This window comes from Photorhabdus antumapuensis, from assembly GCF_020387775.1.
In the GTDB taxonomy this organism is placed as follows: Bacteria; Pseudomonadota; Gammaproteobacteria; order Enterobacterales; family Enterobacteriaceae; genus Photorhabdus; species Photorhabdus antumapuensis.
In genome coordinates, this window is the sequence record NZ_JAHZMK010000032.1 from 512 (window position 1) to 58182 (window position 57671).

Genomic DNA, 57671 nt, shown 5'->3' on the forward strand with positions numbered 1-57671 from the left:
CTGGCCTGCTTTACTTATCAGTGCTTCGGCCTGCGACTGACTGTGACAGTGGCATACAACATCATCGGCATACCTTTCAAAGGGGACGCCGGGAAACTGACGTTTCATCCACATATCAAAGGCATAATGCAGGAACAGATTCGAGATCAGAGGTGAAATCACGCCGCCCTGCGGCGTCCCCCTGTTCCGTACCTGCACCCTTCCATCCGGCATTTGCACCGGCGCCTTCAGCCAGCGTTCGATATACATCACCAACCAGCGTTCCTGTGTGTGATGCCGCACTGCTTTCAGTAACAGAGCATGATCAATATTATCAAAGAAGCCTTTGATATCGATTTCCACAACCCAGTCAAACTTCCAGCAGCGTGTTCTCGCCTGCGCAATCGCCTGGTGAGCAGATTTCCCCGGCCGGTAGCCATACGAGTCGGCATGGAACAGAGGTTCCAGTACAGGCAAGTACCTGTTTAACGACCATCTGGGCGATTCTGTCCGACACGGCAGGAATACCGAGCGGACGCACACCACCATCAGCTTTGGGGATCTCCACACGCCTTACCGCCTGCGGCATATAACTGCCCGAAGCCAGTCTGTTCCATAGCTTATAGAGATTGTCTGCAACATTCTCGTCAAACCCGGCCAGTGTCTGTCCGTCAATACCTGCCGCACCACGGTTAGCTTTCACTCGTTTATACGCTTCCCACACCTGTCGCTTACTCACAGGAAATGGCTTTGCCGATTTTACAGCAGTCCTCCCACCGGCTTTATCGCCCGTGGTTGCTGTCGTGCCATCAGCACAATGGGGCAAGCCCTTTGCTCCAGACCCATTACGGTCCTTCAACGCTACTACGGCTTGCTCCGCCCCTGTACCCCGCATTGGTACTCTGGCGCTCATGGGACCTCCACTTGCGTTTCTCCCTTCACATCGGGGTGATAGGTTCCCACGTTCCCCACAAGAGCCTGAATCGACTTCACGCCGCCTTTATGCCGGATGCCGCGCAGGCAGTAAACAGGTCGCCCCCTGCGCTTATCCCACAGGAACGACTCCACCATGGTTTTGACATCATCTATACGCTTTCGACACATCATCAACGGTTCACTTTCGTTCGTCTCTTCGATCCCTACCTGATCGGATCATGCCCGACCTTTTCCCATCTCGCTCACCACCACGTCTCTTAAACGCAGCAGCAGTGGGGGGTTTGAAGCCATTTCCTGTAAAACGGCTTCGAGGGGCCTGCCCTCATCTCTTGTGTTGCATAGCTGCACGGGGACTTACGTCCCCGGTGCATGCCTTCGTGGCACACTGTCATCGGCATACCTCACCATCTCTGCCCGCCCGTGAATATGTGAACGGCTGATTTCATCAAACCATCCATCTATTACATGATGCAGGTAGATATTAGCCAATACCGGTGACAGAATTGAACCTTGCGGACACCCGCGCACATTGCGGGATGTCTCTTTATCCACTATGACGGGCGCCGTGATTAATACTTCGATCAATCTGAGGAAACGGCAATCTGATATTTTCTTCCGCAGTATATTCATTAACTCATCATGAGGTATCATGTTGAAATACTTTCGGATATCAATTTCCACTACGGCACCCTTCCCGTTACGGTAGGTTTGCTGCTGTAGTGCCTTTAATGCTGCATGACAATTTAGTCCCGGTCGGAAACCGTAGGAGCAAGGCATAAACAACGGTTCATAAATCCAGCTGAGGATATCACTGACTGCAAGCTGGATAAGTTTGTCCTCTGTGCACGAAATGGCTAAAGGCCGTTTACTGCCGTCCTCTTTTGGAATTTCAGTGATCCGGGCGGCTTTCGGGTGGTACGTCCCTCTGCGTATCCGCAGGATGAAATTTTGGATATTCTCATCAAGATGTTCACCGTAAGCGGCTTTTGTCATGCGATCGATACCCACGGCTTTATTCCCGTCAAGCCGCAGAAATTGCCCTTTCAGCATGTCACTGTTCAACAGGTGCCCCAAATTATTGAACACCCGTTGTTTGTTACCTGCTGACTTCTCGCCTATACGCTCAAGTTTTGTTAACCATGATAACCCGTCGTCGCTGTGTACGGTCATTGTTGCCCTCTTACGTTCGATCTGTCTGCCAGCCCTTCACTCCACGGTCATTACTCGCTTCATTGCTACTATGGCTGACTCCGACTTCCTGATATTCATTTCTCAGGCCTTGTGTTTGGCACTTGTACCCGAAATACTCATTCCATTGAGAAATATCAGGATCTCCTGGGTTCCGCACTGTTCTCTACAAATTCGCCGACGCCTGCGGCTCCGGTGTGTACTGCTGAATGGATATTTGCCAGTGTGACCATTCAGACGCTGCTGCCTGCTAGCTGAACGATACTATCGGCACACACGATCAAATGTATTTCGGCGCTATCACGTTCACCTTTTGGTTTCGGCTCGAGTGTTTCGCTGTCTACGCTTCATCTCCTTTGTTACCGCCGGAAACGCAAGACTCGCTACGTAGTGGTCTGGCTAATCCCTTTCTACGACGGGACTTTCACCCGCAAGATCAGTACAGCTTTGCCCAGCGCACCGTTCATTACATTCTCCATTACAGAGCGATTACGGCTGTAGTACTAATGCAGTCATTGCCAACAGCCAAGAACTCGGTGTCCTCTGATTTCTGGGATTGAGGGAGCTAAATTCGTATTCACCAAAGGGTCACAGTTTTAGATTGACACCTGCAGCTTGACCTCACCTAGAGTGCAGATCACGGGTATGCTTGGTCTTCCTTTCCTCCGCAAGCTGGCTTACCGTAAGAGTAATTGATTCTACCATTCGCTCTAAATCTGCACGCGTTTGACCTGCACGCGAACGAATTCCGATGCTCTGAACAACAGAAGTCAGAAGGGTGCAAAGGGAAGTAATATCAGCCTCCGGTGAGATGAAGCCCTTTTTCACTAGCTCCTGGAGACATGCATAGAGCTGACGATCCATTTCCAAAAGTACATCGCTAAGAACCTCGCGGATCTTTGGATCTTTCAGCGCTTCTGCCATGGCAGTGGAAATTACCGCGCAGCCACTCAGGCCACTTCGCTCTTGCGGGCCATCCACATCAATGGCCGTTCGCAAGTAGCGTCTAATGACACCTGACAATGTCTTGTCGCTGGGGCGCAACATCAGGGCGGCACCGAACTTCTCGCTTGCGTAGGCAAGAAAACGCCGCATTGCTTTAATATAGATTGTCTGTTTATCGCCAAATCCGGCATAGAGGCTCGGGCGATTTAGTCCTGAAGCGGCGGCCAAGGCATCTAGCGAGGTGCCGGAAAACCCGCCCCTCCAGAATGCCTGTAGTGCTCCCTCTAGCACCTGATCGGGGTCGTAAGAACGAGGCCTGCCTCGGGGTCTGCCCATTTAATCAACTGCTCCTGGAACATAATACAACTGTAGTGGTGCAAGATCATCATGATAACTCATCCACCCAAATGCGCAAGGCGGCTCTTCAAAGAGATTAGATTATTGTTCGCCCACGAGAGGATGAGGACAGACAAAGCAAGGCTTGCATCCGTAAGCCCCAGCTCACCAATCATCGGATTGTAGAGTTCATTCTCGAAGCCGACAAGGCAGCCGTCGCGTTATGTCCGGGTACCCAAGCGTAGACGTCCTCTCGTTCGGCGGCTGCAGCCGGGCGATTCAGTCGGTGAGCGCCGTCTTGGTAAAGCCTCCGAGCCGTACACCGCTTGCCGTGACTGACCGTCTTCAGTGGTCTCCACGGTGATCATGCAAGCGTGCTTATTCTCTGAGCCCTGGCCGCTTGCCCTTCTTGCGCATGTCGTTCTGCAGCTGCTTCACGACTTTCCGGCGGGATGATCCACAGTCCTTGCTCTAGGTCGAACTGGTCGGAGGTCGCAATCCTCAGTTTACCAGTACGTAGCCAACAACCGGGAACAACAACCAGATACCACAGTACCCTTCAACCCGGGGATTTATCACTGATAAGTGATACGGATAGCGGGGGCACGCCAGTTCCTTGCATCCACGTAGCGTGCCGAGATCGAAGCGATTGTTCCGGTCCTCCGGCTCATCGCCCTGAGCAGACCAACGCTGCTAATAAAGCCACGTTGGTGCGGGGTTTCCATGAAGCCCTCCGCCACGCCAGCAACTCATAACCTTTCCCCAAGCCGCATAGCCAACGGAGCCGTTATTGCCCCTAGGTACCACTTGACCGAGGGGGACCCCACATTTTTGAACTAGATCGCAAAAAACTGCTTGCATTTTCTGCCAGATTCGCATAAAAATAATGATATCTTGCAAATCAGTACAAATATCGGGGTAATAGCTCGTGAGTACTGGGTTTCTAAAGCCGATTAATCATATTGCTCCCTGAAAGAGGGTTGCGCTATCACTTCAAGGAGACGTAAGCAGGGGGGAACAGAAACATCTTCGGGACTAACCACATTAAGCTCAGGAACTGCTATTCCGCTATGGCTTACCGATAGGGAACGATCAAGATGATCAAGATTATTTCAGAAAGTCGTTGTTTTTCAGGAACTCAATACTACGTGAAGCATCACTCTGACTCCATTGGGCTCGAAATGCGCTTCGGGGTATATCTTCCGGATGAAGTGAAGAGAAAGTCCATGCCAGTAGTTATGTATCTCTCAGGGTTTACGGGAAGCTACAAAACATTTTTTCAAATGGGAACTCCTCAGCAGTGTGCATCTGAAATAGGGATGGTGCTGATATCACCCGACACCAGCCCTCGAAAAACCGGCGAGTATGAAAAAACTGGGAAATATTACATGGGCGAGTCTGCAAGCTTTTACCTCAACGCCACGCAGTCTCCGTGGAGCCATCATTGGAAAATGGAGACCTATATTTCGGAAGAGCTTCCAGAAATTGTCGAGAAAAATTTTGCCGTTCCGACAAAGCGCATGGGTGTGACTGGGCATTGCATGGGAGGGCTGGCAGCATTGCTTGCAGGTCTAAAGGAACCCTCTAAGTTCGTTTCTGTTTCTGCGTTCGCCCCTATTTGTGCACCCTCTAAGACGGATTGGGGGAAAAACGCATTTTCCGAATATCTGGGCAACGCAAGCGAGGTGTGGAGAGAAAACGACCCAACTGAACTTATTGCGCAAAAGAACTTTGCGCGAGAAATCCTGATAGATATTGGAGAACTCGACGAATACAGATCAAGCGAGCTACTAGTGGAGCAGTTCGTGAAACGATGTTCTGAATACAGTCGCCCGGTAAGCTTTAGATTACTTCCTGGTTATGACCATAGCACTCACTTCGTCCAAACCTTCATTGCTGACCACCTTAAGTTCCACCAGAAGGGAATCTATTTAACTTGACACACAATTAAGGAGCGCGCCGTGAATGCTTTGACAGAATTCAGAAAAAAGATCAACGATCTGGATCATAAATTAGTGGCAATACTTGCGAAGAGGTTGGATATCTGTAGAGAAGTGGCAATCTACAAGCTCGGTAATAGTGTGCCTGTGATGCAGCCCAATCGAGTGTTGGAGGTCAAGCGTCGTAATTCTGAAATTGGAAGAGATCTCGGCCTGAACCCTGAATTCGTGATGGAGTTGTACGATTTGGTCATCAAGGAAGCATGCCGTCTTGAAGAAGTGGCGATCAGCCAAGCGCAGAATGGCCGCCCTCTCGACGAGAGCGCCGCCAATAACGCCCGTGGTCGAGAATGAAACACCCGCTATCACTGCAATGGAACTCTTGCCCACGACGCGCAGATCGCGCCAGTAGGACTGCATAAATTCAGAGGTCGTCATAATGAAAATATTGATCGTCGACAACTTTGATTCGTTCACAAACAATATAGCGCAGTACGTTTACGAGGTTTGCGGAATTAATCCTGATATTATTCCGAATAACGCAGCTTTCGAGGAAATCAACCTCGCTCACTATGACGCAGTAATTTTATCTCCGGGCCCCGGATCAGTCGAAAACGAAGAAGATTTTGGCATATGTAAGTTGATCTTGGCGCAGCAAACATTACCCATACTTGGCGTGTGTCTCGGTCACCAAGGAATTAACTACTTCTTCGGTGGAAAGATCCAGCATGCGCCAAGACCAGTACATGGTTACCGCTCTAGAGTAATACACCGTGGGTTAGGTATATTTCTCGGGCTGCCAGATGAGTTTGAAGTTGTTCGATACCACTCGCTAATATGTACTTCAGTTCCAGAGTGTCTTGAAGTTACAGCATGGACTGATGACGGAATAGTCATGGGACTAGCCCATCGTGAACGTCCTATCTACGGCGTGCAGTTCCATCCTGAATCGATAGACTCATTTCATGGCCATGAACTCTTGGCGAACTTCCTCCGCATAGCAAAAAAAATAAGGAGAAAGCCCTCACATGGCGACAGCCACATCGATGCCATACGGAAAGTTGGCGGTCCAGACAAAGTTTCGGTGAGTGTGACTAAGCTTCCGGACAAGACGAGACCTGAAGATGTGTACAGAAATGAATTGCGTTCGTTCGAAAGCACGTTCTGGTTGGACAGCGAGCTTTGCGAAAGGCCGGGATCCAGATACTCGGTTATGGGACGCTGCGATGCCAGTGTTTCATTGGTATTTAGTTATGAAGTTGCTTCGCGCAAGCTGACTATGAAGGGACCCAGCGGAAGCACCAGTATCTCAGGGGATTTTTTTGAGCTGATGGACCAGTTGCTCGAAACGATTGAACAATCGACTTCTGGTCAGATTCCATTCCCATTTCAAGCCGGGGTGGTAGGTTACCTTGGATATGAACTCAAGGGACTCAAACAAAATGCGAACCTACACAGGTCTAGCTATCCGGATGCACTACTATATTTGCCGCAAAATTATTTCGTTTTTGATCACCAAGAACACAAATCCTGGTTATGCAATGTTTGGGGCCCATCTTTGAGCGCCGAACTTATGGATGAGAATGCATCGAATCATAAGTCAGTCTCGAACTTCGAACTAGGACCTGCGCCGCTAGATGAGCTAACCCTAGAGGATTCGCCGCAGGAGTATATGGATAAAATTGAGACATGCCTCGAAGAAATACGTAACGGTGAGTCCTACGAGATCTGCCTAACGAATAGGGTGAAAATGCAGTTCGATCAAGACCCATTGGAAGCGTACTGCCGAATGAGACATATAAGCCCTGTACCGTACGGCGCATTCTTGAAGAATAGGGATTTTGCGGTATTGAGCGCCTCGCCAGAGAAATTTCTGACAATAGAAACAGACAGGAAAGTAAGGTCCAAACCTATCAAGGGAACCCGTCCGCGAAGCGCCGACTTACGAGAAGACGACAACTTAAAAACAGAGCTCGCACAATCGAGAAAGGACCGTGCAGAAAACTTGATGATCGTTGATCTTGTGAGGCATGACTTAAATAGTATATGTGTTCCTGGCTCAGTTGAAGTTCCCTTGGCTTTCGATATCGAAAGCTACTCATCTGTACATCAACTTGTGTCTACCGTTGAAGGGAAGCTACCCGCTAACGCTGGAACCTTCCAAGCGATAAAGGCTTGCTTTCCGGGAGGGTCAATGACGGGGGCCCCAAAAATACGCACGATGGAAATTATTGACCGCCTTGAAAGATCGCCACGCGGGATATATGCCGGAGCGATAGGATGGGTGGGGCTTAATGGCTATGCTGATCTAAGCATTGTGATTCGTACTGCTGTAATTAGAGACGGCATGGCGGAATTTGGGATTGGCGGAGCCATTGTGGCAGATTCCAATCCAGAGGAAGAAATGACAGAAACCCTCGTAAAGGCCAGTGTGCCTTTTCAAAGTTTAAAGTTCACCAAGAAGGTTCGGAAATCGTAATGAATAGGAATGTTGTGATCTTTGGTGGGGCGGGCGTTGTTGGATCTTTTATAAGTAAGATTTATAAGTCCAATGGCTACAGCGTTCAATCGGTCGATAAGAATGGTTCTACCGAGTTAGGCCACATAACACAAGATTGTCTTGAAATCGTTGATAAGCGACCAGAGCTCTTGGATTGGGCGTCAATTTTGATATTCGCTCTGCCAGAAGACGTCGCTTCGAATTGTTTGCGAGCGGTCGCGCCCAGAATCAAGCCCGGCAAGCACGGCCTTATCAACACATGCTCCGCTCAACATGAATTTCATGACCTGGCAAATTCATTGTGTTTTGGTTGCGAATCGGTTGGAGTGAATCCGATGTTCTCTCCAACACTCGATTGCGAAAGTCGCCCAATGGTCGTTTGCGAGAATACATCGACAAGCCTTGGGAGGAACATCGAAGAGATACTTGTCCGCGAAAAAATGAACGTTTTCAGATTAACACCCATCGAACATGACGAGATGATGTCGTTATGTCAGGGACTCCCACATGCCCTCATACTTGCGTTCCTCTTCAACATCCCAGCGGACCAGGAGAAACTAGCCTCCTTACTTGCCGTAGCGCCCCACCAATGCAAACGTTAATGTGTCTTGCAGCAAGAATTGCGAAGAATGACCCGTCTATCTACCGGGGAATTCAAAAAAACAATCGAGCCACGCTGCGTGTGCTGAGTCACATCCAAGAATCTATCGAGGAACTTCGTCGTGGGTTCAAGATGACGCCGAGCATGAGTTCCGTGCCGGGATACTCGGACCGGACGGAAGAATGAATTGGAGAGCACAGTCAATCAGTACGCCGAGAAATACGCTGATATTCTTTCGTTTCTAAACAACCGATAGCAGCATATCACCATTATTCTAGTCGCGCATTGTGAGGTTCGACATGCACAAAAATGATCCCAGGTCGCCAGTAGAAGTTACCGAACCCCTGCCCACAAAGATTAGAGACTCCTTGTGGGCAGTATTCGCCGATACAGTCCGCCGGTTTCCAAAGGCCGAGGCGGTTAGACATCTAGATTCTTCGTTAACTTATGAAGAACTCTACAGGGTATCGCTGAAAATAAAGCAGCACCTGCGCACTGCCGGAATCGATCAAGGCGCGCGTGCAGCGATAAAAATTCCAAAGAGCATTCGTCTGCTAGCGCATATCTTGGCCAGTTGGGCGCACGCCACTTCCCTGTTGTTAATTGAAGAAGATATATCACCAGAGGAGCTAACTCGAAAATTGGAAAAGTCCCGGGCGACATGGCTGGTGTCGGACGATCTCGGTGACATCCCGTGCACAGGCGTAAATATTATTCCGAGCTGTCGGTTGGACGACGATGTAGGTGGCGTTGACACAAACAATAACTGCGAAGAAGAATTTCCCGGAGAAGTTGAACTGCGGGGTGCCGCGTCGATCTTGTTTACGTCCGGCACTACGGGGATATCTAAATGCGTAGCTGTGCCACATGAGGGGCTTCTGAAAATCGTTCAGGGGCTCATTGAACACTATAAGTTAACCACTCAAAGCCGTTTGGGCTGGACCGCATCGCTAAGCTTCGACTCAGCGATAGCTGAGCCTCTTTTGAGCTTGCTGAGCGGGGCGTCCCTAGTCATTCCGCATCAAAGTAGACATTTGATAGGCACGGAACTGGAGGGCTTTATAGAGAAAGAGTGCATTACTCATTTGATTATAACGCCATCGGTTCTCGAGACAGCGAATCCGGACAACGTACCGACAGGGATATCAATTGTGCTCGTTGGAGAGTCCCTCCCTGAAAGAACTGTCGAACGCTGGGGAAAGAAGCGCGTTCTCTATAACGCATATGGCCCGTCCGAGGCGTCAATTTGCGCGACCGTTTCCGGTCGGCTCGCGCCCGGCGAGCTTGTTCCTGTGGGCAAGCCGTTGCCTGGGGTTCGCATAGAGATCGTTGACAAAGGGCGAAAAACGCTACCTGTTGGTGAGCTAGGCGAAGTGGCGATCGGAGGGGTTGGCGTCTCAGCTGGATATCTAGATGATGCCGCAGCTACTGCGGAGGGTTTCGTACGCCTCTCCCCAGGGGGCGAGCTATTTCATCTGACTGGGGACATCGGCTATATCGGCAATCAAGGAAATCTTTTTCTTCATGGAAGAAAGGATCAGCAGGTCAAGATTAATGGACGTCGAATCGATCTGGGTGAGATCGAGAGAGCTTTATGCAAGCATGACAGTGTGCTGCAGGCGTGTGCGAGCAAGATTGACAGGGAAGGTTCCGGACATAGGTTAGCAGTATTTATCAGGTTTGACTCATCCCAGGAAATGCCGAACGTTCAACAATTGCGAGAATTTATAGCAACATTATTGCCCTCCTTCGCACTCCCATCTGCTTGGTACGTGGTTGAATCCCTACCCACGACCGTTAATGGGAAGTTGAACCGAAAAATGCTGTCCGAAAGTGTTTCTTACGAGCTGTATCGCGGCGACTACGTGCCTCCTGAAGGTGATCTGGAGAAGATAATATCAAGCATCTTTGAAGACATACTTAAAGTCTATAATATTGGACGCCATGATAATTTTTTTGTTTTGGGTGGCAGCTCCTTGGATACAATTCGAGTAGTTGATCGGCTCCACAGAGACTTTTCTGCTGACATCAATTACGAGTCGTTTATCGGAAATCCGACTGTACGTGAAGTAGCCGATCTCGTTTGCAGAGGAACATTACCTGATAACAAAAAAGCGCCGTTCACCTCGATACAACTGTCTACAACCTCATATCGGACGTTCGAAGCGTCAGTACATTTTCCAGAAGTCATCCTCATCACGGGTGGTACTGGTTTCCTTGGGAAATGTATGGTTGAAAAGCTTCTAATTAGCACTCGCGCGCACATCATATGCGCAACTCGACATCGTTCGCAGTCTCAATTTGTTGACAGATTGTTGGAATATCCTGGCCTGGCTGAACACTGGGACTCCCAGTGGGCCAAACGTGTATCTTCAATATATTATGACCTCGAAGAGACAGAGAGCCATCAAATCACTCCGGTCATAGGCAACGTCGATCTTGTAATTCACTGCGCCGCGAACGTCAATTTAGCTTACGATTTTGGTTCACTCTATAAGGCTAACGTCCTCGCCACTCTGAATCTAGTTGACTACTGCTCGACCGGACGTCCAAAAAAATTCTTATTCGTTTCCTCGCGTTCCGTAGTGGATTCTAACGACGCTAGTGGTTACGGGAAAACAAAGCGGGAGGCTGAGCGCATCGCTCAGGAAGCCTTTGCCCGCGGGCTGGTCGGTACTATAGTGAGGCCAAGTCGAATTACAGGGCATGGTACGTACAGGTACATCAACCACAGCGATTTCATCATTCGATGCATCAAGGCTTGCTTGGTCTTGGGGCTATACCCTGCTGGGCTGGAAGTATTTGGCGGTGTTCCGGTGAATCTCTTGGCAGCAGATATTGTGAAAGCTTGTTGGCACGCAGATTCAGAAAATCGTGTAATTAATATTCCAGATTCAGAATTCTATCGTTTCAGTGAAATATTTAACTTAACGGAAGCTGCCGGGTATCCGGTTCATCGTGTCCCCATCAGCAGGTGGCTTGAGAAAGCTTCTGACCCAAACTTCATTACACGGTTTCCGGAAGTGCTGGGGGGCTTCGAAAAGAACTGGGACGAAATTAGATATTCTTGCTCGATGGAAAATTATTGTTTTCCAGAAGGGAATTCGTTCGTACGGGCGGAACGCACGCGCCATTTAGTGGCATCTATCTTGAGCGGTCCGCTAGGCTTCTAGAAAACAGCCCCTGGTGGAACTTTTTTGGTTGGAGTAGCTATGGAGAACTTAATGGTGGACGATATATGTCTTCGAGCAAGATGGCGACTTTCTGAAGTCGGCATCGTGAGTGCGCGAGCTGAGGTTGACCTTCTCAAGCAGCACTTCCTTACGGGCCAGAACCCAAACATAGAGGGATTTCTCAACGCAGTAGCAGACCGGGAGAAGCGCATCCCTCTCGGCTATATCCTCGAATATGCATATTTTGATGGAGCCAAGCTTCAGGTCGCGAAGGATACTTTTGTCCCGAGAGAGCAAAGTCTGCCTCTGATAGAGGACATATGCTCACGGGCGGAACGTATTGATGTGCACAGAATAACCGATATTTGCGCTGGTGTCGGACCCTTGGGAATAAGTCTTTCGCGCCGCTTGAAATGTAGTTCAATATGCTTCGTCGAGTTCAGGCAAGAGGCAAGGGCTGTACTACACAATAACGTGCGCGCATTCGTCCCGAAGCATTGCGCCGCCGTCATATCTGGCTGCGACATCTTCACGATGGATCCTATTGACGAACGCTGCTCCAACTCTCAGATCGTAGTAGCGAATCCCCCATTCGTACCCTTGGGTCAGGCTAGCATGCCGGAGTTTGCTATCCATCACCCTAAAGATGCAATTTTTTCAGGGATCGACGGTACAGATGCAGTTAAGAGGTGTTGTGAACTAGCGAGAGAGTTTCTGGCTGAAGGCGGCCTTCTAGGCATTGAGCATCACGAAAGTCAGGTTTCGTTCGTTGACGTTTTGCTCCGACGCCTAGGGTTCACTGATGTCCGTCACTTTCCAGACGGAGACGGGAAGATGAGAATCACTACAGCAGTGCTCGGCGTGGCAGCGATAAAACCAGCAGCTAGGCTAGCAAAATTGGATAAGTGATGACTTGGTCGGTAGCCAAGCGGAAAAAACTACGTCTGCCTAGCCTCTGACAAGCCCGTTGGGTAGAGACATACATCAGACGTCGCGTGGCTGAAAATGACTGCCTTCGGACGTCATTAACATTTTTAAAAAATAGAGGAACAAAGATCATGAATCTAGATCTAGAAAGCCTGCTCGAGCTGAATCGCCTTGAAGACATGGAAATACATCACAAAGTCGTGGGCAGCGACAATATACCTGTCCTGGTCGTAGATAATTTTCTAAGGTATCCGGACGCTGTGCGTGAATTCGCACTTCAACTCCATTTCGACAAGCCATTGCTTGGCGACCTCTGGCCGGGGCTTCAGGCCATCGCATCGTTGCATAGGACCGACGTAGAGCAATTTATTAAGTCCCAGTACCTCGAGCCGGTTCTTGGATTAGATTGTAGAAACTACGATTTCCCTCCAGTACGGCCCGGCGAACAGGCCGATCAATGGTCCTCGTGGTTTCTGCTGACACGTTTTGGTGTCATAACGATGCCTTTTGATGAAGCTCCATGGGCTAAAAATCCGCACGTGGATTATTTCGGATTCATTGCGTCTGTCATCTATTTGTCTCTGCCACATCAATCACGAGGCGGGACGGTCTTTATTCGCCATCGAGAGACTGGCGTTGAAACGATTCCGCCGCCAGTGTCGGATTTGCCGGAAGTGTTATGCGAAAGGCTGAGGGCAACCCATTCATACAGCGTAATATGCGAAAAAATTTTTGACAATCCAAAGTTCTGCATTGATACGCAGAAACCAAAGCGGTCGGAGAGCAGAGGCCAGGTGATCGATAAAGAAACTTATCGCGCTGTGTGGCAGCTTATCACCGATGGAAATGTGCCAACATATGGCTACCTTACGAAGTCAAACGAAGTGTGGGAGGTGACGGATCAAGTCGATGTTAAGTTCAACCGTCTAGTTCTATATCCGACATGGCACCTACATAGCGTTAGTTGGGATCCTAGCTGGTACGGCTCAACTCTGCCAGAGCGCCGATTGACCATGATGAATTGGATGAATTTTCCCGTTCGACGCTCGGAGAACTAGTTATGCCTAGTATTCACCAGAACGTGGACCTAGGGGCGGTGCAGACCCTACAAGATTTAGAATCACATAAAAACGGTCAGGTTCGTCCACTACGCGCTATTGTGTCTGGACAAAGTGAGTTTGCTGCAGAGGTTATCCGGTTGATAGCAAGAAGAGGCCACCAAATTGTCCTCTTCATCTGCACCAACAGAGATTTGGGTTCATACGACGTCGCTGAAAAGGCAGCGACTGAAATGGGCGTTCCTTTCATTAGAGCGCGGTCGCTTGATGAGCCATTTGTCAACTCTTTGGGCAATTTAGGGGTAGACATCGGCGTGATGGCGTACGTGACGCTAAAGGCGCACCATACATTTTTGAGCTTACCAATAAAGGGAACTATTGAGTATCACCCATCGTTATTGCCTAAATATAGGGGGCCCAGCGCTATAAATTGGGCAATCATAAACGGTGAGGCCAGTACTGGTTTTACGATTTTCACACCGAATGACGTGTTAGACGACGGCGAAATTTTGTACCAGATGTCATTCGACATCCTTGAAGATGATTCCGCTGGTTCACTTTACCATCGTGCTCTGATGCCCGAGGGAGTAAAAGCCTTGGTCGATTGTATGGAGAAAGTAGTTTTGTCGGATATGAAGGGGCGCCTCCAAGACTCTCACCTGGCGACGTATCAGAGCTGGTGCACAAGACAACTAGCTCGTATAGACTGGAAATTATCGGCAAGGCAAATTCATAACCTCGTTCGTGGATGCGACCCCAAGCCAGGTGCTTGGTCAACCCATAGGGGAAAAGAGTTAGTGATTTGTAAGTCGGGAGTTAGGGAGGATCAGTTTGCTGCGACAGAAGCTCCTCCCGGGCAGATTCTGCACATTGGAGAGCTAGGCCTGACTGTGAAATGTGGGCAAGGTGTCATTGAGCTATTGGACTATAGAAACTCCGCGGGGACCCGGCGCCCCGTAAATGATCTTATCTCAGAAGGAAAGTTTAATTTAGGCGACGTTTTTGGTGCTTAGGTTTGAGACAGCATTTCGGGGAAGGAAATGAGGGGTTCAGAGTTGCTCATTATCGAAGAAATAACCTACTTCCGCGACATCTTCGATAGGGTTGTTTTGCAGGCCCATGGTCCAGCTCATTCGCTCGACCTATGCTCGGCTCACTCCGAGGATATCTTAGCAACCAAGTTATACGGCCTGTATCGTAGGAGAGCTGGTCGGGCTTGCGCCCGGCTTGCCCTAGAGATGTTTGGTATCTCCCAACCTCCGATTCACCGAACGTTCGAGTCGCCTGTATTCCCCGACGGCTTTGTTGGCTCTGTCTCTCACGCGGAAGGTATATCTGTGGCTTGTATTGCCAAGGCCGGATATTGCGATGCTGTGGGAATAGACGTAGAGAGCATTCGCGAAGAGGATTTCTTTTCCCTTGCTCCGCATGTCTTTGCTGGCGATGAACTCCACCTCATGCGGAGCTTGAGCATGAAGGACGCGAGGTTATTTTTTTATAGCTGCTTTTCTGCAAAGGAAGCTCTGTATAAGGCGATTGGCAGCCCGAATGGAATGAGCATGAACTTTTTTAATTACGAAGTCCTAGCTTGGAGTAGAGCTGGAAGTATATCTATCAAGTTCTCACCTTGTCGGCCGTATAGCTCTCCGGCTAAGCTTGTTATCGAGAGCAGATGGTGCATTCAGGGTCACTCCGTTCTAACACTTACAGTCATTCCTTCGAAGAGAGCTCACCGGTGACAGGCAATCAGCAACAGATTTTGAGGGTCATATTTCATGGGATCTGAAGATATTAAAATTAGGAAAGTCTCATTAACGGAGTGGAATCGAGTCGTCAAGTGGCAGAGGGATGAGCAATGGGATCTAGGTATCGACGACGAGGTTTGCTACTTCAGCGCAGACCCTGCGGGTTTCTATATGGGGTACCAAGGTGATAGAGCTGTGTCGGCAATGTCTGTCGTGAAGTTTGGCGAGAAATACTCCCACGTCGGCCATTTTTTGGTGGCAAAGAAGATGCGTAACAAGGGGATGGGACTAAAAACATGGGAGCACGTGATTCGGAGAGTGGATACGACGGCCAGTTCTGGATTAGACAGTGTGGTAGAGCAGAAAGCGGCGTATGAAAAGTGGGGTTATGTTGAAGCGTACAGAATATTTCGACTGAGAGGTGAGCTTGAGGGTTCTGTCACAAAGAGAGACGTCTCTTCTATTTCAATAGTCACCGATCTGAATCTTTCAAAAGTAGTTGAATTCGATGAGGGCTGCGTTGGCTATAACCGGAAAGGTCTGCTAAAGAATTGGTTTGTGGGTCCAGGTCGAAGTGGCTGGATATATGAGAACGGAGGTGCGATCGCCGCGGTCTTTGGCGCAAGACTATCTACCGACGGTGTTCGGCTAGGTCCTATTTATGCTAGAGATACCAGCACGTTTTTCTTCGTATTAGCCCATATCGCAGACCAGTTTCCCCGGCATACTATGTTTACGATCGATATCCCGGAATTTTCGCTCGATGAGATTGGATGGTTAAAATCCGTCGGGTTTAAAGAGCTGTTTTATACATATCGAATGTTTCGGGGCGCTGCGTCCTCGGAAAAAAAAGGGCTGATCAAAGCAATAGCGTCTTTAGACGTCGGGTGATGGACTGATATGCTGCGAGCGAACTCACAGCTGTTGTCGTAATTTTAATCTCCTGCTATGGGGACCTTTTGTCCTAGATATTCTAGAGGATCGATCATGAGTGAAATGGATATACAAGGCCGTGTGGTAGTAATTACCGGTGCGTCCAGTGGTTTGGGGGCAGAAATAGCGCGGCATCTCGCATCCAAGGGGGCTCATGTCGTTCTTGGTGCTCGGCGAATGGATAAGTTAGAAATAGTCGCAGCTGAAATTGATTCCAGCGGAGGCGATGTCGCATATAAATCCACCGACGTAACCCAGTTACCTCAGGTTAAGGACTTGCTGATTTACGCAAAACAGCGGTTTGGACGGGTTGATGTGATGGTGAACAATGCGGGTCTAATGGCTGTCGCGCCGTTAGAAGAGCTCAGGGTGGAAGAATGGGAACGTATGATAGATATTAATGTTAAGGGTTTGCTGTACGGTGTGGCAGCAGCACTGCCTATTTTCCGTGATCAAGGAGAAGGACATTTTATAAATATGTGTTCTGTTGCGGGGATGAAAGTTTTTAGCCCCGGCGGAACAGTCTATAGCGCGACGAAGTATGCAGTACGTTCCATCTCAGAGGGGCTGCGCCAAGAGGTCGGAAATCTGATACGCACGACTACGATCTGCCCAGGCATGATTCAGAGCGAGTTGCCACTAGGAACGACTCACCCTTCTAGCGCTTCTGCTCTAAGAGAGTTCTATCGGGGTGCGATCTCTGCAGACTCTGTTGCGCGCGCGGTTTGCTTTGCGATCGAGCAGCCTTCTGATGTAGATGTCAATGAAATAGTTGTCCGCCCTACTGCCCAAGATTTTTGAGGCTGGGGGATTTACTTGACATTTTCGCAGAGTGTAGTATCAATTTTTATTTGATCACACGCTTACCAACCTGCACACGATATGACTTTCGAGAAGGCTAACATGGGATCAGGTCCGCAGACAGAAAATTACGCCGCAACGGCTTGTGGAGCGGTTGCGGCGATCTCTTAATATTTATTTATGAGTCAGTGACCGCTATTTAATATTAATACTAGTGGATTGATGTTATGTCTAATCAAAATATTCACCCTTGGGGATACTCCTTGCCGGCAGCGCTTGCGCTGATGGTTCCATTTGATTTGTTAGCTTCACTTGCTATGGATGTATATTTGCCTGTGGTGCCTCATATGCCCGCGGCTCTGAATACATCCACCTTAGTGGTTCAGCTTAGCTTGAGTTTATACATTCTCATCCTCGGGCTCGGGCAATTGATCTTTGGGCCATTATCTGATCGTATCGGTAGGAGGCCCGTGGTGCTTGGCGGAGCCGCTGCGTTTACCATGACGTCGTTCTGCATTGCAATGGTGAATCGTGGTGACTTATTTTTAGCTCTTAGGGTTATCCAGGCTTTGGGTGCTTCCGCCGCGCTTGTTGGGGTGTTTTCGACTATCCGAGATGTATATGGAAATAGGCCCGAAAGTAGCACTATTTATGGGTTGCTTAGTTCGATTCTTGCCTTTGTTCCTGCGATCGGGCCAATTATAGGCGCGGCCCTTGCAGTCAATTGGGGATGGCGCTCGATTTTTTATATGCTAGGTCTAGCGGGCTTGCTATCACTCCTTCGTGCTTGGCCAAAATGGCATGAGACGCGATGGTGTTCCATTAAGGCCTCGGAGTCTACATTCGCTTCTATATTGGCAAGTAGTTCGTTTTGGGTTTATACCCTTGGCTTCAGCACGGCCATGGGGTCTTTTTTTGTTTTCTTTTCCATTGCTCCTCGCGTGCTGATCGAGGGGGCAGGCTTTTCTCAATTAGGGTTCAGTTTTGCGTTCTCCACAGTTGCGGTGATAATGATAATTACCGCTCGATTCTCGGGCTGGTTCGTAGGGCGCTGGGGAATACAGGGATGCTTTGTTCGAGGTACTACGCTAATAGCGCTAGGCTCGGGGATTCTGGCAGTCTGCTCCGTACTGGGTGAACCACAGTTTGCTACATTCGTGGTGCCGATGTGGGTAATAGCTATAGGTATCGTCATGCTCGTTTCAATCACCGCCAACGGTGCCCTTAGAGAATTTGATGATATGGCGGGTACGGCGGTTGCGCTGTATTTCGGAGTCCAAGGTCTGGTGGTTAGCGGCATTGGAACGGGAATGGTCCTTGTTTTTGGCAACGATAACCCGTGGTCGTTAATATTTTATGCTTGGTTAATGTGTTTGATAAATATTTGTGGATTCTTCGGTTTTAAAAAAGTTCCTGATTAACCCGAATTCCGTTTAAGCCGTCACTGGGAAATCGTCTTCTGAGTAGAAAATTTTCAGTGACGGTTTCTTTTCTTTAACGCAGTAAGCAATCAATCCACATAAAACGGTTAACAGAAACCCTTTTATACTTCGGTGGCGAGAATGCTCTATTTGAGAAATGTGTTTCAATTGGCCATTAATGGTTTTGATGATAAAACGCTTTAATAACATTATTCTATCCCACTCTTCCAGCACCTGTGCTTTCATATTACGGCGCTTTTTCGTGATAAAAGTCACCCCATTTTGGGCTAAATCCTCCGCTAATATACTGCCGTTAGAGTGAGGGGAACCATCTCATTACCTTGGGGCACTCCGTTAAACTGGTGATATGATGAGCGAATTGTCAGGTTTTTAGCAGGCAGCTCACCATGAAAGCCTATATCGTTAAAGTGGCGCTTCGCGGTGTCAGCCCTATGGTCTGGCGGCGATTCAGGCTATCAAGTGCAACGTCTTTAGCGGCTTTTCACTATATCCTTCAGATTGCTCAAGGATGGCATGACGACCACCTTCACCAATTCCATATTTATGGCAAAGATTACGGTATTTCTTATTCTGGCGGTATGGCGTTTTCGGATAATCCTTGCAGAACCACGCTTGATACTTTTGAATTTGATACCGGTGATCGTTTCACTTATGAATACAACTTTTTCGAGAACTGGCTTCACGACATCCGTATTGAAACTATTATCGATAATTCTCGCCTGAAATCACCTTTTTGTCTGGCCGGAAATAGAATGCCCGGAGCAATCTTGGCTGATGAATGTGAGAAAACACTGGCGTTACTGAAAGCTATCATTCATGCCGATGAAACGGCCACGGTGAGGGATATTCGTCCATTGATTGATGCGCTGGATGCCGTCAGATTTAACCGCCCAAAGGTTAATCGCCAATTGCGTCAACTCGATATTGATTCGCCTGAACTGGAGCCTGTTGTGGTATGGCTATAGCGGATAGGTGTGATTGTTATCCATAAAGGTATACTTTTACGTAAAGAGAGAGATTTGCATTAAAACTGTTTCTAAAGGTAGGTTAAAATGAGGTTAATTAATGAATAATTAAATAGCAAACAGCGAAGCCTTGATGAAATTACACACAAGGCTTCCAATCTCTTCATCTGCAATATCCCCTTGTTTAACACCCTACTTTCTCAGTAATCTGGCCGTTATGATTCGCCTTTCTCATAGGTTTATACTTATGTCAGCAGATATCGCCACAATTCAAGCCCCTATCCCGCCACTTTCTCCCGCTGATTTTTCTGGTGAAGAGCTTCGCTATCCCGTGTTGAAACAGCACCTCGAAGAATTTCAGTTTTGGCTGGAACATGCATTTAAAGCGGGTATTTCCGCAGAAGCCTTGATTTCCGCACGCAGTGATTACATAGACCAGTTGTTACAAAGATTATGGTATGCCTATGGATTTGATAAAATTCCATCGCTTTCATTGATTGCCGTCGGCGGATACGGGCGGCGGGAACTGCATCCGCTATCTGATATCGACGTATTGATACTCAGTGAACAACCACTCACACCGCCTCAAGCTCAGAATGTTGGGCAATTTATCACTTTACTATGGGATATCCGGCTGGAAGTCGGCCACAGTGTTCGCACACTTGAAGAGTGTTTGCTGGAAGGGCTATCAGATCTGACTATTGCGACGAATTTAATCGAATCACGGTTAATTTGTGGCGATCCATCCATTTTTCTTCGATTACAACGACATACTTTCAGTGATGGTTTTTGGCCTTCCACTGAATTCTTTGATGCCAAAATTGTCGAACAACACGAACGCCATCAGCGCTATCACAGTACCAGTTATAACCTGGAACCTGATATCAAAAGCAGCCCCGGAGGATTGCGAGACATTCATACCTTACTGTGGGTTGCCCGTCGCCATTTTGGTGCAACCTCCATAGATGAAATGGTCGACTTTGGTTTCCTGACAGCAGAAGAACGTAATGAATTAAATGAATGCCAAAGTTTCCTCTGGCGTATCCGCTTTGCTCTTCATCTGATCGTCAATCGTTATGATAATCGCCTGTTATTTGATCGCCAGTTCAGCATTGCTCAATTACTAGGCTATCAAGGAGAACGTAATCAACCGGTAGAACGAATGATGAAAGATTTCTACCGGATGACACGCCGCGTCAGCGAACTCAACAATATGCTACTGCAACTGTTTGATGAAGCCATTCTGGCATTGGAAACCAATGAAAAATCCCGTCCATTGGATAGTGAATTCCAGCTACGGGGGCAACTTATTGATCTAATCGATGAAACCCTGTTTATCAAAGAACCCGCAGCTATTATGCGAATGTTTTATCGCATGGCGGAACATGAAGAAGTTCAAGGTATTTATTCTACTACGTTACGCCACCTCCGTTATGCACGCCGCAACCTGTCTCAGCCGTTGTGTGAATTACCGGAAGCTCGCCAAATCTTTATGGACATCCTACGTCACCCAAGGGCGGTTGAAAGCGCATTTGTGCCCATGCATCGTCACAGTGTTCTTGGCGCTTATACACCACTTTGGGGCAATATTGTCGGTCAGATGCAGTTTGATCTGTTTCACGCTTATACCGTCGATGAACATACTATCCGCGTACTGAGAAAACTGGAAAGTTTTGCCGATGAGAATAATCGTCCGGCCCATCCACTCTGTGTTGAGCTATACCCTCGTCTGCCTCAACCTGAGCTTCTATGCCTTGCTGCACTATTTCATGATATCGCCAAAGGGCGTACTGGCGACCATTCCGAACTTGGCGCTGACGATGCGCTAGCGTTTTCACTGCAACATGGGCTTAACTCACGAGAAGCTGATTTGGTAGCCTGGCTGGTTCGTCATCATCTGTTAATGTCAGTTACAGCTCAACGGAGAGATATTCAGGACCCGGAAATCATCAAGCAATTTTCCCATCAAATCCTCAATGAAACCCGGTTACGCTACCTGATCTGCCTGACAGTCGCTGATATCTGTGCAACCAATATCAACCTATGGAATAGTTGGAAGCAGAGCTTGTTACGGGAGCTCTATTTCTCTACAGAGAATCAATTACGCCAGGGAAATACGCCAGATTTTCGGGAACGCATCCGTCATAACCGTTTTCAGGCACTTGCTCTGTTGCGCCAAGATAATATTAACGAACAGAAACTTCATCAGCTCTGGAGTCGTTGTCATGCAGATTATTTCCTTCGCCATACACCAAGACAACTCGCTTGGCACGCCCGTCATCTAGTGCAACATGATTCTCAAGAGTCCCTGATACTGATAAGTACCAAGCCAACCCGCGGCGGTACAGAAATTTTTATCTGGAGCTTAGATCGTCCCTCCCTGTTTGCGGCGGTTGTCGGTGAACTGGATAGACGTAACCTGAGTGTTCATAATGCTCAAATCTTTACCAATCGTGATGGTATGACAATGGACACGTTCTTAGTACTGGAACCCAACGGTCATCCTTTAGCATCGGATCGCCACGAAATAATACGTAACGCACTTTTACAAGTCGTTCTGGACCCTCATACCAAAACACCGAAAACACGAAAATTACCAACCAAACTGCGCCACTTCAACGTCCCAACAAAAGTGACCTTCCTGCCTACCCATAACGAACGACGAACCTATATGGAACTATTTGCCCTAGATCAGCCGGGGTTACTGGCAAGAGTCGGTAATATTTTCGCCGAAATGGGGGTTTCACTACATGGTGCTCATATCACCACGATCGGTGAACGTGTCGAAGACTTTTTTGTTCTGGCGGATAAGGATCACAAAGCATTAAATAAAAAAGTCAGAGAAGAATTGTCAGAAAGGTTGACAGCAACCCTAAATCCAAAGGATAAAATATAACTGAATATAAGCCTATGATTCGGACGATAACCAAGGAACCGATGCAATGCAGCAATTACAATCCATTATCGAAAATGCTTTTGAAAACCGCGCAACGCTTACTCCAGCAACAGTTAACCATGAAACACGTGATGCTGTTACTCAAGTCATCAATCTGTTGGATAGTGGAAAACTGCGTGTTGCAGAGAAAATTGACGGTCAGTGGGTCACGCATCAATGGCTGAAAATGGCGGTACTGCTCTCTTTCCGTATCAATGAAAATCAGATCATTGATGGTACCGAAAGCCGTTATTTCGATAAAGTCCCGATGAAATTCGCTGATTACGATCAAGCGAGATTTGAAAAAGAGGGTTTCCGCGTGGTTCCTCCTGCGGCAGCGCGGCAGGGAGCCTTTATCGCCCGTAACTGTGTACTGATGCCTTCGTATGTCAACATCGGCGCTTATGTTGATGAAGGAACAATGGTAGATACCTGGACAACTGTCGGCTCCTGTGCCCAAATTGGTAAAAACGTCCATTTATCCGGCGGCGTCGGTATCGGGGGCGTGCTGGAGCCATTGCAAGCCAACCCAACCATCATTGAAGACAACTGCTTTATTGGCGCCCGTTCTGAAATTGTAGAAGGTGTCATTGTCGAAGAAGGTTCTGTGATTTCAATGGGCGTCTACATCGGTCAAAGCACCAAAATCTATGATCGTGAAACAGGCGAAATCCATTATGGCCGAGTCCCTGCCGGCTCTGTTGTTGTCTCTGGCAACCTCCCATCGAAAGATGGCAGCTACAGCCTGTATTGCGCTGTCATTGTAAAAAAAGTGGATGCTAAAACACGGGCAAAAGTGAGCATTAATGAACTCTTAAGAGCGATAGATTAAACTTCAAAATAGCGGATAATAAATCCGCTATTTTTTTGCTTTTTATCATCATTACCGACCTCAGTCAGTGTTATTAATATAGGCAGTTTGAACGCGGGCAACGTGCACAACCTGGAACAGACACAGCGTACATAAGGCGTTTGAGCACGACCCACATTCAAAATGACGCATAGAATAACCTACTGGGAAAATACCCTTAAGGTGGTGCCATGTACGATAACTTAAAGAGTCTGGGGATCACATATCCCGAAGAAATTGACCGCTATAGTCTGCGTCAAGAAGCTAACAACGATATTCTGAAAATCTATTTTCGCAAAGATAAAGGTGAATTCTTTGCTAAAAGCGCGAAATTCAAATATCCGCGCCAACGCAAAACTGTAACTGCAAACAATACAGAGCAAGGATACAAAGAGATCAATGAAATCAACACTAACCTACGTTATGTGATTGAAGAGCTAGATCAAATTTGCAAACGAGATCAGGCCGAAGTCGATTTGAAACACAAAATCCTCGATGACTTGCGTCATCTTGAACACGTTGTTGCCAACAAGATTGCCGAGATTGAAGCCGATCTGGAAAAGCTAACCCGTAAATAAAACGGTTCTATTAATTACACCGCTTATACCCTATTTGGTATAAGCGGTGTATTGTGATTATTCAATTAATTCTCCCCATTGCCTGATCCAAGGCTGAGCAAAAACTTCCGGTTCTGCTTCTTCCACCGCATCCACCATCAAAACTTCACCAATTCTTATTGCCCCTTGCTCTTGTAGCAACTCATCAAAAGTGCGACCACCACCACAAAAATTCTCGTAACTGCTATCACCCAAAGCGATCACGCCATAGCGTAATTCCGGCTGATAACCTAATTCATCTCGTAAAGCACAATAAAGTGGCTGAATATTATCGGGCAAATCCCCCTGCCCAGTCGTTGAAGTGATAACTAAAATCACGTGATCAAGATAGGACTGCCACTGTTCCAATTCCCCTTCTTCAAATACTTCTATCTCATGACCTTGTTGTTCAAGGATTTGCTGTGCTTCTTCTGCAACTGCCAGGGCATTACCGTAAACAGTACCAACAAAAATACCTATCTTTGCCATAATTTATTATCTCTTCAAAGGAATTATTAGTTATCCTCGCTGGCAACAGCAGAAAACTCAACCCTTCCCAAATCAGGGATAATTACCTTTACCAGCTAAGTCGTCGTATCAAATCAAATATTGCTACTATTAAGTTCACTCTGTCATGTAAAAAATATCCTATCAGCACTAATGACTCATCATATATCCGTTAAGCTAATGACAGATATATGTAATGTTCAATGATTGTGGTTATTCTACATAATAATGGCAACAGGTAATCATCAAAAACATCATTTTCTGTGACAACCAAGATAAAGTAATAGAAGTGACATCATCTTAAATCAAGTTATTTAACCAATAATAATTCAGTGTTAAAATCACTTTTTTAAACAACTTTAGTTGATGATATTGATATTAATATGAAAAATGACCATATCCTTTTCTTCAAGATCAACAATAGTATTATGAGATTAATAGAATGGTACAAACAAGCACTGAATAAAGGAAAACCATCACTATGTTTAACAATAGAGCTGTTGTGCTGAGTATACTATTAAGTGCCGCAAACATTACCGGCTCATCGGGTCTGATGACTTGGGTAGATGCTGTACTTAAAGATGGCGGTATGATTTTAAATGCCTACATTCCTGTTTTTTCCTATTTATTGGGGTTATCTCTGGGATGTATGACCATATCCTTTTTTATTCGAAAAATGAATATTGCTTTTTTTAAAAGAAATATTCTTGGATTCTTCTTATTATTAGCAACTATAAACTGCATTCTCTTTTCAATAGAAATAACTCTTATTCCAGTTTGGTTGAATACTCTGCATAGAATATTATGGGGAGTAATAAGTGGATTTATTGTCATAATGGGAAGAAATATTCTTATAACCGAAGGAAATGAAAAGAAGACAAATAAAGATTTTTCTATCTTAAGCCTGGCGTTATTAAGCCTGCCATTTCTAATCCCAGTCACTTTCTCTTTCTTCGGTTTAAACTCTCGTACATCAGCAGATTTTTTTGCTGCTTTTATTTACTCTATTACTTCAATTATCTATTTTACTGGCTTTAAAAATAATAACGTAAAAAAACAAAAATACGATATTAAGGATTATGTAAAAACAGCCAATAAATTAGTTGTTTTCTTTTCCTTTTCAAGTTTGGTTATCATCAATGTTTGCTTTTTCCTCTCCTTAATGATTATGCCAGCAATGCGAACACAATATTTTGAACATATTGGTATGATTCAAATGTATATCATACTACTGATTATATGGTTCCCCTGTGCAATTGGCATCATTAAAGTCATTAAATCTGTACTTTTAACCAGAAGAATCATGGTAGGTAATATCATTCAATTATTTTCTCTCGGATTCTGTTTACTTGGCATTATGATAAATTCTGGCATACTCTATTTACTATTCACAATTATGGTATTTTTAGCTAATACAATTTTTCTCTTATCTGGGGTTATATTCAAAAAACTCTCTTTATACTTTGGGTATGCAATCAGGAACTTATGTATTTATTACCATGATCATTCTTTCTTATACTATTTATTTAGGTGTTGGCATTGAAGAAATTATTGCCGGATTTACAATATTATTAATTTCTTCAATAGTTATATCGACTATTTTTCTTTCAAGAATAAATTCAAAAAAACAATAACATTAACCAGTAAAAACTAATAAACTTATACATTGACAATCTTTATTAATAATATCTAAACATTGCCTTTATCTCTTAATTACCTCAGTTAAGAGATAAAGGCAACGGGTATTCTTTGAAGATATCTTAATCGATGAAATTTTCCACCTTACTCACTTCATTATATTCCAAATCAGGGATAATACCTTGCCAACCAAATTGTTGTATCAAATACTGCCATGACGCATCCCATTTTGCCGTAAGCGATAATTTCTCCCCCGTAACGGGATGATCTAATTCAAGATGACTAGCATGAAGCATCAACCGATTGGTTTGATAATGAGCGGCAACCCCTCTGTTTTGCCGTAAATCACCATGTGTCGTATCACCAATAATTGGATGACGAATATGTGCCATATGCCGTCTCAATTGATGTTTCCGACCTGTTTTCGGTGTCAATTCCAACAAACTAAAACGTGATGTAGGATAACGGCCTATTTCCACCGGACACTCTACTGTTGCCAATGATCGGTAATAAGTTACACAAGGCTGAGCTTCTTTATCACCCTCTGCAAATTTATCCGCGATCTTATCCAGCTCCTCAACCAGAGCGTAATCAATAATAGCCGATTCCAACACATAACCACGCACAACGGCATGATAAGTTTTTTGTAACTGATGATGTTCAAACTGTTGGGAAAGCTGACGGGCAACATCACTGGAAAGTGCCATCAGCAATACACCTGACGTTGGTCTATCCAGACGGTGTACAGGGAAAACATGCTGACCAATCTGATCACGCAATGTCTGCATAACAAAGACAGTTTCATGACGCGCCAACCAACTACGATGAACTAACCACCCCGCAGGCTTATTGACTGCCACAATATGATCATCCTGATATAATACTTCCAACATATCAGGCATTATCCTGAATAAATAAACAATCCAACGAACGAAGATGTTCAAGCAGTTGCTGGTAACGCCCAGTAGTATCTTCTTTATAAAACTCCTCAAAGTAAGGCGCGATAGCAAATGCCGTAGGCAACGCCAATCCCTGCTCCAACAATGCATACATTCTCGGAATCAATACCCACTGCAACCACTCTTCAGCTAACATCGTATCAATGGAGAATGGCTCAACACTTTCGAAAGCTTCCGCTTTAGGCGGATGACCCTGCCACAGGTCAATTTCCCTCATGGCTTCTTCAATTAACTGTAATTTATGCAGAATTTGTTTTGCAGTACTCATATTTTCAGCCTGACTCAGTTTTTACTCAACACGACCAAGTTCGCAAGAATACCATCGATACCCCTTAAGCTGAAAATTTGCTTGCTCCACCAAATAAGAGAAGGGAGCGAACAAGCGCTCCCCTTAAGTTGATTTTATAGCAGTCCCGCTAATAATATGCTCCCTGCTCACTCCTTGACAAATTGTCCCTAGTTGGTTATCCGTTACCCATCATTTTATTTATGTTGCATACGATCCTGTTATGCATTATGTCATCCTGACCATCATCACTCATCTGTCCTTGAGAAATTGTGCGCAATGATTCCTTTCCTGCTGAGGACAGAATGAATTAATTCGTTCGATGAAACAAGCTACACATAATGGAACCAGTAAGTGAGGACAGGGAATAAAATCTGTGATTATTTATAGCCTATTGAAATAAAATGAAAATAATAAACTAATGTGAAACTCACAAAAGTAAACCATGATATCTCTTACATGAAGTGTAAGAGATATCTCACAAATATAGCGTTAAAAATCCGGGCCTAACAAATAGAGACAGGTTCAATTGCACCAAGAAACCCAATTAAATCGGTAAATAACCGCGTTCGTTTGTGGCTACCAAATTGTTCCAAGATCACTTCACCGGTCAAATTACACAGAGAAATGATACCCATATCATCTAATTCCATCGTCGCAATAAACGCCGTTGGCGACAGTTTCAACCGTTTCTGCGTCACTAAATGTCCTATCAGGTTTTCCTGTAAACGGATAAAGTCATCCTCACTCCAAACCTGAATTAAACTAAACCGTTGACCTTCAAACGTTACCGTCATATCACCGGCCAATTGCGACGTATAAAAATCATGAATTGCCGGTTGTAATTGAATATCCAGTGCAACTTCGACGCTATTCAGCTTATTTTTTAAAGGAAAAGGCTGAGGAAGCCAATAAACCTCGTTGTCACCAGTTTGGGTAATACAAGGTGATGGTACACCATAAAGTTCACGGCTGACAGGTGGGGCTCCAGTTTCCTGTTGCCACAAATCAACATAACGACGGGTAAAATTAGACAGCGCTTCTGTAACATTAGAAATCATATTATTTTCAACCGGTAACTGTTAGGAGGTACTTAATGTTTTGATATACAGGATGGTATCTTTCCCACTAAAAACTCAGTAGAAGATTTCTGTCCAATAAACGCCATTGTACAACCTGACAGTACCATTCTTCCACAGATAAGCGCAGCAAATGCAACCGACGTCTCCCGTTCAGTAAGCCAAACAGCTGAGTACCGTGATCCATCGACCTTTAAGCTTCAAGGCATTCATCCTATGGCCGGATAAAAAAGTGACTCACATCACATAAATTTGTCATCAATAATTTATAAATACAATTAAATTGTGATTCACATTAAATTTATTGCACTATATTAATAAAACTCATGCAAATAATTTAAATTATGTTTATATATACAATAGATTATTTGAAGTAAATAACAAACACGCGAATATTCCAGCAATAAGTCAGACATTTATTAACCAGTTATCAAGGATAATCAATAATTCTGATGTCATATGGAGGCACTATCTTAGTTCAAGATGCACATATACTTGAGTTAAAAAGTGTGCATACATTAGTTCTACTGCCTTGCTTTGAAGGGGTATCAATTTTATTTATTTAAAATAATTAAAATTACTTATTAAATTATCGCCCAGGGCGGTGATTATCTGCTGGCCGTAAAAAATAATCAGGCAGTGTTACATCGCACGGTTAAACAAACACTGTCAGCGCAAGTCACAGTCGTCAGAAAATCAGAAAATGTCTGTATAGAACAAGGGCATGGGCGAATTGAATTACGTGAATATCATGTATTACCGGCGGGAGAACTTGCCTCGCAATTTCCGGAATGGAAAGGCTTAAAAAGCATTGGAGTAGCAATACGATATCGCCTTGATAAAGCGAGAAAAAAAGAATCACTGGATTATCATTATTATATCAGCTCTGCCGAACTTGAATCAGACCGTTTTAGGGAGGCGGTCCGGGGTCATTGGGGTATTGAAAATCGCGTCCATTGGGTGCTTGATGTATCAATGAATGAAGATGCGTGTGCCATTCGTCGCGGCAATGCAGCCGAGATATTAGCGGGTATGCGGCACTTCTCGCTTAATATGCTACGTGCAGAAACCAGTGTAAAAGCCAGCATGCGACGCAAAGCAAACATGGCCAATATGAGCAGCGAGTATTTGGATAAAGTTTTAATTGCAGGTTTTCAGGCATTGGGCAAGAAATGAACATTCATGCTCTTGCCCTGTATTGTTACCAATTTATATGATAATAGCTTAAACAAGTTTAAAGCCTTTATGGAATCAATTCATTCCATCCCAAAAATGTCAAAGGAATAAAAAAGTAAAATTATCGATATTATAGAAATTTATCGACATGACCAGATGAAAAATAACCCAATAACTTGATCCATTGAAAATAAATAAGTAATTAAACATGGCAATAAGTCTCAATATAAAAAGCCTAAAAATGAATAATCAGCGCTTTTAGTTTCTGACGACGCCAAATGTTGCCCCAATTTTACTAGCAAAATCGGCGACAATTTCTTTTGTCATCAAAACCAATAGACTGATTAAGTTATTTTTCGCAATTTGTAGTTTATACCTAATAGATTTCGAGTTGCAGCGAGGCGGCAAGTGAACGAATCCCCAGGAGCATAGATAACTATGTGACTGGGGTGAGTGAAAGTAGCCAACAAAGCAGCAGCTTGAAAGATAACGGGTATAATCAATAAGCATTGATATCCCAAATGGTTGTTTCAGGATTTAAGACCTTGACTCAAGGGCGGTAGCATTCTTGTTTTCTTCTGCTGAAAAAATTTTCTCACCGCTTTTCATTACGAAATCACTCAAGCGAAGCCCGTCAACCATTAGTGTGAGTTGCAGAGAAATCAGGATCTCCATAAATACAGCCCTACACAGGCTCACATTAACGTGTTGAATTACCGTCATCTCGCGAAGAAAGTTAGAAATAAAAAAACTGAACAGTATCATCCGTGATATTAATAAGAGTATTTACGAACGACTCTTGTTAATAAAAAAATATAAATTTTATCTTTATTAATTATTATGACACGCAACATTCCTGGTGATCAATAGTCACTCATGGATTCGGCGAGGCTAATGAAAAAGAAAATTATATAACAGCTGTTGAATTAATAAATAAAATTTCTGACAGTGATAATATCATTAATAATCCACTTGTTGATTAGGGAAATTTTTTCTCACCAATTGATAATCGTAAAATTGCTTTTTATCTCTCTTCATTGTTATGCCTCTATGGCGATAAAACAACTTATGTATAATTTAGAACATAATTGATGACGTAAGCTCTTCCTCTACTTTAGCTTTCATACAAAACGGCATTCATTAATATACCCAATGGATTTCAAGATACATCGCGACGGCAAGGGAGCGAATCCCCGGGAGCATAGCGAACTATGTGACCGGGGTGAGTGAACGCAGCCAACAAAGCAGCAGCTTGAAAGATGAAGGGTATAGATGAGTGCTTTTCAATACTAGACTGTTAATAACCAATATTCTTATGAACATATTAATCATAATTCCTCCTTATATACCAAGCTATTTTAATGCTGGTCACCATCTACCTATTTTTCAAGTTTCCTCTTTTATACGGAAGAACTTACCGGATATCGATGTTCAATGTCTAGATGCGTCGGCATTAAATGTACACTGGAAGAATATATGTGAGCTATTAATTAATAACGAGTTCGATATTATTATAGCGATGAATGATTTTGATGGCATAGATACATTCCAAAGATTTGTACATTACTGCAAAAAATTATCCCCCAAAAGCAAGTTGGTGACATTTGGCCGTTTGAGTAAACAAAATCCATTTATTTTTAGACAATTTTGGTTTGATGCAATTCATTATTCTGGAGACTATGAGGCTGCAATATTAGACTACATTCTAGGATTGAAAAACGGGATTACCGCATCGGGTTTTCTTGTCCAGGAACTAGGTATTTACCATAAAACGGGTGATGGGCGAATGCTTGATCCCACACAGTGGGTTTTTCCTAACGTCGAAGAAATTCCTTATATTCATTATGATAAAATGTATCTTAATGATTTTAATAAATTTTGTGGCATTCCCCAACGCCGTGAGCTAGTCGTACCTGTAGCCAGAGGATGTAGTGTTGGTTGTCAATATTGTGATGTACCCGCAATGCAAGGAAATAAGGACCGACGTGTAACGGTAGATTGCACTTTAAATTATATTCAGGATGCCTTTTCCAGACAGCCCTTTGACTATGTGACGTTTTATGCTCCTACTTTTACACTGAATAAACAATGGGTTATTGAACTTTGCAAACAGATAGAAGAAAGGAAAATGTCAATACCATGGAAATGTGTCACCACCTTATCCTTCCTTAATGAACGATTGATAAAAACTATGGCTCGCGCTCATTGCATCAGGATAAGTTTAGGCGTAGAAACCATTGAAAGTAACGTTGCCAAAAATAATTTACCAAAAATAAAAATTGATGCGTACAATAAACTCGGAAATATTTCAAAAATTTGTCAGGAAAATAATATTGAACTTAATTGCTTCATCATGATGGGTATGCCTGGCGATTCAATCGAGGGGTTAAAAAACACAATTAAATATATACATGAGAATAATGCTCGTTATCGACCAACTATTTACACCTCTTATGAGGAAATTACAGATGACATGCAACTTTTTGATGTATCTCTATTTAATCGACAACTGTTTGCAAACCGTAACTATAACGATATTGATGAAATTGAATATTATCGCCTTTTTCATGGTTTCGAATATCGGAAAGACTCTGAAATAAATAATAAAACATCAATAAATAAGTCGGCGAAGTAATAATATTACTTCTAATTCTAATTTAATGACCTCAACCTTAATCATTATTATCATATTAATATTACGGCTTATCATAAAAATAACAAAGTTATAAGAAAAATATACTTCACTTATGAAATCATTAAAGGTAACACCTAGCCCACTGACGGGGGGAAATATCAAAGTTAGTGGCTTTAAACATGCAGTAACGTTAGTTATGGCTGCTTCTGTAGCTCTAAATAACAAAGTCATTATCCGTAATGTTCCCCACGTTTTGGATACCATTATCATTAGCCAAATTATCAATGAGCTTGGCGGCACTTGCTTCCATAAAAATGATTGTCTAGAAATCATGTGTACTCAGTTAAACACACCGCTTATTCCCCCTTTCATGGCAGATAAAATCCACGGTTCTATTTATTTGATTCCTGTATTACTGGGAAAATTAGGTCAGGTTACTTATCAATCTTTTGGTGGATGTACAATAGGTCAGGGTGGTTCCAGACCAATTGAACATATGTTAAGTGTGTTAACACGCTTTGGTGCTACCTTCTCGGCTGTTGGTGAAATGATGACCGGCTACGCTAACGGATTTAGTGCTTGTTCAATAGATATCATGGACTATTCGGATGTTGCCGATGAACTGACAGGCCCTTTGGTCTCTGGAGCGACTAAAACGGCAATTTTAGCGGCAATGTTTGTCACTAACGGTCAAACCGTGATTCGGAATCCCTATATGAAACCAGATGTTACCGAATTACTGGATTTCTTATCGACAGCGGGTTATCAGGTATCTGGAACCTCCAAAGAAATAATCATTGGACGTGGTACTGTTGATTCTGTTGAGAATACTACGCGTATTATCGAAATGACGCTTGTATCCGATGTCTCAGAAATCGTTACCTATCTTACTTTGTCTGTTTTGGCTAAAGTTTTCATTCAATTAGAATGCAAAAAAATTGAGAAAGTTCAAGCGGGACTTTGTGCTGAAATAACACTGTTCAAGGAGATGGGTATTGATGTAAATTTCAATAAAGATAAAGTCTTTATCCGAGAGGTCCAGCAATTATATAAAAGTAACATTATCGTCAAAAGCCACGGCATTTATAGCGACCACCAACCATTTTTTGCACTTTTAATGTGTTATGCTGATGGTCATTCATGCATAGAAGAAAAGGTCTGGACAGAGCGTTTTGCCTATGTTCCTGAATTAAAAAAATTAGGTGCTAATATAGAAAAACGCGCTAACCGCATATCGATATTTCCCAGCGTGTTACACGATAATCAAACCGAAGTTTTCTCCACTGACTTAAGAGCCGCCGCGGTCCTGTTAATTGCTTCATTAATTAGAGGCGGTGAAACAACGATTAAGGGAGCAAGCCACTTAGAACGTGGTTATAGCAATATGCTGGCTAATTTACGAATGCTGAATGCCAACGTGGAAACTATCGAATAAATTCAATCCCCCATCAGTACTTCCTGGATTCTAATTTATCATTAGCTAATAACTACAAATTAAATTGACTATCATGATGAATTTCTCTGATTTTAAAACGGGTACTCCCTGGCCGTGGAGTTTAAGTGATAACATACTATCAACTTCTGTTATTAATAACCTTATAGACAATTTTCCTGAAAAACATTTACAAATGTCAGAAAGAAAAAGTGGCTCTGATAAGACTTATTTATGCAAGCAACTGAAAATTTACAGCGAGTTTGAAACTTCTCCGACATCCATTGAATTAAATAAATGTTGGTTAAATTTTATTGAATATATTAAATCGAATCAATACAGAGAGAATATAGAACGTATAACCAAATGCAAACTTGTCAATGGTAAAATTGAGATCATTTTAAATCAATATATTGAGAACTGTTTTATGTCCCCACATACTGACCGGGAACCTAAGTTAGCCACCCATCTGATTTATCTCAGTGGTAGTCTTGGTACCGATCTTGGTGGTGAGTTTGTCGTCCACAATACTAATGGGAATGTTGTAAATATGATAGAACCCTGCCCTGGAAGGTCTATTGTCTTCAAACGTTCAGACCAATCTCTGCATTCCGTTAATGCAATGCATAAAAATTATAAAAGAAATTCGATCCAAATAGTATTTTGGTCATCTCAACCTAAAAACTCACTTAAAGGAAGGATAATCCATGCCTGAAAATATCAAAATTAGACACTCACTGATTAAGGTGCAGTTTTATAAAACAGAAACATTCCCTTGAATTAAGACTGGCAGCTGCCAGACATTATCTGGCCGGAAACAGTGGATAAGAATTGTTTGGTATTGTAGAGCCACTCTACGCCTCTTGGTTAAAGCGTATCAGTATCATGGGATAGACGAAATGCCCTGAATAACCTATTACGAAATAGCGTTGATTTCTATTTTAATAAAGAAAATCGGATAAGAATTACCATTATCCATTTTAAGAAAATATTACCAAAAATAATTGATGGTAAAATTTTGAGAATTATAATGCTACCTACCGCTGTATATGGTCCTCTATGTACACCAGCTGATTATTTAACATTGAATACGTTATTACCGCAATTATTCCAAGGAGATATTTTAATGATCCCTAATTGTGGAGCTTATGCCGCTAATACAGGGCTTTCAAATTTTCTAATGCGAGAACCAGCCCAGGAGATTACTGTTGAATAATAATATTAAAAATATTCATGAGTCTATTCTTAGAACTTTTGGCCTAAAATATTTTCAGACCTGTGATTACGATAATGTGTTTCCTCGCGACTATTTTAATTCATTGAAAGCAAATAACGTACTTTATCATCTTATTACTGATTATGAATCTGCCAATTTATTCAGCTATATAGCGCATCTTATTGGTCAATATTCTATTTCTGCATCCATTTGCTGGGTTATGCATAACCAGCAGATAAATACAATCCATCAATTATCTCCGAAAATATATGAACAGCTTTTGTGTGATCAGTCATTAATTGCTTCTGTAACTTCTGAATATAATGAAATAGCTAGTAACATTCTGTCTGAAGAAGGAAGTAAACTTAGGGTGATACGAAGCGCTCCGGTCTGTAGCTATAGATATGATGCTGATTTTTTTGTTGTTTCTATGCAACATAAAAACATAATGTCTTCTGACAGATATTTAGTTTTACTGCCAAAGGAATACGTAAAATCTACCAACGGTTACCCTCTGAGCAGCAATAGATCAACCTCCAGCGGCCCAATCGAGATTGATACTTATATTAATGCTGAGCAGGTAATAGGCAACCTTTCAACAGTCTTTGCATCCACTTTTGTTCCAATTGCGCACATTGGCTGGATGTCTTCTTATAATGGAGGGCTCGAAGGTGTACTTAATCGAATAAGATCCTCCTTCCGGAAAAAAAAGAGTATGTTAAGCAAAAAGTTATCTGATGCCTTATTTCGAAATCGTATATCCCAGGTCATCGCTTTAGAATATACCAACAGATGTATTATTCAGGACTGCTTATACAAAAATTACAATATCTCTGATACTTCTCGCAAACTTTCTTTAAATGTTATCAAAACAGAAACTGCAAAAAATATCCGTAATGCCTCATATATTCTTGAAGAAGCACTAGGTTCAAAATATACCATGACACCCTTTGATGAGTTTGGCGCTGAAATATTCTGTCGCGATGCTAAATCTGCCAGTCTAATGGTTCATAATGATAAGTTTTATCAAGATATTTTCGATTTATGGATTTTAAAAATGATATAGGGAAATATAATAAACAATTCATCCATACCAATATATATACCATAACTTTTTCATAATCCAAATTATAGATAACGCTTACTATGTTTAAAAAATTCAACATTAATAATTGGTTTGCTAACTAGATTAAGCCTTTTAATTCTATTGGCAGTATGCTACCAGGCTCATCCATTAAATTCATTACTCATTATTTAAAACAGGCAAAATTGGCCATTTTTTTCATGTTACTGTTGAGCGGTTTTGTTGCTGGAATAGAAGCGGGTATGTTTTATTTTATTGGCCACATTGTTGATATGCTCAATACTGCTCCCAAAGATTTATCTGCACTAATCGCATTATACGGCACTGAGCTTTTTATCATGGCTGTAATAATAGTCTTTGTAAGAACGTTATTCACTTGGTTATTATCGCTAATTCAGAACTTAACCATCACACTTGGTTTCAGTAAACCTAATTTTTATGAACCAGGAACTTATAATTTTTTATGACAATAATTTAAATGCATTAAATTTCTAATCTATCCATTTTTGAGAATACACAATATTATGAAAGGCAATAATTAGATGCAACATATCAGTTTAAGATTTGCAGGAGAATTTATAAGCATACATGGCAATAAAGATATATGTGATAACGTTCAGAACTGTTTGCTACCCGCGTTTAAAATCCATGACAGTGCTGATGTACTGAAAATATTGTGCCGCTTTGAACTTAACTCTGTAGATAACCTTCACAGCGTTATTCACGAACTGAACATCGAATTGGATTACAGTAAACCTCATCGCCTCCCTCCAATATTAATGACCGATGAAGTACTTGGCGAAGGGATGAGGATTTTAAAATATGACGGGAAGACTACAAAAATATTGTGTGAAAAGACACCTGAACAGGATGAAATTCTCATCGACATTAGTCAGCAAGGTACAAACTGGAAGATCACATATGAGCGAAATAATATGCTAGCGAGTAGGGCTATTGTTCGTATGATAAAATATGTCGTTGGCTGTGCTCTGTTTAAAAAAGGTTGTCTATTTTTTCATGCCTCTGGCATTAACTATAATGGGAAAAATTATATTTTCTATGGTGTTAAGGGTGCAGGAAAAACAAGTACCATGTTTAAATCCTGCTTTCATTTGGGTGCAAGTTTTTTATCAGATGATATCATTGTCGGCTGGCTTGATGGTGACGAATTAAAATTCTCTGGCTGGCCTAAACGTGTTGGACTGAACTTGAGTGCAATTAGCCACGATCACTTATGTTCATTGGATATTAATTCTAACCGTCCCCAGAATATCTTCCTTGATGAGATTTATCAATATGCGGGACAACATTTACCACCGGATGAGCGAAAACGGCTTGAATTTGACACAAAAGAGTTTATAAAGATTTTTAAACTTAAATATCAGGGAGATAAAAAAAATGCCATTTTTATAAACCTGAAATTTACAACCAGTGATATATTTTCAATTACTGCACAAGATCTTAAGCATAGTGAATTATTCATGGAAGATAAAAATATAAAATACTTTACTGATTACTTATCTATTACACCAAAAATAACGCAAGACATTAGAGAAAAAGTGGAAATGAAGCTTGATAAATTACCCTCTTACGGTTGTTGCTATAGTTATAACGATACGGAAAAATTCGATTTATTCTTTAATAAAATTATTAATTTTTGCAATAGTAGACAATAAAAATTTTGATAAATATAATTAATATTAACACTTATTACTGGAAAACCATAAATATATCCCTGATGGAATAAAGCATATGATAGAAAGAATAATTGAAGTTGTTGAGTACGACTCACAATGGCCTGCATTATATCAAAAAGAAGCAAATTTATTAAATAATATACTTAACGGAAACATACACCGAATCCATCACATTGGCAGTACCAGCGTCGAATACCTCGCTGCCAAACCAGTCATCGATATTTTAGTGGAAGTCGATGATATTAACGAACTTGATAACTATACGGATATTATGCAGTCCCATGGCTATAAGGCCAAAGGTGAATTCGGAATCACAGGCCGGCGCTATTTTCAGAAAGGGGGTAACAACAGGACACATCAGGTACACGCGTTTAAAGTCGGCGATCCACAAATCGTAAAGCATTTAGCTTTTCGTAATTATTTAAGAAGACATCCCCATATTGCAAAAGAATATGGGGTTCTAAAGAAACAAGTAGTCGAAGTCTGTAATAATGATATAGACAAATATTGTAGTGGTAAAGAAGAATTTATAATTTATCATCTTGTTAAAGCCATTAAAGAATATCCAAATTATATGACTGAATAGACGCAAGCTAACAACCGGGAAAAAAATGTTTAATATATCTGAATGCAACCAAAAAAAAGCGACAATCACAGACTTTTACCAATTAATTTATCAAAGTAAACTGTACGATAGTGCTAACGATATCCTGGCAGAAAATTATTCTGGATTTTTTCTTAAATATCCACAAGTCAAAGGAATCAGTGATTTTATAGATAGTGTAAAAATATTCCACTCAAATTACAGTAATATATCCATTGATATAGAAAGATTTTATTTTAATAATGAAAATGAGGTTTGCATTATAGCAAATATGAACAGGACACAAAAAGCAAGTGTTAATTCACATTTTAGTGAGGAAATTTACGAAAAACTTAAGTTCGTTGACATATACACCTTTGATGAAAAAATCAGAATCACATCAAGACGACATTACAAAATAAACTATTAATGCCAGATATCATTAATATTTTTTACTTAAAATATATAGATTATTCCAACAATAAAATGATCAATTTTAATGCAATAAAAAATGCCAAGTTATTGGTTAAACCTTTTAAAGCTGGCACCACAACCAATCTATTTACTGATCCCACGCCACTTTTTAAGTCTTATCCTAATAGTGGTTTTTACGATATAGAAAAAGGAACAGAACATGAAAAACAGTACCGTTTTTCAGTTCGTGAAATCACAGCTTCCGATCTTGAGAATGACTTTAAAAATCTCGGTAAATGCTGGCAAATTCTATATCAGGAAGTTTCTAGTGTTCAATATCGAGATGCTATTCTTAAAGCCATAGATTTGGATATATCAGGACTAAAATTCAAAATGGGATTTTATAAATATTACCGTACCGGTGATTGGGTTTCACCTCATAAAGATAAACCTGAAAAAATCCTGAATCACGTGATGTTTTTTAATGAAACCTGGAATTGTACCAATGGAGGACAATTTTTAGGTTTAAGATCGCAAAATATAGATGATATCGTTTTTAAAGTTGAACCACTAATCGGTAACTCAGTGTTTTTTGAACCGAGAGAAAATTCGTGGCATGCCGTGAGGCCATTACTTTGTAATCAGCCACGGCTTTCTGTCCAGATTGAAATTTTCAGAACTTAATTTTAGTGTGTTACATTTATCCCAAAAAAGATGAATTATGATCATATTGTTGTTAGGTGCTCCAGCCACAGGAAAAAGTACCCTTGGGCCTTTATTAAATGCAATTATCCGGCTAAATGATAAAGTCTGGAAACTAGATTCCCTCAAACTGAATACTTTACTTGACCAATTAATTGAATCATTTGCCGGACAATATTTTCTATCCGACGATAAAACAGCATTAGAACGTCTTCTTCGCCTAGGTAATATCTCGGTTACAGACTTCCACTGTCTAAATAATCTCAGAAAAAGTGACTTTAAATGTGCAGAAATTGATAATTTCAAAGACTACCGTGATTATAAAGGAAATCTGAAAACAGATTTAACTTTTAAAGCCCATGCTTTTATTCAGCAGCAAGTAATTTGTGATATCAGCCGAGTCCTTATTCCTGGTACCGGGATGTGGCTCAACAGACTACTGCCTTTATTGGAAGAAAAACCCAACACACTATTTAAGGTTGTTGTTCCTGATCCACAATTACAAGGTTATTTTTATAATGAATTGGCATTGGCAGTAAAAAGAAGGTCTTCTAAACAAGCTCAAAAACAGCAAAAATTTGTTACTAAAGAAGTTATGAAAAATATTTATAACCGACAACAACAATTTCTTAGCGCCAATGGCCCTTGGAGTAAAATAAAAGGATGTCAAAACGGCAAGGTACTCTCAAATAAAATAAAGAATGTCCTTAGCGATATCGGCGATCCAGTACGATTAAACCAAGAAACCCAAAAAATCCGCCACGAACTCAGACAACTTCTCCAATGCAGTTACACACAGGGGGAACAGAATTGTTAGTTGTTCAAAACCATAGCGAAGTGAATGCCATTGAATGGAATACGTTTATGGTTCATCATTCCAGTACACCCTATCCTCAAACGACTATTCACGCAGAATATGTCCAACAGTGCTATAGCGCATTACCGTTATACATCACAATACAATCTGAACGTGCAGAATTAAGGTGCCTGATTTTTATCAATAAAAAAAGAGGTACAGTCACTTGGTATTGTGGCCCCGTCATCAAAGGAACTAGTGTAGTAATAAGCATATTAGTTGACAGATTCCTGCGCTGGATAACGCAATTTGGATTCCCAATCAGAAACGCTAGTTGCATCGAAATGACTAGCCTGCAAGCAATATTAACCAGCAATGAAATACTGAATCATGCCGGTCAATATAATATTACCTCGACCCTGGCCACTCTCATTAAAATAAGACTGGATTGCAATATCTGGGAACAAGCTATTTATCGCACAGGAGGAAAGAAACGAAAAATTAAAAATTTGGTATTAAAAAGCGTTAGAGACGGGGTAGAGGTAAGTTCATCATCGGAATTTCTCCCCCAAGAAGAATCAGTCTTATATATGGAAAAATATAAGGCCCTGATGGAACGGGGATTTCAGCGCAATGCTATTACACAACAGGATGCTTCAGGTGCATGCAAGATATTACTGTCTCAGGACAAGAAAGGAGACAGTAAAACTTTCTTTGCTTTCAAAGGGAAAGATGTTTTAGCATGTCTTAACTTCGCAATTATTGGGTCAGAGGCATATTTGCGTAAGCTGGTTTATGACGACAGAAGCTATCTATCCAATAGCGGAGTAACCTATCATGCAATGATGACCGCCGCTGAATGGGCCCAGTCTCAGAAACTGAAAACACTTAATCTCACCTCTGTGCGATTATCTAAAGACGACAAAACAAGGCGTATGAGACAGTACAAAACACGCTTTGGTGGAACTATTTTACCTATATATGAATTTTCTTCTCTGAAAAATGATTAACATTAGAAAACTCAGTTTTGCTGGCATTAACTATTATCGAATGGCTTTAGGTTACAGAGACATTTCCTCTTGTCCAGAATTGCTGGATGTGCTGGTTGATTTTCGTAATCCTCAGGAAGCCGTTCGTAATACAACCATAGCGAAATGTTATATTAATCTACCAATGACGGATGTAGGCAGTAAATACCGTAATATCCGTATACCCTGTATCAATGATCTATTGGAATTTTATATAGAGATTGTAGAGCGTTATCAGCCTGAATTTCGTCAGTTAAATACAATAGTAAAAAACAATAAATTAGTTGGTTTCGGTTGTTATTTTGGTAAAGATAGAACTGGAATCGCTTCATATTTGCTTAGTAAAATGTATGGTCTTCCTTGGGAAAGGATTATCTATGATTATGAACAATCTGGCACAGAATTGATAAAAAATATTGATTATTTTTCATCTCATTGGAAAAAAAGAAATATAACCAAACAAGATTATATGAACAGATTAAAAACGGATGGAAAAGCTATTTTGCAATTAGACGACTACATTATAAAAAAATATGGTTCTGTTGCTAATTACTTAATACCATAATTTAATTTTCTCAGCTATATACCCTTCATTTTTCAAGCTGCTGCTTTGTTGGCTGCTTTCACTCACCCCAGTCACATAGTTAACTAACCTGAGTTCTGGTTAAGCCGTCACTAATATGTCCATTTCTGAGCGGGAGATATTCAGTGACGGTTTGTTCTCTTTGAAACAATAAGCGATTAGCCCTCCTAACACATTCAACATGAATCCCTGTAGACTACGGTGTCGTGAGTGCTCTATCTGAGAAATATTCTTTAACTGATCATGGATGGGGTGAGTAGGCCACGGGAACTCAATGGCATTCGGTTAAGGAAACAACGATGTGATAAAATAGGATTTAAATGAGCAAGGGGGAATGGATCATGGATTTATATCAACGCCTAAACAAAACCTTTTTTAATTCATGTTCGACGATTGATAAATCGTGGCAAAAAAGAAAAAGAACAATAGATACAAAATTGATTGTCTTATTCCTCATGAAAATTATTTCAGGAAAAAATAATCATGGATATGCTTATATCATCAATGAAATATGGGATGACTGCGTTCATGAAAATATACTTCTACCTCAGTACAGTCCTATTTCAGCCTCATCAATGTGCGAAGCCAGAATGAAATTACCTGATGATGCCATCAAAACCATTAATAAAGATATTGTGGCTGTCTGGGAGAAAAACACTCTCCCGACAACATGGAAAGGACACCGAATTTTTGCCATTGATGGATCAAAGCTCAATGTCCCCAGAAAACTTATCAATAATGGCTATCGTGTCACACAACGTACGTCCAGACATTATCCCTATGCCATGATGAGCTGTCTCTATGATGTGTTGAATTCAATTGTATATGATATTGATTTTGTTAACCATAATAATGAAAGAGCTTGTGCGGAAAAACATTTTCACTGTCTGAATACCCATGATGTCATTATCTTCGACAGGGGATATTTTAGTTATTATATGTTACATCAAGTCATAAAAAATAACTTGAATGCCATATTCAGAATGCAGGAAGGTAATAGAAATAAAGTGGTTAGATAATTTTCTGACAGTCATTACGATGATGCGATTGTGACTTATGTTCCCTCTGAGGCGGTAAAATCAGACCTTAGAAAAAGAAAACTACTTTCAGCATTCCCTACTATAACGTTACGGTTAATAAAGTATTTTCATGAAGATGTTGAATATATTTTTGCCACGACTTTAACCCATCAAGACCATTATAAAGTCGAAGACTTCGGTGATTTATATAATCAGCGATGGGAAATAGAAGAATTATATAAATTATCCAAATCAATATTATGTGTTGAAGATTTCCATTCACATAATGAAAAAGGGGTCAACCAAGAACTTCAGGCACATATTTTATTACTTAACCTGGCAAGAATACTAGGAAATGATTGTTATCACAAAGACGATGAGGGCAAGGGTATCAATGACAAGGATAATAGGGATAATGAACGGAAACTGAACTTTAAAAACTGTTTATTTTTTATTGTCAAACACCTCCCTCTGATCATTCAAAGTAGGTTAAAAAAGCATTTTAAATCATTTTATTACCTACTTCACAAGTATATAACAAAGATGACCCAACGGGTGAGACCAGGACGACACTATCCACGAAAATCGATGAAACCCCGAACACGGTGGAACTCTTTTGATGCGCCGGCAAGATCTTAACCGAATGCCATTGATCGTCGGACTAATCCAAAGTAGAAATTTTTGAAATCGCGATAATGTGACATATGAAAAGCAATCACAATGGTCATAATCTCGCTGGCACTCATGCGGCCATGACGTCTGCGCTGACGATGTCCTTCCTTGATACACTGTTGTTCCCAGAGTGGAATGAATACACGGCAAAAATCATCGACATCGCAGAAGAGTTCAACTAGTTTATCCATGCCTGTTCCTAATAAGATCGTTTTTTTCTTGGTCGAAAATTTTGATCTTGGAACAGGCACTTAGTTCCATTTTTTTATCCAGAGTTCAGGTTAACTATGCTCCTGGGGATTCGCTCACTTGCCGCCGCGCTGCAACTCGAAATCTATTGGGTATATTCCTATTAGCACTACAAATAAATACATAAAATTAAACTTAATATCTATGGATTTTAACACAATCACTCGATTTATTTATCGTCTCATTAAACTGATAGTGAAATTTATAATAGAAAATTATTTTTTTAAAGAAAAATTTTATATTGAACTCCCTATACCAACCAGAATAACTCGTATTTCGCTCTTTTTTGCAAGCCCGCATCACAATACGCTTAAAGTAGCGATAAGCGGCTTTATACCAAGTACAATTCAATATTATGATATCACTACAGTAATGCATACGAAATGCTAAAGTCTGTAAATAGTTTCCCGCAATGATCCACTCTTCCAACTCCAAAACCTGTTTTAAATTTTCTTTAAATGTTTCATCATCTGGACGCCGCCATCCTTTTTTCCAATAAATATCATCCAAGTCAAAAACATTTATCCCTGTTGTTTCAGACAGCTGTTTACCAAGAGAGGTTTTACCGCTACACGGGCGGCCTACTATTAGAATTTTCCTTCCCTTAAAATCGTTTAATCGAATCAATCAGTTTTCCTCTTGTGTCTTCCTTACATACTGTCACTCTATAATGATTTTCAAATCCCGGAATGTGGTTCAAATTTGCAACATAAACCCCTTGAGAAAGTAACTCTTTCCACCATTGCCCGGGATAAGCAATTTTTAGCAATTTAAATAATACAAAGTTACTCACACTCTGCGTATAGGTTTCGACACACTCTAACATGACCATTTGATTTATCAGTTGCATTCTGTTGTATTGAATACTATTTCGATATTGTAATAAAAAATCAGGTTTTTTAATTAATTGATGCGCGATATAGAGACTAATACCCGATAATGTTGACTCTGGAAACAAGCAACCTATATCTTCTATATTTTTTGCATACCTGCAATCCAGCCAACTCTTAATCCTGGTAATCCATAGGATTTAGAGAGACTGTTCAGTACGAGCAAATTATCATAGGTTTTAGTGAGAATAATATCTGAATCACGGCCAAAACCCGAATAGACTTCATCCAAAATAACAGTGATGCCACTGTCTTTACAGCTCTGGAGAAATACGGTGATCTGATCGCGTTCAAAGCAATCACCAACAAAAGGGTCTGGGTTAGTTAAAACCAATAAATTACACTGATGCCTCAACGTCTGTTCATATAAAGATGATAAATCAAACTGGCTATCTGGTGTTCTTGAGCACTGTACATAAGGTATTTCATTGATGTTAAGATAAAGAGAATAGCCATCATAATTTGGTGTCGTTAATAAAACTTTATTTTTTGTCTTATCAAGGCTACTAAAGAGTACTCTGATAGCATCATGGCAACCACTGGTCAATACAATATTTTCAACACCAAGATGTGATTTCAGACAATGATATATATCATCGTAAACTGGATATTTAAGAAGCTCAACCGGATCGACATTATTTAGTAATGTCCGAAAAAACAAGGGGTCATCTGTTACCAGATTTTCATTACTCTTCAGATTTAAATATCGCCTTTTATTCTCTTTTGTTCGGCGAATAATCTGTATTCTTGAATTGATGCTATGTAACATATTGCAATGCCTTTGCGCTTAATTTTTCCATCTGCGTGTTCACTCTATATCAAGTAGCGAAATATAAACTCGAATGACGTTAATATTGGTTATACCTGTTATCCTTCAAGTTGCTGCTTTGTTAGCTGCTTTCACTTACCCCAGTCACATAGTTATCTATGCTCCAGGGGATGCGTTCACTTGCCGCCGCGCTGCAATTTGAAATCTATTGGGTATATATGTTTTTAAAAAAATAATTTGCATACAATATCTATTCACACCTTCAACCTTAATAGGAGATACACTATGCCATGATTTATCGTCAGTTTTTATCACCACTGAATTTTGATAGTGTGGTTCAATATTGGCTATAACTGAGGCTTCATCAGACGTTTTTAGAATATTTAAACAGCCACCATAGGATTTTGGCCATTCCTCACTAAAATAGATAAGATGAGTAACATATTTTTCAGCTTTATCTAGATGTGGTGATAGATAGTTTTGATTTGAATATTTCCAGATATTGATGACGCACTCTTTATCCAATAATAATGCTGTTGTGAACTCACTTAACACTTTTATATATTGAATAGAGCGCACATCTTTCAGTAATTCATTTAATCTCTCTCCCTGTACATTCTGTCTATTAGTTTCAAACAACGACATACTGTAGCTTTTGTCGCTTCTCTCTGCCGCTACAGGACAAAAATCCAACTGCTCTATTTCAGATGCAATTTGAATCGCATCCTGTCTTGTTATTAAATCATTAATAACTCCCCATTCCCAAGGATAATTGTTAAATTTAGAAGATTGAAAGGCTGATAATTTTAAGATTTTCATATTAGAGTTTTTATTGGGTATTTTTTAGCTAATAGTATTTAAAATCATTATTTTTTGCAATACATATCGTATATTTCCCCTCCCGCCTGATATCAACAGGAGTCCCTTTCGAAGGAAAAGATGGTGTGATGACTACCATTATGTATCCTCAAAAATAGAGGATTTGGAAACGTAACACACTTAAATCATTATCAGAAATCACTCTCAATAAAAACGGTTACCGGGCTGACTGAATACCAGTTACATTGTCAGGGATTTTAATAAAAAAACGCCTAAAAATAACATTGTGATTTAATAAAACCTTTAAAGAATATATAGTTGCACGCCATTGATAAATATTATAACATAAGAACATTGGATAATTCATTCATTTTAGAAATAGTAAAAGTAAATTTTAGGAACAAAGTCAATCAATATATACTGACGGATGTAAAAATATGCATGATATCCTTGATAAAAAAAATATAATCTCAGCTAATTATATCATTAGTGATTATTTAGGCATAAAAGAAAATGAGGATGTAGATTTAGATCATGTTATCTCTGCCGATCTACATTTTCTGGGAAAACATAAACTCATTCCAATATGGTTTGACCTTATAAAAAAATATGGTGAAGTAAAGAAACTCACACGGCAAACTTACTATATGCTGTCATCATATCTCACGTATATGAGAAGTCAGCAAGAAATAAAATTGCAGGAAATACAGAACATTGGTAAGCGATTTGATCAAAATAGCCTACCTTATGCCATTAAAAAAGGACACGCTTTATCATCTCTGTATAAAGATAGAATACATAGAAACTATAATGATATCGATTTATTAATAAACAATTCACAATTAGAAAAGTATTTAGATATTCTTTATTCACAAGGCTATATTGAAGGGATTTATGACTATAGCAAACAGGAAATTATTAAATATTCTCGATTTGATATGATCAAATACCAGTTAAGCCCCGACCATCATCCACATCTGGTTAAATTAATTGATGATATACCTGTCGCTATCGATCTTGCATACACATCTTGCTGGCACACTCACCCAGAAGAAAAAACATTTCATATAAATAACTCAGATACAGAAATTATTGATGGAGTCCGCTGTCTGAGCGGTAAATCTCTTTATTACGATACAATGTTTCATCTGTACAGAGAAAGTCGATTTCTCAGTTCATTAGAAGGTAGATCTCCCTTTTTATTAAGTTATATAGATTTGATGCTTTTGAAAAACAGTCAATCCGGCCCCATCCAGCCTACATTCAAAGAAAACGAAGCACTTGAGAAAGATATTTCAATAATTTTATCAGATGATATTGATAATATACTAAACTATAAAGTAAAATTAGCTGATATAAAAAACAACGTTTCCTTTAATCTCTTTTTATACACCGCCAAGAGTTCAAAAAAGGAAGCTAGAAAAATGATTGAAAACGTTAGAAAAGAAAGCCTGAATAACGGGAAATAAATTTATCATGAAAATAAAAACAACTTTTTTTGCTACTTTATTTATAACAATACTATTAGCTGGCTGCGGCTACAATCAGCAAAATAGTGAAACGATTCTCACAAAACAAAATACCAGCGCTGTATTATGGGTGCAAAACTCTAGCGAATATCTAGCATTAGTGACACAAGCTTTTAATATGGCAAAAGACGCTTTTGATCGTGCTGATAACATACCAGGTAAAAAGAAAGCTGTTGTGGTAGATATTGATGAAACTATCCTAAACAGCACATCATATAACGCTCAACAAATTAAAAGTGGTGAATTGTCTAACCGGAAAAACTGGGAAGAATGGGTATCAAAGGAAAAATCCAGCCCCATACTTGGTGCTATAGACTTTGTAAATTATATCATCAATAACGGGGGAGAAATATTTTACGTTTCGAATAGAAAGTCTGACGATTATCAGCATACTATGAATAATCTGATCAAAAATGGGTTCCCGAATGTCTCAGAAAAAACATTACTCTTACGGGATAAAACGTCCAATAAACAACACCGTTTCAACACAATCACTGCGTCCGGTTATAACATAGTCGTATTTATGGGCGACAATTTAAACGATTTTGGAGATGTTTTTTATCGTAAAAAAGACAATAAACGTAAAGAATTAGTCATGATGAATGCTCCGAATTTTGGTTATAAATTTATTATGATGCCAAATCCTATTTATGGTTCTTGGGAAAATGTATTAACTGACAATTACCCTAGATTAAACCTCAATGAAAAAATTGAAGCGCGTAATAAACTAATTAATAATAAGAGTTATAAATAAAACGGGCCATAATTAAAAGCCTATCCCCAAAGCTGGTATTTTTACTTAGGATGGCTTTTTCATAAATAAGAAAATCGATACTTCGGTGTCCAGATCAGATGATATTTGCAACGCCAAAATACATGTGATGAGCTTCTATAGCAGAAAGAAATAAAAACGCAAAGTCGCGTGTATTCATGAATGCATAATGCAAAAACGAAAGGCTTTTTGGAATGAAAAAGCCACAGTTTTGCGACTATTATTGAATACAGTTCCCTTGCAATCATCCCTTGTATCTTGAAATTTGATTACCATAAACAGGATTAGATTTGGCAAGGTTCATTGTAGCTTGTAACCCTAGGGTTACAAAACCCGTCTGACAGCGAATAACGCACGAACCGAGCCACTCATCAGAAACCCGAATAGTTGCTCGAATTCCATATCGTATTTACAAGGAAGGGTAAAAATGAGTCAACTAAAGCTTCTCTGGATATCTCTGCTAATAGTGGAATAAAAACAGTTCACTGCCAGCAGTGATATTAGATAGCTTTGACACCATTTTCCGAAGCAAATAAATAAAATTCTGATAAACCACCGTAGTTTGGTAAACTTGAGCAATGACAACTATTACTGATATCAAATTTTAAGGAATAACATGTCGTTATATCAGGACCACCAAGCTCTTGAGCAGCTTACACTCGGCAAAACTACTTTATATCGTGACCAATATGATGCCAGCTTATTACAAGCTATACCCCGTAAGATGAACCGTGAACCACTGAAAATTTTCCCTGACAATTTGCCGTTTCACGGCGCTGATATCTGGACGCTTTATGAACTATCATGGCTGAATAACCGTGGTCTGCCACAAGTTGCTGTCGGGCATGTTAGTTTAAATGCAGTAAGTAAAAACCTGATTGAATCTAAAAGTTTTAAGCTCTATCTGAACAGCTTTAACCAAACTCGTTTTGAAAACTGGCAAGCCGTCGAAGAAACACTACAGCGCGATCTGGCTGCTTGTGCTGAGGGCGAGGTAGAAGTGACACTTCATCATCTAGATCATTTTAATAACCAACCCATCGCCGCTTTTACCGGTGAATGTATTGATGATCAGGATATTGAAGTAACTGAATATAATTTCAACCGTTATTATCTGCAAGATGCAGCACAAGGTCCGCTAGTAGAAGAAGTTTTGGTTAGCCATCTGCTGAAATCTAATTGCCTGATCACCCATCAACCTGACTGGGGATCTGTCCAGATCCACTATCAAGGGCCAAAAATCAATCGAGAAGCATTGTTACGTTACTTAATATCATTCCGGCATCACAATGAATTTCACGAGCAATGTGTCGAGCGTATCTTCAACGATTTGCAACAATTATGTGCACCCGAAAAGCTCTCAGTCTACGCACGTTATACCCGTCGCGGGGGATTAGATATCAACCCGTGGCGTACAAATAGTACAAACTTTACTCCAGCAACAGGCAGATTGGCACGTCAATAAATCCGTTTTAAATCTGCATTCCTAAGCGCAATTTGTGAAAAATAAGCCGAAATAGGGCATGTAATACATTCAGTTTAGTGATATTGATATGCAATCCATTCAGTTTAGTGATATTGATATGTAATCCATACACGGTATACAAGGAGTCATTCTTGATCACACATATCAACCCACTCGGCTCGATGGATTTATTATCTCAACTTGAAGTAGATATGCTAAAGAGTACCGCAAAAAGTGATCTGTATCGCCTGTTCCGTAATTGCTCACTGGCCGTACTCAATTCAGGTAGCCAAACCGATAATAGCAAAGAGCTGCTCTCTAAATACACCGATTTTGAGATTAACGTATTGCGCCGTGAGCGCGGGGTAAAACTGGAACTGGTGGATCCACCAGAAGACGCATTTGTTGATGGAAAAATTATTCATTCACTACAAGCTAACCTGTTCGCAGTGCTGCGGGATATCTTATTTGTTCATACACAGATTACCGATCCAGGACAACAGGATTATTCCGATTCAGAGAATAGCGCACACATCACCAACAGAATATTCTCTATTCTGCGCCACGCCAGAGCGCTGCATACCGATGAAGATCTCAATATGATCGTCTGTTGGGGAGGCCACTCCATTACTAAGCAAGAGTATCAATATGGCCGTAAAGTCGGTAATCAGCTTGGGTTACGTGGACTGAATATCTGTACCGGCTGTGGCCCCGGAGCAATGGAAGCACCGATGAAAGGTGCAGCTGTCGGCCATGCCCAACAGAATTATAAAAATAGCCGTTTTATTGGTATTACCGAACCATCAATCATTGCGGCTGAACCCCCAAATCCATTAGTGAACGAGCTGATTATCATGCCAGACATCGAAAAACGTCTGGAAGCTTTTGTTCGTATTGCTCATGGTATCGTTATTTTCCCAGGTGGTGTCGGTACAGCAGAAGAATTGCTTTATTTGCTAGGTATTCTGATGAATCCAGAAAATCAGGAGCAAATACTGCCGTTGATTCTTACCGGACCGAAGGAGAGTGAAGACTATTTCCAAGTTCTGGACGAATTTATTGTTCATACATTGGGCAAAGAGACACGACGCTATTATCACATCATCATTGATAATGCGCCTGAAGTTGCCAGAATAATGAAAAAAGCGATGCCATTAGTGAGAGATAACCGCCACAGTACCGGTGATGCATACAGTTTTAATTGGTCAATGAAGATCAATTATGATTTGCAACAGCCGTTTGAACCATCACATGAAAACATGGCTAATCTCAATCTCTATCCTGATCAGTCATCTGAAAAACTGGCAGCGTCATTGCGCCGGGCTTTTTCCGGAATTGTTGCAGGCAATGTAAAAGAGGTGGGTATTCAATCGATTGAAAAACACGGCCCATTCAAAATCCACGGTGATGCTAAGATAATGCGCCATATGGATAAGATACTGAAAGACTTTGTGGAACAGCACCGAATGAAACTACCGGGAGGTACTGCCTACGAACCTTGCTACGAAATCATCAAATAAAATTACCTGAAAAAATATCCACGCTCCACGGATGGAGCATTATGTTATTTAAAGTGATCCCATATGATACACCTTCTTATTGTTGATGCTCTTAACCTTATCCGACGCATTCATGCTGTGCAGGGCAGCCCATGCATTCCCGCTTGTGAACATGCGCTAAGGCAACTTATCCAACATTCTCATCCCACACATGCCGTCGCAGTATTCGATGAAGAGAATCGCAGTCACAGTTGGCGTCACCAGATATTACCTGACTACAAAGCTGGACGTTCGCCCATGCCTGACAATCTGCAACAAGAAATGCCGCAAATCAGAGCATCATTTGAGCAGCAAGGGGTTACCTGCTGGCATGCCAAAGGGCATGAAGCTGATGATCTGGCAGCAACACTAGCCGTAAAAGTGACTTCTGTTGGCCACAACGTAACGATTGTTTCTACTGATAAAGGTTATTGCCAATTACTTTCACCGAATATCCGTATCCGTGACTACTTCCAGAAACGCTGGTTGGATATGCCATTTGTTCAACAAGAGTTTGGCGTTTTACCAAAGCAACTACCTGATTATTGGGGTCTGGCAGGGATAAGCAGCAGTAAAATCCCAGGAATTCAGGGGATCGGGCCTAAAACCGCCGCCACTTTACTGCAACAGGCCGGCACACTAGATAACCTCTTTCAGAACCTCGACCAACAACCCGATAAATGGCGCAATAAACTAGAGTCACATCAAGAAATGGCATTTATCAGCCGGGAAGTTGCGTCATTACGTACCGATCTGGCTTTAAATGGTAATTTGCAACAACTCCGGCTGACAACAGCAACCTAACGAAAATACTTCGCTATCTTATCCAGATGTTCGCCTTTTAATTCTCCGGCCTCACTAAGCAGGCCGATCCAAGCCTTAATATAATTATATTTTGCTTGTGAGAGATCACGTCGAGCAGTATATAACTGCTGTTCAGCATTCAAGACATCCACATTAACCCGCTGCCCAAGCGCAACACTTTTACTGGTTGCGTCTACCTGCAAGCTAGCTGATTCAACCGCCATTTCATAAGCACTAATTCGTTTTTCACTATTTAAATACTGATTATAATTGCGGCGTAACGCATTAAGGATTTCTCCAGCCTGAGCATCAAGATCATATTTAGTCCTGCCATAGTGGGCCGCCGCCTGACGTACAGAGGCAGACGTAGCACCACCATTATAGATATTCATGCTCATCCGCAAGCCAATGGTATCGGTTCGATACTTTTGATCTATGGTATTATCGCTACTGGATTCGTTTTCAGAATGGGAGGCGTAGAACTCCAGCCTGGGTAAATAGCCCGCCCGATTACGTTGCACTTCATGGTACGCAGCTTTCACTTCCTGACGCGAAGCAGCCAGAACCGGATTGTTGGCTAATGCCAATGTTTCCCACGCCTCATAACGTTCAGGCGACAATCTCAATATCTGGAATCGTTTTTTATCTGATAACCGTTGTACCGGTAAATCAATAGGGAGAGGAGTACCCACAATTAGCTGTAAGCTTCGGATTGCCGCATCCAAATCATCTTTGGCTGCTATCTCATCGGCAATCGCCTGACTGTAACGGGATTGCGTTTCCACCACATCAGTACGTGTCCCTTCACCAGAAGTAAACAATTTCTTATTCAGTTCCAGTTGCTTTTCATAAGCCATTTTCTGCCGTATGACTAAATCAATCTGATCCTGAGCATAAGCCACATCCACGTAAGCATTGACTACCCGAACAGCCAGCTGCTGAAAATTCGCCCGAAAACGCTCATTACTCATCAAAGTGTGAGCTTGGCTAGCTTTATAGCGAGCCCATATTTCAAAATCGATCAACGGCTGAGTCAACACAACAGCCGCGTTATAACTGCTATATTGGCGATCCCGGCTGCTAGTTGTCTTCCTACCCCAGAAGTCAGACCCAACAGATTCCATATGTTGCCAATTCCGTGGTGAATTTTGGTAAGACATTATTACTTTAGGTAACAAGTCTGCTCTGCCGATTTTTTCGTACTCCTCACCACCTTCCCGCTCTTTCACTGCGGCAAGGAAAGTAGGATCATTTTCTAATGCCAGCGCATAGGCTTCAGTCAAACTCAATGCCCATGTAGGAGAAGAGAACAGACCGACACAGAAAAAAATCAGCAAACTAATTGATAAAGAAGCATTATTCAGTTTCATAATCACTCCTCTATCAACGATGTTGAAGCCCGATCCCACAATGGCTTAAACAGATAACTTAATAGAGAGCGGGAACCCGTTTTGACAAAGACCTCAACCGGCATCCCTGGCCTGATATCCAACCCTTTCAGTTTTTCCATTCCCTCTGGAGAGACAATTACTCTCATCTGATAATAAGGTTGACTGGTTGCTGGATCGACCAACCTATCCGCGGAAATCACGGCAACTTTTCCTTCAACTTTTGGCGTTCGATTCTGGTTAAAAGCGGTGAACATTAGATCCACATTCAACCCCTTACTAATCTTATCTGCCAAATTAACCGCAACACGAGTTTCCACTTCAAGCGCCATCTGGTCCGGCAGAATTTCCATTAGTTTTTCGCCGGGAGCAACAACCCCACCTTGGGTAAAAATATTTAATCCCACAACAGTGCCATCAACCGGCGCAACAATTGAGGTATGAGTCAGTTCAAACTGGGCTGTATCTAGCTTATTTCTATATTCACTGGCAGAGACCTGTACCTCTGCTAATTGCGTGCGCACTTCCCGCTGATAGTCTGCTCGGCGCTGAATAATACGCTGCTGTGTTTCCTGTAATTGTTTTTCAAGCTGACCAGCTCGTCCTTCCATTTCCGCTATGCTGCTGTTGAGTTCAGCCTGTTCACGCAGAAGTTCCAGATAACGATTACGCGGAAAATAGCCTTCATCCGCTAAAGATTTCAGATTAGTTATTTGCTCTTTAAGCGCCGCCTGCTGCATGCGTTTGCTGAAAAAAGAGGATTTCAACCCTTTAATTTGGAAATTTATTCCTTCGACAGACTGCTCAAGCCCTCCCAAGTCGCTTCTCAGCACTTCACGGCGTGATACAAAAAGTTGTTTTTGCAGTTCGATAATCTCATTCACCCGTGGTTCAGATTGTAATTGCTGTAATATGTCGGGGAAAATTAACGCTTCATCACCATGCTGCTCGGCTAATAAACGAGCTTCCGTTGCCAGCGTGGTATACAGTTGATCCTGAAGTGAATCGACCTGTGCTTTTGCCTGCACCTGACTGAGCTGGACGAGTATCTGACCCGCTTTTATTATTTCTCCTTCAACAACCTTAATCTGGCTGATGATACCGCTTGCCGGGGCCTGAACTGTTTTACGATTACCATCCACAACCACCACACCGGAAGATGCAACCCCTTTATCCAACGGTGCGAACGCTGCCCAAATGAGAAACCCCAAGATCCCCACACCAATCACTAACCATCCTAGTCGTAAAAAACGCCTTTCTTCCAAAGGCAACAATCCTTTTTCATCTCTTACCGGCGTAATCTGATCAGACATATCCACTCCCGGACAGAAATCTCCGTCTCAGCTATTTGATATTATTATAATTAAATGCACATTTACCTATGATGCCTGTGCGACTGCCTTAGTCGCAGAATGTTCCTGACTATTATTCCTTTGCGATAAAGCGGTCATCACTTGCTGAGATGAACCGAACATCTTCATTTTCCCCTGAACCAGCAGCAATATTTTATTTGTCTGTGATAACAATGAGGTGCGATGAGTAATCACAATCACGGTCTTTCCTTGTGCCTTTAACTGAGAAATCGCCTCATTCAATGCTCTTTCTCCTGCCTCATCCAGGCTGGAATTAGGCTCATCCAACACGACCAATGACGGATCGTCATATAGCGCACGAGCAAGGCCAATTCGCTGTTTCTGCCCACCAGATAATCCAACGCCTCCAGCACCAATCACGGTGTCATAGCCCTTATCAAGTGCTAATATCAGCTCATGAACGCCCGCTTTCTTCGCCGCCTGTACCACCTTTTCTGGCTCAACTTCATTAAAACGAGCAATATTTTCAGCGATAGTGCCACCAAACAACTCAATATCTTGCGGTAAATAACCGATTGAGGAGCCCAGTTCATCTTTATTCCACTGATAAATATCTGCATTATCCAGACGAACAACGCCTTCCTGTGTCGGCCATATTCCGACCAGTAACCGGGCAAGAGTCGATTTCCCAGACGCACTGGGACCAATTAATCCCATCACATCACCGGCATCCAACGAAAAGCTAATATCCTGTAAAACAACCTTACTGTTTCTTCCCGGAGGCGCTGCGGAAACTTTATCCACGGCTAAATTGCCTTTTGGCGCAGGCAATGACATGCCCGGTTTGCGTTCCGGTTGCTGTTCCAACAGGTTAGTTAACCGTTGCCATGACAAACGAGCACCACTCCAGCCTTTCCAGGCTTGAATCAGTTGTTCAATCGGTGAAAGCGCACGTCCCATCAAAATTGAAGCCGCAATCATCATGCCCGGCGTAATATGCCCACCAATCGCTAACCAGCCCCCTAATCCCAAGATCAGTGACTGCAAGGCCAAACGCACTGTTTTAGTGACTGAATTAATCACTGAAGCCCGCTCACTAGCAATGCGTTGGAAATCCAAGAAACGTTCATGTAATCCAAACCATCTCCGACGTAGCACTGGCAACATACCTAACGCCTCTATGACTTCGGCATTACGTAAATTAGTGCTAGCAAGACTTGCTGAACGTAGAGAGAGTTTACTGGCTTCGGATAACGGCTGACTTGATAACCACTGGTTCAACACAGCCAAGGCAATCAATACCAGTGCACCTCCTAGTGACAACAGACCAAGCCAAGGGTTAAAAAGAAAAATAACGAGCAGATAGATTGGAAACCAAGGGGCATCAAAGAAGGCAAACAAGGCGTTACCCGTCAAGAACTGGCGGATATTTGCCAAATCATTGAGCATCTGACCGGCATCAGTAGTGCCATTTTTTAGATTCGACTCATAAGATGCGGTATAAACCCGGTTATTCAGCTTCATATCAAGCTGGCTACCAATACGGATGACAATCATGCTACGGATATATTCCAGCATTCCCATCATGGTAAACATGCCGAGGGTAATCAGAGTCAACATCAGCAAAGTGATTTCATTGCCCGACGGCAATACTCTGTCATAAACCTGCAACATATAAACAGACGGAACTAACATCAGCAGGTTAATAAAGGCAGTGAACAGCCCGATAGTCCAGAATACCCGGCTACGAGCACGAATGACATCAGTAATTTCATCCTTCGGGAGCAGTAATTTCACACTATTTCCTTATTTTTATTTTTTTAAAAATATAACTATCTGATGTTAATGTTCCCTTTATTATTCATTTTTCTTATTAGTCTTATTGGGCTTCATCATTAATTCCCGACCATCGGCAAAGCGGGCAAACCAACCATCTGGCTCATGAGCAAAGAAAGCCAAACCACTCCCCTGTTCATCAGTAATTGTGAGGCCGTCAGGTGTTGGCCGCCAACCGGCAGGCACTTCGCCAAACATATACGCCAAACAATCGTTATCACCATTAAGTGACCAAATTGATCCCTCTGGTAAGGGGTGTTCGGTCAATGACACATCACATTGTTGATGTTTATCCGACAGTTGCCACATGCCTTTCAATTCACTAGCGTGTGGGAGATCAAGGCTACTTGCCATACTTCCTCCGATAATGCTGAATGTAAGAGCAACAAAGAATGCAAATTTCAGATACCTAGCTGCAAAAACCATGCCGCCTCCAAACAAATAACCGCATCCAAGTCAGATGCGGTTGTGTTGTTGTGTTATGAAAGGATGAAATCAGACTCTAATATTGGCTCGCCAACAATCTTCACCCAAAAATCATCGTAGGAAAATTTATCGCCCAAATTAATGGCGAAATCATTCACCTTATCAACAGTGTTATAACGAAGCACAGCTTCTCCGACTGCACCGGTGAATTCCTCTACAAATTTAACCCCCCCCTTCCCGGCTTCACCCAGATCGAACAATGACACATCAATCTTGTCTTCACCGGAAACAAAGTCATGGATCCAATCACGCTCAAGAGGAGGTGATTCCTTGGCACTCAGGTAGACAAAGGTATCTTTGCCTTCCCCGCCCCAAAGATTATCTGCTCCCAAGCCACCGTAAATGATGTCATCACCAGCTCCACCCTTCAGAGTATTGGCGGCATCATTCCCGATTAAAACGTCATTACCACTGCCACCAATCGCATTTTCAATCGTGACACCACGGGCAATAGAGA

52 protein-coding genes and 7 pseudogenes (1 of these 59 cut by a window edge) are annotated in these 57671 nt (G+C 41.9%); 39 read left to right on the forward strand and 20 right to left on the reverse strand.

Annotated features, from left to right (window positions below; translation table 11 throughout):
- The 4 genes and pseudogenes from KZ793_RS22895 to KZ793_RS13395 form a co-directional block, all read right to left on the reverse strand.
- Window positions 1-456, reverse strand: a 456-nt coding sequence (locus KZ793_RS22895) for a reverse transcriptase domain-containing protein (RefSeq protein WP_397443608.1), incomplete at its 3' end; no start/stop codon positions are given.
- Window positions 350-892 (reverse strand): hypothetical protein, encoded by a 543-nt coding sequence (locus KZ793_RS22900; RefSeq protein ID WP_397443609.1) that lies wholly within the window; start codon window positions 890-892, stop codon window positions 350-352. The genes KZ793_RS22900 and KZ793_RS22895, both read right to left, overlap by 107 nt.
- A 404-nt stretch (window positions 893-1296) precedes the next feature.
- Window positions 1297-2085 (reverse strand): annotated as a pseudogene (locus KZ793_RS13390) (reverse transcriptase domain-containing protein); the annotation flags it as partial.
- A 639-nt stretch (window positions 2086-2724) separates the two neighbouring features.
- Window positions 2725-3384 carry a TetR/AcrR family transcriptional regulator gene (locus KZ793_RS13395; protein ID WP_225815788.1) on the reverse strand — a complete coding sequence of 220 codons (660 nt, stop codon included), beginning with the start codon at window positions 3382-3384 and terminating at the stop codon, window positions 2725-2727.
- Window positions 3385-3836: 452 nt separating this feature from the next.
- Between KZ793_RS13395 and KZ793_RS13400 the strand changes: the two genes are divergently transcribed.
- The 13 genes from KZ793_RS13400 (at window position 3837) to cml (ending at window position 18483) form a co-directional block, all read left to right on the forward strand.
- Window positions 3837-4139, forward strand: coding sequence for a hypothetical protein (locus KZ793_RS13400; RefSeq protein ID WP_225815789.1), 303 nt, complete (start codon window positions 3837-3839; stop codon window positions 4137-4139).
- Window positions 4140-4481: 342 nt separating this feature from the next.
- Window positions 4482-5324 carry an S-formylglutathione hydrolase gene (fghA, locus tag KZ793_RS13405; RefSeq protein WP_225815790.1) on the forward strand — a complete coding sequence of 281 codons (843 nt, stop codon included), beginning with the start codon at window positions 4482-4484 and terminating at the stop codon, window positions 5322-5324.
- A gap of 21 nt (window positions 5325-5345) precedes the next feature.
- Window positions 5346-5678 carry a chorismate mutase gene (locus tag KZ793_RS13410; RefSeq protein WP_225815791.1) on the forward strand — a complete coding sequence of 111 codons (333 nt, stop codon included), beginning with the start codon at window positions 5346-5348 and terminating at the stop codon, window positions 5676-5678.
- A gap of 85 nt (window positions 5679-5763) precedes the next feature.
- Complete coding sequence (pabB, locus tag KZ793_RS13415) at window positions 5764-7803, forward strand: aminodeoxychorismate synthase component I (RefSeq protein WP_225815792.1); 2040 nt, start codon at window positions 5764-5766, stop codon at window positions 7801-7803.
- Window positions 7803-8426, forward strand: a complete 624-nt coding sequence (locus KZ793_RS13420) for a prephenate dehydrogenase/arogenate dehydrogenase family protein (RefSeq protein ID WP_225815793.1) — start codon at window positions 7803-7805, stop codon at window positions 8424-8426. Before pabB ends, KZ793_RS13420 begins: the two co-directional genes overlap by 1 nt.
- Window positions 8427-8724: 298 nt before the next feature.
- Entirely contained in the window at window positions 8725-11598 is a 2874-nt protein-coding gene (locus KZ793_RS13425) for an AMP-binding protein (protein ID WP_225815794.1), read from the forward strand.
- Between the two features lie 39 nt (window positions 11599-11637).
- Entirely contained in the window at window positions 11638-12507 is an 870-nt protein-coding gene (locus tag KZ793_RS13430; RefSeq protein ID WP_225815795.1) for a N5-glutamine methyltransferase family protein, read from the forward strand.
- Between the two features lie 149 nt (window positions 12508-12656).
- Window positions 12657-13583 carry a DUF6445 family protein gene (locus tag KZ793_RS13435; RefSeq protein ID WP_225815796.1) on the forward strand — a complete coding sequence of 309 codons (927 nt, stop codon included), beginning with the start codon at window positions 12657-12659 and terminating at the stop codon, window positions 13581-13583.
- 2 nt (window positions 13584-13585) lie between these two features.
- Window positions 13586-14596, forward strand: coding sequence for a methionyl-tRNA formyltransferase (locus KZ793_RS13440; RefSeq protein WP_225815797.1), 1011 nt, complete (start codon window positions 13586-13588; stop codon window positions 14594-14596).
- Between the two features lie 27 nt (window positions 14597-14623).
- Window positions 14624-15322 carry a 4'-phosphopantetheinyl transferase superfamily protein gene (locus KZ793_RS22905; RefSeq protein WP_225815798.1) on the forward strand — a complete coding sequence of 233 codons (699 nt, stop codon included), beginning with the start codon at window positions 14624-14626 and terminating at the stop codon, window positions 15320-15322.
- A 36-nt stretch (window positions 15323-15358) separates the two neighbouring features.
- On the forward strand, window positions 15359-16219 hold the full coding sequence (locus KZ793_RS13450; RefSeq protein ID WP_225815799.1) for a GNAT family N-acetyltransferase: 861 nt from the start codon (window positions 15359-15361) through the stop codon (window positions 16217-16219).
- 96 nt (window positions 16220-16315) lie between these two features.
- Window positions 16316-17062, forward strand: a complete 747-nt coding sequence (locus KZ793_RS13455; protein WP_225815800.1) for an SDR family oxidoreductase — start codon at window positions 16316-16318, stop codon at window positions 17060-17062.
- Between the two features lie 227 nt (window positions 17063-17289).
- Window positions 17290-18483: a CmlA/FloR family chloramphenicol efflux MFS transporter gene (gene cml / locus KZ793_RS13460; protein ID WP_225815801.1), complete on the forward strand. Its 1194-nt coding sequence runs from the start codon at window positions 17290-17292 to the stop codon at window positions 18481-18483.
- 12 nt (window positions 18484-18495) lie between these two features.
- Here the strand turns inward: cml and KZ793_RS13465 are convergent.
- Window positions 18496-18786: pseudogene (locus KZ793_RS13465) on the reverse strand (transposase); the annotation flags it as partial.
- Window positions 18787-18890: 104 nt separating this feature from the next.
- Between KZ793_RS13465 and KZ793_RS13470 the strand changes: the two are divergent.
- The 4 genes from KZ793_RS13470 (at window position 18891) to KZ793_RS13485 (ending at window position 23832) form a co-directional block, all read left to right on the forward strand.
- Complete coding sequence (locus tag KZ793_RS13470; protein WP_225815802.1) at window positions 18891-19469, forward strand: plasmid pRiA4b ORF-3 family protein; 579 nt, start codon at window positions 18891-18893, stop codon at window positions 19467-19469.
- Between the two features lie 247 nt (window positions 19470-19716).
- Entirely contained in the window at window positions 19717-22365 is a 2649-nt protein-coding gene (gene glnD / locus KZ793_RS13475; protein ID WP_225815803.1) for a bifunctional uridylyltransferase/uridylyl-removing protein GlnD, read from the forward strand.
- A 46-nt stretch (window positions 22366-22411) separates the two neighbouring features.
- On the forward strand, window positions 22412-23236 hold the full coding sequence (gene dapD / locus KZ793_RS13480; RefSeq protein WP_225815804.1) for a 2,3,4,5-tetrahydropyridine-2,6-dicarboxylate N-succinyltransferase: 825 nt from the start codon (window positions 22412-22414) through the stop codon (window positions 23234-23236).
- A 209-nt stretch (window positions 23237-23445) separates the two neighbouring features.
- Entirely contained in the window at window positions 23446-23832 is a 387-nt protein-coding gene (locus KZ793_RS13485; protein ID WP_225815805.1) for a DUF3461 family protein, read from the forward strand.
- A 57-nt stretch (window positions 23833-23889) separates the two neighbouring features.
- On the opposite strand, the gene KZ793_RS13490 is transcribed toward KZ793_RS13485, so the two are convergent.
- Window positions 23890-24339 (reverse strand): flavodoxin, encoded by a 450-nt coding sequence (locus KZ793_RS13490; RefSeq protein WP_225815806.1) that lies wholly within the window; start codon window positions 24337-24339, stop codon window positions 23890-23892.
- Window positions 24340-24838: 499 nt separating this feature from the next.
- Here KZ793_RS13490 and KZ793_RS13495 point away from each other — a divergent pair, with 499 nt between their 5' ends.
- Entirely contained in the window at window positions 24839-25900 is a 1062-nt protein-coding gene (locus tag KZ793_RS13495) for a hypothetical protein (protein ID WP_225815807.1), read from the forward strand.
- 217 nt (window positions 25901-26117) lie between these two features.
- Here KZ793_RS13495 and truC read toward each other — a convergent pair whose 3' ends face one another.
- The 3 genes from truC to syd form a co-directional block, all read right to left on the reverse strand.
- Entirely contained in the window at window positions 26118-26888 is a 771-nt protein-coding gene (gene truC, locus KZ793_RS13500) for a tRNA pseudouridine(65) synthase TruC (protein WP_225815808.1), read from the reverse strand.
- Between the two features lies 1 nt (window position 26889).
- The gene (locus KZ793_RS13505; protein WP_225815809.1) at window positions 26890-27222 is read right to left on the reverse strand and encodes a YqcC family protein; all 333 of its coding nucleotides are present in this window, start codon (window positions 27220-27222) and stop codon (window positions 26890-26892) included.
- A 524-nt stretch (window positions 27223-27746) separates the two neighbouring features.
- Window positions 27747-28301: a SecY-interacting protein gene (gene syd / locus KZ793_RS13510; protein WP_225815810.1), complete on the reverse strand. Its 555-nt coding sequence runs from the start codon at window positions 28299-28301 to the stop codon at window positions 27747-27749.
- A gap of 606 nt (window positions 28302-28907) precedes the next feature.
- On the opposite strand from syd, the pseudogene KZ793_RS13515 reads away from it, so the two are divergent.
- The 15 genes and pseudogenes from KZ793_RS13515 to KZ793_RS13585 form a co-directional block, all read left to right on the forward strand.
- Window positions 28908-29495: pseudogene (locus KZ793_RS13515) on the forward strand (ISAs1 family transposase); the annotation flags it as partial.
- A gap of 568 nt (window positions 29496-30063) precedes the next feature.
- Window positions 30064-30230: pseudogene (locus tag KZ793_RS23070) on the forward strand (IS30 family transposase); the annotation flags it as partial.
- 580 nt (window positions 30231-30810) lie between these two features.
- Window positions 30811-32130 carry a B12-binding domain-containing radical SAM protein gene (locus tag KZ793_RS13525; RefSeq protein ID WP_225815811.1) on the forward strand — a complete coding sequence of 440 codons (1320 nt, stop codon included), beginning with the start codon at window positions 30811-30813 and terminating at the stop codon, window positions 32128-32130.
- A 112-nt stretch (window positions 32131-32242) separates the two neighbouring features.
- On the forward strand, window positions 32243-33565 hold the full coding sequence (locus KZ793_RS13530) for a hypothetical protein (protein ID WP_225815812.1): 1323 nt from the start codon (window positions 32243-32245) through the stop codon (window positions 33563-33565).
- Between the two features lie 76 nt (window positions 33566-33641).
- The gene (locus KZ793_RS13535) at window positions 33642-34277 is read left to right on the forward strand and encodes a 2OG-Fe(II) oxygenase (protein WP_225815813.1); all 636 of its coding nucleotides are present in this window, start codon (window positions 33642-33644) and stop codon (window positions 34275-34277) included.
- Window positions 34278-34592: 315 nt separating this feature from the next.
- Window positions 34593-34778 (forward strand): hypothetical protein, encoded by a 186-nt coding sequence (locus KZ793_RS13540; RefSeq protein ID WP_225815814.1) that lies wholly within the window; start codon window positions 34593-34595, stop codon window positions 34776-34778.
- Window positions 34771-35844, forward strand: a complete 1074-nt coding sequence (locus KZ793_RS13545; RefSeq protein WP_225815815.1) for a hypothetical protein — start codon at window positions 34771-34773, stop codon at window positions 35842-35844. The genes KZ793_RS13540 and KZ793_RS13545 overlap by 8 nt, the downstream gene beginning before the upstream one ends.
- 218 nt (window positions 35845-36062) lie before the next feature.
- Window positions 36063-36329, forward strand: a complete 267-nt coding sequence (locus tag KZ793_RS13550) for a hypothetical protein (protein ID WP_225815816.1) — start codon at window positions 36063-36065, stop codon at window positions 36327-36329.
- Between the two features lie 75 nt (window positions 36330-36404).
- Window positions 36405-37538, forward strand: coding sequence for a hypothetical protein (locus KZ793_RS13555; protein WP_225815817.1), 1134 nt, complete (start codon window positions 36405-36407; stop codon window positions 37536-37538).
- A 76-nt stretch (window positions 37539-37614) separates the two neighbouring features.
- A complete protein-coding gene (locus KZ793_RS13560; RefSeq protein ID WP_225815818.1) occupies window positions 37615-38145 on the forward strand; it encodes a GrpB family protein in 531 nt (176 codons plus the stop codon).
- 25 nt (window positions 38146-38170) lie between these two features.
- Window positions 38171-38572, forward strand: a complete 402-nt coding sequence (locus KZ793_RS13565; protein ID WP_225815819.1) for a hypothetical protein — start codon at window positions 38171-38173, stop codon at window positions 38570-38572.
- Window positions 38572-39240 (forward strand): 2OG-Fe(II) oxygenase family protein, encoded by a 669-nt coding sequence (locus tag KZ793_RS13570; RefSeq protein ID WP_225815820.1) that lies wholly within the window; start codon window positions 38572-38574, stop codon window positions 39238-39240. The genes KZ793_RS13565 and KZ793_RS13570 overlap by 1 nt, the downstream gene beginning before the upstream one ends.
- A 37-nt stretch (window positions 39241-39277) precedes the next feature.
- Window positions 39278-40075 carry a hypothetical protein gene (locus tag KZ793_RS13575; RefSeq protein WP_225815821.1) on the forward strand — a complete coding sequence of 266 codons (798 nt, stop codon included), beginning with the start codon at window positions 39278-39280 and terminating at the stop codon, window positions 40073-40075.
- Complete coding sequence (locus KZ793_RS13580) at window positions 40069-41064, forward strand: hypothetical protein (RefSeq protein ID WP_225815822.1); 996 nt, start codon at window positions 40069-40071, stop codon at window positions 41062-41064. The genes KZ793_RS13575 and KZ793_RS13580 overlap by 7 nt, the downstream gene beginning before the upstream one ends.
- 40 nt (window positions 41065-41104) lie before the next feature.
- Window positions 41105-41647: a tyrosine-protein phosphatase gene (locus tag KZ793_RS13585; RefSeq protein ID WP_225815823.1), complete on the forward strand. Its 543-nt coding sequence runs from the start codon at window positions 41105-41107 to the stop codon at window positions 41645-41647.
- A gap of 99 nt (window positions 41648-41746) precedes the next feature.
- On the opposite strand, the pseudogene KZ793_RS13590 reads toward KZ793_RS13585, so the two are convergent.
- Window positions 41747-41914, reverse strand: a pseudogene (locus KZ793_RS13590) (IS982 family transposase); the annotation flags it as partial.
- A 341-nt stretch (window positions 41915-42255) separates the two neighbouring features.
- Here KZ793_RS13590 and KZ793_RS13595 point away from each other — a divergent pair.
- A pseudogene (locus KZ793_RS13595) lies at window positions 42256-43323 on the forward strand (IS4 family transposase).
- 32 nt (window positions 43324-43355) lie between these two features.
- Here KZ793_RS13595 and KZ793_RS13600 read toward each other — a convergent pair.
- The 5 genes and pseudogenes from KZ793_RS13600 to KZ793_RS13615 all read right to left on the reverse strand — a co-directional run.
- A pseudogene (locus KZ793_RS13600) lies at window positions 43356-43547 on the reverse strand (IS982 family transposase); the annotation flags it as partial.
- A gap of 193 nt (window positions 43548-43740) precedes the next feature.
- Window positions 43741-44232, reverse strand: a complete 492-nt coding sequence (locus KZ793_RS13605; protein WP_225815824.1) for an AAA family ATPase — start codon at window positions 44230-44232, stop codon at window positions 43741-43743.
- A complete protein-coding gene (locus KZ793_RS22910) occupies window positions 44210-44563 on the reverse strand; it encodes an aminotransferase class I/II-fold pyridoxal phosphate-dependent enzyme (protein ID WP_397443610.1) in 354 nt (117 codons plus the stop codon). Before KZ793_RS22910 ends, KZ793_RS13605 begins: the two co-directional genes overlap by 23 nt.
- 14 nt (window positions 44564-44577) lie before the next feature.
- Entirely contained in the window at window positions 44578-45264 is a 687-nt protein-coding gene (locus KZ793_RS13610) for a pyridoxal phosphate-dependent aminotransferase (protein ID WP_225815825.1), read from the reverse strand.
- A 156-nt stretch (window positions 45265-45420) separates the two neighbouring features.
- The gene (locus KZ793_RS13615) at window positions 45421-46083 is read right to left on the reverse strand and encodes a 2OG-Fe(II) oxygenase family protein (protein ID WP_225815826.1); all 663 of its coding nucleotides are present in this window, start codon (window positions 46081-46083) and stop codon (window positions 45421-45423) included.
- Between the two features lie 437 nt (window positions 46084-46520).
- Here KZ793_RS13615 and KZ793_RS13620 point away from each other — a divergent pair, with 437 nt between their 5' ends.
- The 5 genes from KZ793_RS13620 (at window position 46521) to xni (ending at window position 52191) form a co-directional block, all read left to right on the forward strand.
- On the forward strand, window positions 46521-47552 hold the full coding sequence (locus KZ793_RS13620) for a nucleotidyltransferase family protein (protein ID WP_225815827.1): 1032 nt from the start codon (window positions 46521-46523) through the stop codon (window positions 47550-47552).
- A gap of 7 nt (window positions 47553-47559) precedes the next feature.
- Window positions 47560-48366 (forward strand): 5'-nucleotidase, lipoprotein e(P4) family, encoded by an 807-nt coding sequence (locus KZ793_RS13625; RefSeq protein WP_225815828.1) that lies wholly within the window; start codon window positions 47560-47562, stop codon window positions 48364-48366.
- Between the two features lie 634 nt (window positions 48367-49000).
- Entirely contained in the window at window positions 49001-49849 is an 849-nt protein-coding gene (queF, locus tag KZ793_RS13630; RefSeq protein WP_225815829.1) for an NADPH-dependent 7-cyano-7-deazaguanine reductase QueF, read from the forward strand.
- A 152-nt stretch (window positions 49850-50001) separates the two neighbouring features.
- Complete coding sequence (gene ppnN, locus KZ793_RS13635) at window positions 50002-51369, forward strand: nucleotide 5'-monophosphate nucleosidase PpnN (RefSeq protein ID WP_225815830.1); 1368 nt, start codon at window positions 50002-50004, stop codon at window positions 51367-51369.
- Window positions 51370-51432: 63 nt separating this feature from the next.
- The gene (gene xni / locus KZ793_RS13640; RefSeq protein ID WP_225815831.1) at window positions 51433-52191 is read left to right on the forward strand and encodes a flap endonuclease Xni; all 759 of its coding nucleotides are present in this window, start codon (window positions 51433-51435) and stop codon (window positions 52189-52191) included.
- Here the strand turns inward: xni and KZ793_RS13645 are convergent.
- From KZ793_RS13645 to prtA, 5 genes are all read right to left on the reverse strand, one after another.
- Entirely contained in the window at window positions 52188-53561 is a 1374-nt protein-coding gene (locus tag KZ793_RS13645; RefSeq protein ID WP_225815832.1) for a TolC family outer membrane protein, read from the reverse strand. The genes xni and KZ793_RS13645 overlap by 4 nt on opposite strands.
- Window positions 53562-53563: 2 nt before the next feature.
- Entirely contained in the window at window positions 53564-54892 is a 1329-nt protein-coding gene (locus tag KZ793_RS13650) for an HlyD family type I secretion periplasmic adaptor subunit (protein WP_225815833.1), read from the reverse strand.
- Window positions 54893-54958: 66 nt separating this feature from the next.
- Window positions 54959-56689, reverse strand: a complete 1731-nt coding sequence (locus KZ793_RS13655) for a type I secretion system permease/ATPase (RefSeq protein ID WP_225815834.1) — start codon at window positions 56687-56689, stop codon at window positions 54959-54961.
- 60 nt (window positions 56690-56749) lie between these two features.
- A complete protein-coding gene (locus KZ793_RS13660; protein ID WP_225815835.1) occupies window positions 56750-57154 on the reverse strand; it encodes a protease inhibitor Inh/omp19 family protein in 405 nt (134 codons plus the stop codon).
- A 53-nt stretch (window positions 57155-57207) separates the two neighbouring features.
- A protein-coding gene (gene prtA, locus KZ793_RS13665) for a serralysin (RefSeq protein ID WP_317987464.1) crosses the window boundary here: on the reverse strand, window positions 57208-57671 show its 3' end. 991 nt of this gene lie beyond the right edge of the window; the window shows 464 of its 1455 coding nt (coding positions 992-1455); the start codon falls outside the window, past its right edge; it ends in the stop codon at window positions 57208-57210.

Bases quoted from the DNA above. Each gene is read 5' to 3' on its own strand.
- KZ793_RS22900 (WP_397443609.1), bottom strand. From the start codon at position 892: ATGAGCGCCAGAGTACCAATGCGGGGTACAGGGGCGGAGCAAGCCGTA.
- KZ793_RS13395 (WP_225815788.1), bottom strand. From the start codon at position 3,384: ATGGGCAGACCCCGAGGCAGGCCTCGTTCTTACGACCCCGATCAGGTG.
- KZ793_RS13400 (WP_225815789.1), top strand. From the start codon at position 3,837: ATGATCCACAGTCCTTGCTCTAGGTCGAACTGGTCGGAGGTCGCAATC.
- fghA (WP_225815790.1), top strand. From the start codon at position 4,482: ATGATCAAGATTATTTCAGAAAGTCGTTGTTTTTCAGGAACTCAATAC.
- pabB (WP_225815792.1), top strand. From the start codon at position 5,764: ATGAAAATATTGATCGTCGACAACTTTGATTCGTTCACAAACAATATA.
- KZ793_RS13420 (WP_225815793.1), top strand. From the start codon at position 7,803: ATGAATAGGAATGTTGTGATCTTTGGTGGGGCGGGCGTTGTTGGATCT.
- KZ793_RS13425 (WP_225815794.1), top strand. From the start codon at position 8,725: ATGCACAAAAATGATCCCAGGTCGCCAGTAGAAGTTACCGAACCCCTG.
- KZ793_RS13430 (WP_225815795.1), top strand. From the start codon at position 11,638: ATGGAGAACTTAATGGTGGACGATATATGTCTTCGAGCAAGATGGCGA.
- KZ793_RS13435 (WP_225815796.1), top strand. From the start codon at position 12,657: ATGAATCTAGATCTAGAAAGCCTGCTCGAGCTGAATCGCCTTGAAGAC.
- KZ793_RS13440 (WP_225815797.1), top strand. From the start codon at position 13,586: ATGCCTAGTATTCACCAGAACGTGGACCTAGGGGCGGTGCAGACCCTA.
- KZ793_RS22905 (WP_225815798.1), top strand. From the start codon at position 14,624: ATGAGGGGTTCAGAGTTGCTCATTATCGAAGAAATAACCTACTTCCGC.
- KZ793_RS13450 (WP_225815799.1), top strand. From the start codon at position 15,359: ATGGGATCTGAAGATATTAAAATTAGGAAAGTCTCATTAACGGAGTGG.
- KZ793_RS13455 (WP_225815800.1), top strand. From the start codon at position 16,316: ATGAGTGAAATGGATATACAAGGCCGTGTGGTAGTAATTACCGGTGCG.
- cml (WP_225815801.1), top strand. From the start codon at position 17,290: ATGTCTAATCAAAATATTCACCCTTGGGGATACTCCTTGCCGGCAGCG.
- KZ793_RS13470 (WP_225815802.1), top strand. From the start codon at position 18,891: ATGAAAGCCTATATCGTTAAAGTGGCGCTTCGCGGTGTCAGCCCTATG.
- glnD (WP_225815803.1), top strand. From the start codon at position 19,717: ATGTCAGCAGATATCGCCACAATTCAAGCCCCTATCCCGCCACTTTCT.
- dapD (WP_225815804.1), top strand. From the start codon at position 22,412: ATGCAGCAATTACAATCCATTATCGAAAATGCTTTTGAAAACCGCGCA.
- KZ793_RS13485 (WP_225815805.1), top strand. From the start codon at position 23,446: ATGTACGATAACTTAAAGAGTCTGGGGATCACATATCCCGAAGAAATT.
- KZ793_RS13490 (WP_225815806.1), bottom strand. From the start codon at position 24,339: ATGGCAAAGATAGGTATTTTTGTTGGTACTGTTTACGGTAATGCCCTG.
- KZ793_RS13495 (WP_225815807.1), top strand. From the start codon at position 24,839: ATGTTTAACAATAGAGCTGTTGTGCTGAGTATACTATTAAGTGCCGCA.
- truC (WP_225815808.1), bottom strand. From the start codon at position 26,888: ATGTTGGAAGTATTATATCAGGATGATCATATTGTGGCAGTCAATAAG.
- KZ793_RS13505 (WP_225815809.1), bottom strand. From the start codon at position 27,222: ATGAGTACTGCAAAACAAATTCTGCATAAATTACAGTTAATTGAAGAA.
- syd (WP_225815810.1), bottom strand. From the start codon at position 28,301: ATGATTTCTAATGTTACAGAAGCGCTGTCTAATTTTACCCGTCGTTAT.
- KZ793_RS13525 (WP_225815811.1), top strand. From the start codon at position 30,811: ATGAACATATTAATCATAATTCCTCCTTATATACCAAGCTATTTTAAT.
- KZ793_RS13530 (WP_225815812.1), top strand. From the start codon at position 32,243: ATGAAATCATTAAAGGTAACACCTAGCCCACTGACGGGGGGAAATATC.
- KZ793_RS13535 (WP_225815813.1), top strand. From the start codon at position 33,642: ATGAATTTCTCTGATTTTAAAACGGGTACTCCCTGGCCGTGGAGTTTA.
- KZ793_RS13540 (WP_225815814.1), top strand. From the start codon at position 34,593: ATGCTACCTACCGCTGTATATGGTCCTCTATGTACACCAGCTGATTAT.
- KZ793_RS13550 (WP_225815816.1), top strand. From the start codon at position 36,063: ATGTTACTGTTGAGCGGTTTTGTTGCTGGAATAGAAGCGGGTATGTTT.
- KZ793_RS13555 (WP_225815817.1), top strand. From the start codon at position 36,405: ATGCAACATATCAGTTTAAGATTTGCAGGAGAATTTATAAGCATACAT.
- KZ793_RS13560 (WP_225815818.1), top strand. From the start codon at position 37,615: ATGATAGAAAGAATAATTGAAGTTGTTGAGTACGACTCACAATGGCCT.
- KZ793_RS13565 (WP_225815819.1), top strand. From the start codon at position 38,171: ATGTTTAATATATCTGAATGCAACCAAAAAAAAGCGACAATCACAGAC.
- KZ793_RS13570 (WP_225815820.1), top strand. From the start codon at position 38,572: ATGCCAGATATCATTAATATTTTTTACTTAAAATATATAGATTATTCC.
- KZ793_RS13575 (WP_225815821.1), top strand. From the start codon at position 39,278: ATGATCATATTGTTGTTAGGTGCTCCAGCCACAGGAAAAAGTACCCTT.
- KZ793_RS13585 (WP_225815823.1), top strand. From the start codon at position 41,105: ATGGCTTTAGGTTACAGAGACATTTCCTCTTGTCCAGAATTGCTGGAT.
- KZ793_RS13610 (WP_225815825.1), bottom strand. From the start codon at position 45,264: ATGTTACATAGCATCAATTCAAGAATACAGATTATTCGCCGAACAAAA.
- KZ793_RS13615 (WP_225815826.1), bottom strand. From the start codon at position 46,083: ATGAAAATCTTAAAATTATCAGCCTTTCAATCTTCTAAATTTAACAAT.
- KZ793_RS13620 (WP_225815827.1), top strand. From the start codon at position 46,521: ATGCATGATATCCTTGATAAAAAAAATATAATCTCAGCTAATTATATC.
- KZ793_RS13625 (WP_225815828.1), top strand. From the start codon at position 47,560: ATGAAAATAAAAACAACTTTTTTTGCTACTTTATTTATAACAATACTA.
- queF (WP_225815829.1), top strand. From the start codon at position 49,001: ATGTCGTTATATCAGGACCACCAAGCTCTTGAGCAGCTTACACTCGGC.
- xni (WP_225815831.1), top strand. From the start codon at position 51,433: ATGATACACCTTCTTATTGTTGATGCTCTTAACCTTATCCGACGCATT.
- KZ793_RS13645 (WP_225815832.1), bottom strand. From the start codon at position 53,561: ATGAAACTGAATAATGCTTCTTTATCAATTAGTTTGCTGATTTTTTTC.
- KZ793_RS13650 (WP_225815833.1), bottom strand. From the start codon at position 54,892: ATGTCTGATCAGATTACGCCGGTAAGAGATGAAAAAGGATTGTTGCCT.
- KZ793_RS13660 (WP_225815835.1), bottom strand. From the start codon at position 57,154: ATGGTTTTTGCAGCTAGGTATCTGAAATTTGCATTCTTTGTTGCTCTT.